This window comes from Herbidospora galbida, from assembly GCF_005233835.1.
Taxonomy (GTDB): domain Bacteria; phylum Actinomycetota; class Actinomycetes; order Streptosporangiales; family Streptosporangiaceae; genus Herbidospora; species Herbidospora galbida.
This window is the reverse complement of sequence record NZ_SZQA01000028.1, coordinates 1-57,671: the sequence shown is the minus strand read 5'-3', so window position 1 is coordinate 57,671 and position 57,671 is coordinate 1. Positions and strand designations below refer to the sequence as shown.

The following is a 57,671-nucleotide window of genomic DNA, read 5'->3' as shown; positions in this document are numbered from 1 at the left end:
GCGTCGCCGCCATTCGCACCGCGACCGCCGACCACTACAGAGAAAGTCGGCTACCCGCAGGGGCAGACCCAGAATCCGTCTTCGCGAAGGATTAGAGCCGACATGTGGCCACTCAGGACGTGACGTCCCTGGACGTGAACCGCGCCCACGCGACCGACCCGAAGATCGCGATGTACGCGGCGAACGCCAGCACCCCCTGACCCATCTCCCCCGTGGCCAGCGGTTCGCGGAGCGCACCGTCGAACCGCTGGAACCACGAGGGGAGCAGGTAGGGCGAGACCGCGTCGAGTTGCGGGATCAGCGTGAGGATCTGACTGACCAGCACCAGCACGACCGTGGTGACGATCGCGCCGATCGAGGTGTCGGTGAACACCGACACGGCCAGCGCGAGCGTGCCGAGGGCGATCATGCCGAGCGTGACGTAGAGCGCGATCAGGCCGATCCTCAGCAGCCCCTCGGCGAGCGGCACGGTCGTGCCGGACAGCAGCGTGACCGGCCCGACCGGGAACAGCACCAGCCCGGTGACCAGCCCCGCGACCATGATGACCAGGCACGTCACCAGCGCGAACACCGCCATCCCGGCGAACTTCACGCCCAGCAGCCGGGTCCGCCCGGCCGGGGCGGTGAGCAGGTACCGCAGCGTCCCGAGCCCCGCCTCCCCCGCGATGGCGTCGCCGGCCACGACCGCGACGACCAGCGGCAGGATCAGCGGCACCATGAACGAGAACGCGACGAACGCGAGCGCGAGCCCGTTCCCGGCCACCTGCGTCAGCAGCGCCTCCCCGTCGCCGCCGAAGACCCGGATGGCGATCCCGCAGAGCACGGGCACGACCGCGACGACGACGAGCATCGCGACGGTCCTGGGCCGCCGGAAGATCAGCCCGACCTCCGACCGGAAGAGCCGGAGGGTCGACCGGAGCGTGGCCCGCCTCGGCGCCGCCGCGAACGGCGAACCCGCCAGGTGGCCGCCGAACCGGTCCGAAACCTCTGCGGGCGCGACGGTGCCGGCGCCGTGCCCGTCGCGAGAAGCCGCGGCTCTGACGCCCTCCTCGCGCGGTGGGGCCGTTCGCTCATGAGTCGACATCGAAGCCCTCCCCCGTCAGCCCCACGAAGACGTCCTCCAGGCTGGGCTTGATCACCTGGAAACCCCGGATCGGCACCCCGGCCTTGAACAGCAGGTCGCTGACGTGCTCGGGAGCCGTGCGGCCGATCTCGGCGCCGACCCGGCCGGAGGCCTGCCGCACGTCGCGCAGGCCGAGGCCGGTCAGGACCCTCGCCGCCTCCGTCACGTCGGAGGTCTCGACCTCGACGCGGGCCGCCGCGCCCGCGCCGAGGTCGGCCATCGGGCTCTGGGCGACCAGGCGGCCGGTCCGCATGACGCCGATGTGGGTGCACATCTGCTCGACCTCGGCCAGCAGGTGGGAGGAGACGAAGACGGTCGTGCCGTCGGCCGCGACGTCCTTGATCAGGGCGCGGACCTCGCGGGTGCCCTGGGGGTCCAGGCCGTTGGTGGGTTCGTCCAGAACGAGCAGGTCGCGGCGGCTCAGGAGCGTGCTGGCGATGGCCAGGCGCTGGCGCATGCCCAGCGAGTAGGCCTTGTAGCGCTTCCCGGCCGCCGCCGTGAGGCCGACGCGGTCGAGGGCCTCGGCCGTCCGCCGCCGGGCCGAGGCCGGGTCGGCCGCCGGGTTGGCGGCGTCCAGGCGCAGGAGGTTGGCGGCGCCGGACAGCCACGGGTAGAAGGCGGGGCCCTCGACCAGCGCGCCCACCCTCGTCAGGGCCGCGCGGGTGGGGTCGCCGAACAGGGTGCTGGTGCCGCCGGTCGGGGTGATCAGGCCGAGCAGCATGCGGATCGTGGTGGTCTTGCCCGATCCGTTGGGGCCCAGGAAGCCGTACACGGAACCGCCCGGGACGGCCAGGTCGACGCCGTCGACGGCGACCTGACCTCCCGGGAAGCGCTTCGTCAGGCCCCGCGTGGCTATCGCGGGAGGGTTCATCCGGCGGCCTTCTCCAGGGTCTCGGGGGTCACCGCGCCGGCCAGGAGGCGGCCGTCGTCGGTGAGGAGGGCCGAGACCAGCTTGGTGGTGATCACCCTGCCGCCCTCGACGGGTTTGGCCGCGGCCAGGATGGGACTGTCCTTCAGCGCGGCCGCGTCGAAGGGCAGCGTCACGACGGAGGTCCAGCCGTTCCCGGTGACCGCGACGTCGCCGGCGGGCATCTGGGGCTGCTGCCGGGTGAAGGCGGGCAGGTCGCCCTCGGTCACCTTCGCGCCGGGCGGCGGGGTGAAGGTGAAGTTCTCGGCGGCGGGCTCGGCGAAGGTGATCGAGTCGAAGCCGACCTCGAAGGCCGGTTCGGCCGCGCCCTTGGCGAAGATCTGCACCCGCAGCGGCACCAGCGTCTCGCCGTCGATCGCCAGCCGCACGTCCCGGACCAGCGACTCGGCCGCCTTCGGCGCCAGCACCAGCTCGTACGCCGCCCTCCCGGCGACCGTCGCGTCGTTCCCCACGCTGATCGCCGTGTCGGTCTCGGCCATCGCCAGCGCCTGGCGGGCGGCGTCGGGCGGGGTCACCGCGGTGGGCAGAGGGCCGGGGGCCGGGGCGTCCGTCGGCAGCTTGATCTTCGTGGCGGTGTTGGCGGCGCTGTCCCACCACCACGTCTGCCCGTTGTTGTAGATCACGTTCTGCTCGCTCATGGCGCCGGGGATCGCGATGCGGAACCGGTCGGCGGAGCCGTACCAGACCTTGAGCTCGTGCGAACCCGACAGCAGCGCGAGCGGGCTGGTGCCGACCGGCGCGGCCGGGAGGCCCGGGATGCCGAGCGACGCGGTCTCGACGATCGTGCCCGACATCGGCGGCAGGTCCCCCGGCCCGCTCCACTTCGCGGTGACCTCGGTGAGCAGCTGCTCGGCGGTCAGGTCGGGCAGCTGCGGATCCCCCTGGACCGCCGCGATGACGGGGCCCGCTCCGATGGCGCCCGCCACCACCAGGACGGCGGCCGCCGGAACCCCCCACCTCACGGCGCGTGCTCTCGTGGACATCTCATGCACTCCAATCTGATGGACGTGCCCACACCATGCGCGCCCGGCCCTGTGGTGAGGCTGAGACGTGCTGAGACTCCTCTCAGCCGGGTCACAGCACACAACCCCCAAAATGGGGAAATGCGCGTGCTGGTGGTGGAGGACGAACGACGGATGGCCGCGGCCCTGCAACGGGGCCTGCGCGCCGAGGGCTTCGCCGTGGACCTGGCCCACGACGGCGAGGAGGGCCTCCACCTGGCCTCGACGGGCGAGTACGACATCGTCGTGCTCGACATCATGCTGCCCCGCCTGTCGGGCTACAACGTGTGCAAACGCCTGCGCGAGGCGGAGAACTGGGTGCCGGTCCTGATGCTGTCGGCCAAGGACGGCGAGTACGACATGGCCGACGGCCTCGACCTGGGCGCCGACGACTACCTGACCAAGCCCTTCTCGTACGTGGTGCTGGTCGCCCGGCTGCGGGCCCTGCTGCGACGGGGCGGCGGACGGCGTCCGTCGGTGCTGCGGGCCGGCGACCTGACGCTCGACCCGGCGCGGCGGCTGGTGCGGCGCGCGGAGAAGACGGTCGACCTCACGCCCCGGGAGTTCGCGCTGCTGGAGTTCCTGATGCGGCACCCGGACGAGGTCGTCTCCAAGGCGGAGATCCTGGAGCACGTGTGGGACACCTACGACACCGACCCCAACGTCGTCGAGGTGTACGTCGGCTACCTCCGCCGCAAGATCGACGCGCCGTTCGGCCGGGGCGCCCTGCAGACCGTGCGCGGAGCGGGATACCGGCTGGCCAGCGATGGCGGCTAACCCGTTCCGCTGGTGGCGGCGGCGCAGCCTGCGGGTCCGGCTGACCGTGGTCGCCACGGCCGTGCTCGGCGTGGGTCTGGCGGTGGCGGCGTGGGTGTTCGTGAACGTCCTGGGGCGCTCGCTGATCGCCACCATCGACGACGAGGTGACCTCCCGGGCCCGCGAGATCGTGGCCCTGTCGGACGCGAACCGGCTCGACGGCGAGATCGTCCCGACGAAGGCGACGATCGTGCAGGTCATCGACCGGAACGGCCGGATCACCGCGGCGACCCCGTCGACCGACCGCCTGGTCCCGCTGCTGCCGCAGGGCGCGCGCGGGACGGCGGCCGACTCGGGCAGGCCGCAGTTCCTCGACGGCCGCCCCTACGGGATCCCGGCCGTGCTGCGCGTCACGGTGATGAGCGCCGACAACGGCGTGACGGTCCTGGCGGCCCGGTCGTTCAGCGAGATCGAACGCGCCCTGCGGACGACCGGCCACGTCCTGCTGCTCGGCACCCCGCTGCTGCTGGTCGTCCTCGCCGGGGCGTCCTGGGTGATCATCGGCCGCACCCTGAGCCCCATCGGCGCGCTGCGCCGGGGCGCGACCGAGATCACGGGTTCGTCGCCGTCGCGGCGGCTGCCGGTCCCCGAGGCCAACGACGAGGTCCACTCGCTGGCGATGACCCTGAACGACATGCTGGCCCGCCTGGAGGAGGCCGGCTCGCGGCAGCGCGCCCTGGTCAGCGACGCCGCCCACGAACTGCGCAGCCCCCTGGCCAGCATGCGCCTCCAGCTGGAGGTCGCGCTGAGCCACCCCGACGGCCAGGACTGGCGCGAGACGGCCGAAGGCGTCCTGGAGGACACCCTGCGGCTGTCGAAACTGGCCGAGGACCTGCTGGCGCTGGCCCGGCTCGACGAGGGGCGGACCCTGCGCCACGAGCCGGTCGAACTCGGGCGGCTGGTGACCCGCACCGCCTCCCGCTACGGCCTGGACGCCGACATCCCCGCCGAGGCCGTGGTCGTGATCGGGGCGGAGATGGACCTGGGCCGGGTGCTGGTCAACCTGATCGACAACGCGGTCCGGCACGCCCACGACAAGGTCGGGGTGGGGCTCTGGAAGTCCGGGCCGTGGGCGGTCGTCACCGTCACCGACGACGGGCCCGGGATCCCCCCGGAGGACCGGGAGCGGGTGTTCGACCGGTTCACCCGGCTCGACACGTCGCGGTCGCGCGACGACGGGGGGACGGGGCTGGGGCTGGCCATCGCCCGCGAGGTCGTGGAGGCGCACGGCGGGTCGATCGCGCTCGACGACGCGGAACCGGGGCTGCGGGCGACGGTCCGGCTACCGGTCTGACTCCTCGCGTGAGTCGTACGCCGTCTGACTGCGTTCGATGCCGGGATTGTGCTCCACCGCCCACTCCGCGAGCGTGATCGCCGGGGCGATGAGGGTCTGGCCCATCGGCGTGAGTTCGTACTCCACCCGGGGCGGCACCTCCGCGTGGGCGGTGCGGGAGACGAGCCCGTCGCGTTCGAGGTGACGCAGGCTCAGCGACAGCATGCGCTGCGAGATGCCGGGGATGTGCTCGCGCAACTCGCCGAAGCGCAGCCGCCTCCCGTGGAGGGTGGCGACGATCACCAGGGTCCACCTGTTGCCGATGCGGTCGAGGATGGCGCGGACCGTCCGACCGGCGTCTCCCCTGATCAGACAGGTCTTCTCGGACTGCGACACGACCACTCCCGGTTACTTGCTCACACCGATGTTCCTTTTGTACGGCATCCGGCGCTCCCCCATCATGGGCTGCCCGACCATTGGAGGAACGCCGTGACCGTCGCCTACTGGATCATCGCCGGACTGCTGGCCCTGTTCTACCTCTACGCCGGCGGCAAGAAGGTCGTCCAGAGCAAGGAGCGGCTCCGGCCCATGATGGGCTGGGTGGACACCGTCCCGATGCCGATGGTCCGGCTGATCGGCGTCCTGGAGGTGCTCGGGGCGGCCGGGCTCGTCCTGCCGCCCGCCACCGGGATCCTGCCCGGCCTGGCGATGGCCGCCGCGATCGGGTTCACGGTGCTCCAGGTGCTGGCCACCGGGCTGCACCTGTCGAGGGGCGAGGTCAGGGAGACCGGGCTGAACGTCACGCTGATCGTGCTGGCGGCGGTCGAGGTCTGGCTGGCGACGATCTGGTGGTGATCAGGCCAGGCCGTGGTCGTGGGCGTACACGATGGCGGCGGGCCGGTCCCTGAGGTCGAGCTTGGTCAGGAGGTTGCCCAGGTGGGTCTTGACCGTCGCCTCCGAGATGTGCAGCGCGGCGGCCGTCTCGGCGTTGGTGGCGCCCCGCGCGATCTGGGCCAGGACGTCGCGCTCCCGCTGGGTGAGCTGGGCCGCGGCCGACCGCCCCTTCCGCTCCTTGAGAGCCACCTTGCGGAACGCCGTCAGCACGGGTCCGGCCACCTGTGGGTCGAGCCACGACCTGCCCTCGGCCACCATCGTGACGGCCCGGACGATGTCCTCCCCGGGCGCGTCCTTCAGGATGAACCCGGCCGCGCCCGCGCCCAGCGCCGCCGCCACGGTGTCGTCGTCGTCGAAGGTCGTCAGGATCAGCACCGGCACGGCTCCCGCCAGGCGCCGGGTGGCCTCGGCGCCGTCGACCCGCCGCATGCGGATGTCCATCACGACCACGTCCGGCGTCCAGCGGGCGACGGCGGCGGCGACCTGGTCGCCGTCGTCGCACTCCCCGACGACGGTGAAGGTCCCCTCGGGTTCGAGGATGCGGCGGAGGCCGGCGCGGACGAGAGGCTGGTCGTCCACCAGCAGGACGGTGATCACGCCGGCATCCTCGCCGACACGAGCCACTCCCCGTCGCGGATTCCGGCGGTGAGATCTCCCCCGGCGGCGGAGGCGCGCTCCCGCATGCCCACGAGCCCGCTTCCCGGCCCGTTGTCCGTCAGGCCGCCGACGGGGTTGCCGACCTCCACGGCCACTTCGCCGCCCGCCAGGGTCAGCGACACCCGGGCCGCCCCGGTTCCGTGCCTCACCGCGTTGGCCAGGGCCTCCTGCACGATCCGGTACGCCGCCAGCTCCGACCCCGGGTTCACCACCGCGAGCCCGTCCACGGACAGGGTGAACTCGACCGGCGAACCGGCGGCGCGGAAGCTCTCCACCAGCGCCTCGACGTCGGCGAGCCCCGGCTGCGGTGCGGTCGGCGACTCCTCCCCCGAGCGCAGCACCTTCACCAGCCGCCGCAGGTCGGCCAGGCTCGCCCGGCCGTGCCGTTCGGCCTCTTCGAGCGCCTCCAGTGCCTCCGCCTCCGAGGAGCGCTTGATCGCCATCCGCGCGGCGGTGATGTGCAGCATGGTCACCGCGAGGGTGTGCCCGACCACGTCGTGGACGTCCTGCGCCATGATCCGCCGCTGGTCGGCGGCCCGCTGGAGGGCCAGCGCCTCGAGGGCCCGGGCGACCAGGCGGCTGGAGTCGTGGCTGACCCGCACCGCGTAGGCGGCGGCCAGCGTGAGGGCGAAGCCGAGGTGCAGGGCCACCCAGCCCACCGGCGGCGCGCCCGCCAGCGCCGCGACGGCCACGAGGTAGGTCAGCCCGGCGACCCCGGCCGCCAGCGGAACGGGCGCGAACCCGACGTTCAGCGCCACCAGCAGCAGCCCGACCGCCAGCGCCATCAGCGCCGCCACCGGGCTGTCCAGCCCGATCAGGACGGCGGCCCCGAGCGGGACCAGCACCGCCAGCGCGAACCACCACGACGGCCCGTCGTCGCCCTTGAGGATCCACCGGCCCCACGGGATCGCGGAGAGGAGCACGAGCGCGATTCCCAGGATCGACGGCTCGGGGGCGAGGGCGGCGGCCGGCACCGCCCCGGCCGCGAAGGCCAGGGCGAGCGCCGGCGCGCCCACGCGGAACATCACCGAGAGCCCGGCGGGGGCGGCCCGGCCCGCGCGGCGGAGGTCGTCCTCCCAGTCGCAGACGGCCGCGGCTACGTCAGTCGCCATGCCCCCATCGTGCCGTCAGTGCCGGTCGATGGCCACGACGTCGTAGGGCGTCGTCGGGGTCGGGGGCGTGTTGAAGCGGCCGTTCGGCAGGTAGAGGCGGTCTCTGAAGGCCGCGACGGTGGTCGGCACGTCGAACCGGGGGTCGGTCACCTTCCGGTCGATGGTGCCCTTCGTCGCGCGCCGGTCGAGCTTCACCCAGGTGACGGTGTTCAGGAAGTTCTGGACGACGACCAGCCGGCGTCCTTCGAGCAGGAGCCCGTCGCCGTTGGTGAGGAGTTCGGTCCCGAGGTCGACCTGCTTGGTCGCGCCGGTCTTCTTGTCGACCCGGAACAGCTTGCCGGTGTTCGACTGGACCAGCAGCAGCGCCTTCCCGTCGGGCGTCTGGGCGATGCCGTTGACGTTGATGCCGGTCGTGTAGACGAGGTCGCCGGTCAGCGGGATCTTCTGGGCCTCGGCGGGCAGGCGGCCCCACCGGCCCAGGTCGAGCTTGTAGAGGACGGGGTTGGTGGAGTCGGTGAAGTAGGCGGCGTCCCTGGTCAGCACGACGTCGTTCACGAACGAGGCGCCGGTGGCCAGGGTGTAGCTCTTGAGCACCTTGCCGGTCCGCGCGTCGAGCACCCGGGCGTTCCCGGCGGTGCCGCCGGCGACGAACAGCCGGTTGCGCTTCACCTTCAGGCCGAGGGAGGGCGTGCCGGGGCCCTCGTTGATGATCCTGCCCTGCCCGCTGCGCAGGTCGACCTTGTAGATCGCGCCGGAGGAGCGGGAGCCGAAGTAGGCCGAGCCGCCCTCGTCGACGGCGACGCCCTCGGGCGGGAAGCCGGCGGGCAGGGGGAACGAGGTCGGGTATGTCGGTGTCGCCGACGCGACGGCGGGCGGAGCCGCCACGAGTACGGCTAACAGTCCGGCAACGAAGGCTGCCACGCGCATGGAACAGGTCCCATCTGTCGTCTGAGCGGGACATGAGAGGTTTCCGTAAAGTGATCCGAGTCGTCAACGTATGTCAGGAGATGTCACGGTGCTCCCCCACCACGGCGTGACCGCCGAGGAACTGCTCGCCCGTCTGGCCGAGGCGCAGCAGGCCGATCTCCCGGTCCGGGGCGGCAAGGTCACCGCCTACGTGTACGACACCGGCCGCCCCGAGGTGCACGAGGCGGGCGCGGCCGCGTACGCGGGCATGCTCGAGGTCAACATGCTCGACCCGACGGCCTTCCCCAGCATGGTCGCCCTGGAGAAGGACGTCGTCCGCGCCGTCGCCGCCGAACTCGGGCAGCCCGACGCGCCGGGCATCTTCACCAGCGGCGGCACCGAGTCGATCATGCTGGCGGTGAAGGCGGCCCGCGACGCCGCCAAGATCGAGCGGCCGCAGATGGTCGTGCCGGTCACCGCGCATCCCGCCTTCCACAAGGCCGGGCACTACCTCGGGGTCGAGGTGGTCGCCGTGCCCGTCGACCTCGGCGCCTACACCGTCGACCCGGCGAGCGTCGAGGCGGCGATCACCGAGCGGACCGTGCTCGTGGTGGTCTCGGCGCCCTCCTACCCGCAGGGCGTGATCGACCCGGTCACCGAGGTCGCGGCCCTCGCGGCGGCCCGGAACATCCCCTGCCACGTCGACGCCTGCGTCGGAGGCTGGCTGCTGCCGTGGCTGCGGGAGGCCGGGGCCGAGGTGCCGCCGTTCGACCTGTCGGTGCCGGGCGTCACCTCGATCTCCTGCGACCTGCACAAGTTCGGGTACGCCCCCAAGGGCGCCTCCGTGCTGCTGTTCAAGGACGCCGCGCTGCGCCGCAGCGCCTACTTCGCCTCGGCCGCCTGGCCCGGCTACACGATCATCAACGCGACCGTGCAGAGCTCCCGGTCGGCCGGCCCGCTCGGCGGCGCGTGGGGCACGCTGCACGCGCTGGGCCGCGAGGGCTACCTCGAACTGGGCCGCACCACCCTGGAGGCCACCCGCCGGATCGCCGAGGGCGCCGCGAAGATCCCGGGCCTGCGGGTGCTGGGCGACCCGCAGGCCGCCCTGGTCGCCATCGCGGGCTCCCCCGAGGTCGACGTGTTCGTGCTGGCCGACGAGGCCCGCAAGCGCGGCTGGTTCCTGCAGCCCCAGCTCTCCTACGCGGGCATCCCCGCCAACCTCCACATCACCGTCACCGGCGTGACCCTGGAGCGGGTCGACGCGATGCTCGCCGTCATCGCCGAGTCGGCCGAGGCCGCCCGCGAGCGCGGCCCGGCGGTGGTCCCGGAGGGACTCCCGGAGCTGATCGCCTCCCTGAACCTCGACGAACTCGACGACCCGACCTTCGTCGAACTGGCCGCCTCGGTCGGCATCGACCTGACCTCCCGCGACCAGCCGGAGATGGCGGCGGTCAACGCGGTCCTCGACGCGCTTCCCGCGAAGACCCGCGAGGCGATCCTGGTCAGGTTCCTGTCAGTGATCTACGGCTGACGGGCGACGACGTCCAGGACCTTGCGGGCCGAGGCGGCGTCGTGGACGCGGAAGACCCGCGCGCCCTGTGCCGCCGAGACCGCCAGCGTGGCGAGGGTGCCGGCGTGGCGCTGGTCGACCGGGAGGCCGCCGAGGGTCTCGCCGACGAAGTCCTTGTTCGAGACGGCGACCAGGACCGGCCAGCCGGTCGCGACCATCTCGTCGAGGCGGCGGCTGAGCTCCAGGGAGTGGTAGGTGTTCTTGCCGAAGTCGTGGGCGGGGTCGATCAGGATGCGGTCCCGCGAGACCCCTGCGGCGAGCGCCTTCTCCGCGAGGTCGGTCGTGTACGCCACCACATCGCCCACCACGTCGTCGTAGGCGATCCGGTGGGGGCGGGTGCGCGGCTCGACGCGTCCGGCGTGGGCGCAGACCAGGCCGATGCCGTATTTGGCGGCCACGTCGGCCAGCCGGGGGTCGACGCCGCCCCACGTGTCGTTCAGCAGGTCGGCGCCGGCCGCCGCCACGACCTCGCCGACCTCGGCGCGCCAGGTGTCGACGCTGATGATCACGGCCGGGTGCCGGTCGCGGACCGCCGTCACGAGGTCGGCGACCCGGCGGATCTCCTCCGCCACGTCGACGTCGTCGCCCGGTCCGGCCTTCACGCCGCCGATGTCGACGATGTCGGCGCCCGCGTCGATCTGGCGGGAGACGGCGTCGAGGGCGGCGGCGAAGCCGTAGGTCGCGCCCCGGTCGTAGAAGGAGTCGGGCGTGCGGTTGACCACGGCCATGATCGCGTGGTCGCCGGGGCCGAACGTACGGCCACGAAGGCGCAGAGTAGACATCGTCAGCGAGCCTACTCCGCGCCCTCTCCGCGACTGCCGGGACGAGGGAGTGCTTCGGGAAATGGCCGATCCAGAAGTGCCCCCACCGATCCGGCCCCGAATCCGACAAGTCGGATTTGGAACGGTCCAAGCGTTTAAGCGGCGGATCCTCCTTCTGCCAGGGTCACGAAGTCCTGCGCGGTCGCGGGCAGCCGCTTGCGGGCGTGCACGATCGCGATGATCTTCCTGGGGGCGGGGTCGAGCGACCGCACGACCAGGCCGGCGCGGGCCGCCTGCTCGGCCATGCCGCGGTACCACAGGAGCGAGGCCTGACCTTCGCGTACGGCGGGGAGCCACTTGGCCCGTTCGTCCGACTCCAGCGCGGGGATGGGGCGGACACCGTACGAGGTGAAGATCTGGTCGAACTCCCGGCGGCGCGGGCTGCCCTGACCGGGCAGCACCAGCCGCATGCCGTTGAGCCTGCTCATCGGCACCGGATCGGGCAGGTCGAGACCGGGCGGCGAGATCAGCACGATCTCCTGCCGCTCCAGCGGATGGCTGACCAGGTCGGTGGGCACCGGCAGGTCGGTCAGCCCGAGGTCGGCCCGCTGCTCGCGGACGGCGGTGACGACGCTGTCCCGCCCGTCGCAGCGGACGATGTGCACGCGGATCCCCGGATGCTCCGCCACATAGGCGGGCAGCAGGCGACCCGCGAGCCCCGGTTCGAGGCTCGGCGTCGACGCGATGCGCAGTTCGGCTCCCGCCGTGTGCGACTGGGTCGCCAGGGCCTCGATCTCCCGGACGGCGTCGAGCGCCTCCCGGGCGAGCTTGACGACCCGCCGCCCCTGCGCGGTCACGACCACTCCCCGCCCGGAACGCGCGAAGAGGGTCATGCCGAGTTCCCGTTCGAGGTCCCGGATCGCGCGGGATAACGCGGGCTGCGCGATGTAGAGGGACCGTGCGGCGTCGGTCATGGTGCGGTGCTCTGCGGTGGCTACCACATAGCGGAGCTGTTGCAGATTCATGCCAAAGACGCTAGGGCAGACGAGCCGTCCGAATCCGGAACATCGCAGAGATCACCTCGGATGATTACCGCCCGTGCGCGAACGGTGCTACATCCGTGACGAGTGTGAAATCAGTATTGTTCTGCCCAATCTCAGCAAAGGGGGTCGAAGAGATGGGGCAGCCGTATCCGCCGCCTCCCGGACGTCACCCATACGGTCCAGGCGGCCCACGACAGCCCTCACAGGGGTACCCTGCACCCCCTCCCCCAGCCGGCCCGGGCCCCCAGCCCGCCCCTCCGCACTCGCCGGGACACCCGCACCCGCCGACGCCTCCGCACCAGCGTCGCCAGGGCCACCCGGCGCCCCATGGCGGTCCAGGCCGCCCGGCACCCAAGGGTGGCGCCGGACACCTGGGACCGGCTGGGCATCCCGGGCCGCTTGGGCATCCGGGGCCGCCCGGGTCGGCTCGGCAGCAGCCGCACTTTCCGCCCGGGACGCGCCCCGCCCCCGCAGGCCCCTATGGGCCGCCCCGGCAGATGCCCGCCCATTGGCAGCCTCGGCGGAAGTCGAGTGCGGGGCCGATCATCGGCGGGATCTTCGGGCTGATGGCGGTCGCGTTCGTCGTGGTCGTGCTCGGCGCGTCGTTCGGCGAACGGCCGAGCGCGTCGGAGCCGGTCGTCTCCTCGTTACGCGAGGGGGACCGGCCGGCGCGCGAGCCGCAGCGGGGGGAACAGCAGCCCGTACAGGAACGGCGGGCGCCGCTCAACACGTCGCTGAAGGAGAACACGGTCTACACGGCCGGGGCGCTGCCCCGCACCCGCTGTCCGGGCGGGCGGGCGAACGTGTTCGACCACGCGCAGATCAAGGCGCACATCCTCAAGACGGCCAAGTGCATGGACCGGGCCTGGCAGGCGGCGCTGGAGAGGGCCGGCATCCCGTTCGAGCCGCCGAAGTGGGTCATCGCGAAGGGTAAGGGCCGGGGCCCGTGCGGCGACTTCCCGCAGGCGAACAGCGCGGCGCCCTACTACTGCCCGCGAACCATGTCGGTGTACGCCTCGACCAAGGCCATGGCGAACGGCAACGGCGAGTCGGTCGGCTACGCCCGGATGTCGTCGTGGCACGGCGCCTACACGGCGATGATGGGCCACGAGTACGGCCACCACGTCCAGCAGCTCACCGGCCTGTCGCAGGCCCGCTGGGAGCGCACCCTGGCCTCCGGGTCGGAGGCGCAGCGGCTGGCGCTGAGCCGCCGGCTCGAACTTCAGGCGAACTGCTTCGCGGGGATGTTCATGCGGTCGGTCGCGGCGAGCTACCCCGTTCCGGCCGCGCGCCGCAACGACCTGTTCGCGTTCTGGGGCAGCCTCGGCGACCACCCGGGCTGGCCGCGTGACCACGGATCTCCGCCGAACAACGGGGTGTGGTTCCGGCAGGGATGGCAGAAGCAGCAGGCGTATCAGTGCAACACATGGGCGATGCCCGCGAAGGCCGTCTCCTAGACAGAGCCTTCTTTCCGGATGTGTTCAGTGTTGTCCAGATTTGAGGGCTAGAATCCCTGGGCATCGCACGGGCAATAACGAGCAGAGGAGCGGTTGACCATGCGTCGTGGGGGAGCCGCGGGTGACGAGTCACGTCAGAGACGCACCCGTAAGCGCCCTCAGAAGTCCTCCGAGGACTTCCCCGGCGGGGTAGCCGACGAAACATACGAAGAACAGCAAACCCCCGCGGAGTCCTCCGGTCCGTCGGAACCCCCGCAGACCGGGTCGTTCGCCGCCATCCCGAAGACCGCGGGCCCCCAGCCCGACCCGGTGCCGAAGAACGCCGGCCCACAGGCCTCCGTCCGGCCCGACACGATCGTCGCCACGGGCACTCCGAGCGGCGGCGTCCATGTGGGCGGCCCGCCGAACTCCGGACGGCCGCAGTTCACGCCGCCCCCCGCCGTGCAGGGCCCGCCGGCCGAACAGCGGATCGCCGACGACGAGGTCACCCGTCCGGGACCGCCGCGCAAGCCCGCTCCCCTGCCGCCGCGCGGTCCCGCGAAGGGCGGGCCGGGCGGCCGGGCGCCGCAGTTCGGACGGCCGCTCACCACCGGCGGCGTCATCGCGTGGACCGCGCTGTCGGCGATCGTGCCCGGCGCCGCGCACCTGCGCGCCGGACGCAGGAAGATGGGCTACATCTTCCTCGGCACGTTCGGCGTCGTCCTGGTGGCGGCCGTGGTGTTCGGCATCGGGATCCTGGGCAACCTCGGCTCGGCCGTCCGCGAGAGCACGCTGACGGCCGTGCTGACCGGGTCGGCCACGCTCGCGCTGGCGTGGTTCGCGCTCATTCTCATGTCGTACATCTCGCTGACGCCCGACCGGCTGCCCCAGCGGGGGCAGATCATCTCGGGGGTCGTGGTGGGCGCGTTGTGCGTGGGCGTCATGGCGCCGTTCGCGTACGCGGCGAACTTCGTGAACCAGACGCAGAGCCTCCTCGACAACTTCCCCAGCGACCACGACAGCACCAACCCGCAGGCCGTGCCCATCAAGGCCGAGGACCCGTGGGCCGGCAAGAAACGGGTCAACTTCCTGCTCATCGGCGGCGACGCGGCCGGCAACCGGACCGGCGTGCGCACCGACTCGATGCAGGTGGCCAGCGTCAACGTGCAGACGGGGAACACGGTCCTGTTCGCGCTGCCGCGCAACCTCCAGCACGTCCACTTCAGCAAGAACAGCCCGCTCAACAGGCAGTTCCCGAACGGCTTCCGCGCCGAACTGCCCAACGGCGGCCTGCTGAACGAGGTCTGGCAGTACGCCGAGGACTACCCCAACCTGGGTGTCCGCGGCCCCGCCGCCCTCAAGGACGCCATCAGCACCACGCTGGGCCTCCACATCGACTACTACGCCATGGTCGACATGTACGGCTTCGCCGCCCTCGTCGACGCGATCGGCGGCCTGGAGATCAACGTACAGACCGACATCAAGTACGGCGGCGTCTACGGCACCGCGGGCACCATTAAGGCGGGCAAGCGCGTCCTGAACGGCGAGCAGGTCCTCTGGTACGGCCGCTCCCGCGTCGGCAGCGACGACTTCTCCCGGATGGGCCGCCAGCGCTGCGTGATCGGCGCGCTGGCCCAGCAGGCCTCCCCCGACAAGGTCCTGCTCAACTTCAACAAGATCGTCGCGGCGGCCAAACGGCTCTTCCGGACCGACATCCCCCGCCCGCTGCTGGAGCACCTGGTGAACCTCGGCGTCAAGGTGAAGGACGCCAAGATCACCAGCACCCAGTTCGTCCCGCCGCAGATCTGGCCCGGCAGCGCCGACTGGGACAAGATCAAGCGCATGGTCGCCACGGCCATCCGCAAGTCGAACGGCGCGGCGGCCCCCGTCCAGGCGGGCGTGACCGCCTCCCCGAGCGGCGCCAACCCGGTCGCCTCGGCCCCCGACCCGAGCCCGACCCCGACGGCGGCCAAGCCGACCCTCACGCCGACCCCGAACTCCCAGGCGACCGAGGACAAGTCCCTCGCCGAACTCTGCGGATTCTGACCCCGTCGCGAAGGTCCCCGGGAGAACCTCCCGGGGGCCTTCGCCGTTCAGACGGGAGCGCGGTCCAGCGGCGGAACAGTCGGACACGCTCACACAGAGCGGGAGCGGCTCCCCCGCCGGCGAGTCGCCCACCGGTATCGGCACACGTGCCGGCCGTCGCGGGCGCAGTGGAGGTGGTAGTGCCTGAGCGTGTCACCGAGGACCAGGCAGACCGCCTCGCCACCCCGTGACAGGGCCGCGATCGCGTCGGCCGATTCCCACCCGTTGGGCTCGAGAACCAGGAACCACCCGTCCAGTTCGCCGACGACCACGATCCCGCCGTGTCCGGTCGTCATCACCCCGTGAGGGACGGGAAGGTGATCGCCGCCCGGTTGAGGTGGACGTCAGAGGAAAGGCCCCGGGGCCGCCGCAGCGGCACCCGGGGCCGGGGTCTCACAAGGAATCCCTACTTCTCGATCGTGAACTGGTCCACGTCGAAGAGGGACCCGGATCCGCCCGTGAACCTCAGGAAGATCGCCCCGGAGGCCGAGCTCGTCAGGTTCGCCGAGACGGTCTGGAAGGTGTCCCAGCTGCCGGTGTTCGGGATGGTCACCGTCCCGATCTGGGTGCCGGTCGCCGAACCCGCGCGGACCTGGATCTGGCCGCCCGGTCCGGCCGAGGAGTAGCGCACCGTGATGCGGGTCGCCCCGTTGGCGGTGACCTGGTTGTAGCCGGCCCAGTCGCCGTTGTCGATGTGGCCGAGGGTCTGGCCGCCGACGGCGGGGCCGTGGGCGGCGATCTGGGTGCCCGACTGCGACGTGGCCGCCTCGCCCTGGACCGTGGTCTGCGTCGGCGTGGTGCCGGTGGTCAGGGTGATGGTGTCGACGTCGAGCAGTGCGCCGGAGCCGCCGCTGAAGGTGAGGAACAGCGGGCCGGAGGCGTTGCCGTTCAGCGAGGTGGTCACGGTCTGGAAGGTGTCCCAGCTGCCGGTGTTCGGCACGTTGACCGTGCCCAGCACCGTGCCGGTCTGGGAGCCCGCCCGGATCGTGATGGTGCCGCCGGGGCCGCCCGAGGAGACCCGCGCGGAGAAGCTGTTCTTGCCGGCGGTGGAGAAGTTCGCGTAGCCGACCCAGTCGCCGTTGTCGATGTAGCCGACGGTGGTGCCGCCGCTGGCGGTGGCGTGCCCGGCGGGCTGCACCCCGGAGTTCGAGGTGTACGACTCGGCCTCGATCGTGGCCGGCTGCTGCGGCGGGTTGCCGTTCAGCTCCTTGATCCGGATGTTGCGGAACGACACGTCGTCACCGGTGCCGTGGTTCTGGATGCCGATGTAGCCCTGGACGAGCGACCGGTTGGCCACGGTGTTGGTGAAGTCGTTGATCAGGCGGCCGTTCAGGTAGACGCGCAGCCGCTCGCCCTCGACGAGGATCTCGTAGCCGTTCCACTCGCCCGGGGGGTTGAGCGCGGCGTCGCGGGCGGCGACGTCGGCCGACTTGAAGCCGTAGATCGACCCGGTGGTCTTGTCTGCGGTGTCCGTCGCGTCGATCTGGATCTCGTAGCCGTTGTTGACGGCCGAGTTCACGTCGGTCGAGCTCGGGAAGCCGACGAAGATGCCGGAGTTGTCGTCGCCGTCGGCCTTCCAGTCGAGCTTCAGCGAGTAGGAGCCGTACTCCTTGGCGGAGTACCACAGCAGGCCCATGCCGCCGACCGACTTGAGCGTGGCGTCGGAGTTGGTGAAGCTGCCCGGTCCGGCCTGCGACCAGCCGGTGGTGGAGCCGTTGTAGATCGGCGTGTAGCCGGTCTCGACGCGGCAGTCCTGCTTGGCCCAGCCGGCCGCGTAGCGGATGCCGCCGAGGAGCAGCGTCCGGAAGTTGGCCTCGCTGTATGTTGCCTGCGTGTGTCCGAGCCCGGTGTAGAAGCTGCGGCCGTTGCTCACGTTCTTGCACCAGGTGATCGGGTGGTCACCCATCCCGCCGCCCGAGTAGCTCGATTCGTCGAGATTTTGCAGGATCTTGGCGCTGTTTCTCGGGTTCGTGCGGTACGAATACCACTCGTCAGACCGCGACCAGGTGCCGCCCAGGTGGGCGGTGGCCGCGTGGGCGCGGTCCTCGGTGCGGATGGTAGCCGTCTGGATGGCCGGATGGCTCTGGAACCAGGCGCCGACCAGGTTGCCGTAGAACGACCAGTCGTACTCGGTGTCGGCCGCCGCGTGGACGCCCACGTAGCCGCCGCCGCCGTTGATGTAGTTCTCGAACGCGGTCTGCTGGGTGGCGTTCAGCACGTCACCCGTGGTGCTCAGGAAGACCACGGCCTTGTAGTTGGCCAGGTTCCCCGCGGTGAACGCGCCGGCGTCCTCCGTCGCGGTGACCGTGAAGTTGTTGGCCGAGCCGATGGACTGGATCGCCGCGATGCCCTGCGGGATCGAGTCGTGCCGGAAGCCCGCCGTCTTGGAGAAGACGAGCACCTGGTAGGCCGGGTCGGCGGCGTGGGCCGCCGTCGGCACCAGCGTCGTCGCGGCGACGGCCGCCGCGGCGATCGCGCCCAAGAGTCTGCGCTTCATGTCCCACCTCACTTCTGGATGGTGAAGTTGTCGACGTCGAAGAGGGCGCCCGAGCCGCCGGTGAACCGGAGCACGACCTGGCCCGTGGCCGAGCCGGCCGTCAGGTTCGCCGACGCCGAGGCGAAGGTCTCCCAGCCGCCGGTGTTCGGGACCGCGAGGGTGCCGAGCACCGTCCCGGTCGCCGTGCCGGCCCGCACCTCGATGGTCCCGCCGGGACCGGCCGAGGAGTAGCGGACCGTGATGCGGGTGGCGCCGTTCACGGTGACCTGGTTGTAGGCGGCCCAGTCGCCGTTCTCGATGTGCCCTGCGGTCAGGCCGCCGGTCGCCGGGGCGTGGGTGGCGATCTGCACGCCCGAGGTGGACGTGAAGGCCTCGCCCTCGACGGTCGTGGTCGGCGGCGGGGTGCTGCCGAGCGAGAAGGTGTCGATGTCGAACAGCGCGCCGGAACCGCCGGTGAAGGTGAGGAACAGCGCGCCGGTGCCTGATCCGTTGAGCGTCGTGGAGACGTTCTGGAAGGTGTCGAAGCTGCCGGTGTTCGGCACGGCTACCGTGCCGAGGACCGTGCCGGTCTGGCTGCCCGAGCGGATCGTGATGGTGCCGCCGGGGCCGCCGGAGGAGATCCGGGCGGTGAACGAGGTCTTGCCCGAGGTGCTGACGTTCGAGTAGCCGGCCCAGTCGCCGTTGTCGATGTAGCCGACGGTCAGACCGCCAGAAGCGGCGGCGTGGGCCGCGGTCTGAACGCCGGAGTTCGACGTGAACGCCTCGCCCTCGATCGTCCCGGCGGGCGGGTTGCTCGTGCCGCCGTTGACGGTGAACGCGTCGAGGTCGAACAGGTTGCCCTGGCCGGTGACGCCCTTGAAGACCAGGAACAGCGTGGTCGTCGAGGTCGGCACGTTGGACAGGTTGGCCGTGACGTTGGTGAAGGTGTCCCAGCTGCCGGTGTTGGCCACCGTGGCGGTGCCCAGCAGGGTGCCGGTCGCCGAGCCCGCGCGCACTTCGAGGGTGCCGCCGACGCCGCCGGAGGAGACCCGGGCGGTCAGCGAGGTGGCGCCCGTCAGGTTGTACGGGGTGAAGGAGATCCAGTCGTTGTTGTCGACGAACCCGACCGTGGTGCCGCCCTCGGCGGCGGCGTGCTGGGCGGTCTGGACGCCGTTCTGGGCGCCCCAGTGCTCGCCCTGGCGGTGCCGGGGCTGCAGAGTCCGGGTGACCGTGGTGGTCAGGCCGCCGTTGTCGGTGTACTCGGCCGTGAAGACGCCGTAGATGTTGGCGGCGGCGTCGTGCTCGCCGTCGGTCGGGACGGTGATGGTGCCGGAGCAGCCGTCCTTGGAGGTGATCTGGTGCGAGTGGCTGTCGTGGCCGAGGAAGTAGGTGAACTTCACCCGGGCGCAGTTGATCGTGCCGTCCTGCGGGTCGCTGACGGAGATCGTGTACGGGATCGTGTCGCCGAAGTTGAACAGCGCGCCGCTCAGCGGGGTCTGCAGGTTGACCGTCGGCGCGGTGTTGCCGACCGTGATCGTCACGTTCGCCGAGCCGGTCAGGCCGCCGCTGTCGCGGACCGTCAGGGTCACGTTGTAGGTGCCGTTGGCGGTGTAGGTCTTCGACGGGTTGGCGGCCGTGGAGGTGGTGCCGTCGCCGAAGTTCCACGCGTAGGTCAGCGCCGAGCCCTCGGGGTCGGACGAGCCCGCCGAGGAGAAGGTCACCGCGAGCGGGGCGACGCCCGAGGTCGGGGTGGCCGCGGCCTTGGCGATCGGGTTGCGGTTCGCGCCGCCGATGTACTCGATGCGGTAGAGGGCCTGGTTGCCCGAGCCGGTGCCGTAGTCGAGAACGTACAGGGCGCCGTCGGGGCCGAAGGCCATGTCCATGACCTGGGTGCCGGTCCACGGGAAGCCACTGATCTCGCCGACGCCGCCCGAGGAGGTCACCTCGATGGCCTTGATCCAGCGGCGGCCGTACTCACCGGCGAAGAAGCGGCCGTCGAGCGACTGCGGGAACTTGATCGGGGAGGTGTTGTTCGGGTCGTACCGGTAGACGGGGCCGCCCATCGGGGACTCCGAGCCGCCGCCGAACTCCGGCGGGCTGCCGGCGTCGCCGGCGTAGCGGATCCAGGCCGGCTTGGCCGGGGGCAGGGTCTGCAGGCCGGTGTTGCGGAAGGAGTTGTTCGTCGGGCCGCCCGCGCAGTTGTACTTGGCCTGCGACGGGCCGCTCGGGAACGTGAACTCGTTGTAGGTCTCCGCCGTGGTGTTGGTCCCGGTGCAGTAGGGCCAGCCGTAGTTGCCCGCCGAGGTGATGCGGTTGAACTCGACCTGGCCGCTCGGGCCGCGGTTGGCGTCGCTGGACCCGGCGTCGGGGCCGTAGTCGCCCAGGTAGACGATGCCGGTGGCCTTGTCGACGCTCATCCGGAACGGGTTGCGCAGGCCCATCGCGTAGATCTCGGGACGGGTGTTGGCCGTGCCCGGCGCGAACAGGTTGCCCGACGGGATCGTGTACGTCCCGTTGGCCTGCGGCTTGATGCGGAGCACCTTGCCGCGCAGGTCGTTGGTGTTGCCCGAGGAGCGCTGCGCGTCGAACTGCGGGTTGCGGTTGGTGCGCTCGTCGATCGGGGTGTAGCTGTTCGACTCGAACGGGTTGGTGTCGTCGCCCGTCGTCAGGTAGAGGTTCCCCTGCGCGTCGAAGTCGATGTCACCGCCGGCGTGGCAGCACTGGCCGCGGTCGTTGTCGACCCGCAGCACGATCACTTCGCTGGCCATGTCGATGGTGTTGCTCGTGGTGAGCGTGAACCGGGACAGGTAGAACTGCCCCTTCCAGGTGTTCCAGTCGGTCTGGGTGCCCGTCGTCGGCGCGTCGCCGCTGGGGGTGCTCAGCCGGGGCGAGTAGTACAGCCAGATGTGCCGGTTGGTGGCGAAGCCGGGGTCGACCGCCACGCCCTGGAGGCCCTCCTCGTCGTGCGTGTACACGTTGAGCGTGCCCGCGAGGGAGGTGTTGCCGTTGACGTCCGTGATCCGGACCTGGCCGCCGCGCGCGGTGTGCAGCACCGAGCGGTTCGGCAGCACCGCCAGGGACATCGCCTCGCCGAGCTCGCCAGGTCCGGTGGCGAGCGCGATCTGCTGATAGTCCGAGGCCGGGATGTCGGCCGCGTGGGCGCTGGGCGGCGCCACGACGACGCCCATCGTCACCAGGAGCGTGGTCAGGGCGGCTAACGCCCGTAACCGGTGAGGTCGAGACATGTAGGGGGTGATCCTTTCCTGACCTGGGGATTCAGTCAGGCAAGGCGCGCGCCGCCGCGCTTGTGCCCGGGCTACGACATGTAAAGCGGGGTCATGCTGACGCAAACCAGTGACGGTGCCACGTCAGCGACCTGCGTCATTCCGTCTAACTTTTGCATAACAGCAGGCGGAATTTACCGATTTCTAACACACCTGTCATCCCCGTGTACAGACCCCGGAGTCTGCGGAACGGGCCAGAGTTCCGTGTTACGAAACTGTAATGCAAGGCGAAGCGGTTCGACACTTGTGGCACATGCGTCAGGGACATTTAATTCGGCAAGGCATGCAAATTAATTCGAGACGAACGGCCGCAAGCAGACCGACGGGAAGCAAGACGTGCGACTAACCTCAGGGCCCGCGCTGGGCAGGAACGGCTCGACGGGCGTGCCCGTGGATCAGACCATGATCCGCCGGTCCAACCTGTCGCTCGTCCTGCGTCACCTCCAGGAGCACGGCCCACGCTCGCGTTCGGCGGTGGCCGCCGAGACCGGGCTGAACAAGGCGACCGTCACCAGCCTCGTCGGGGAGTTACGAGCGCGTGGCCTGATCCGCGAGATCGGCCCGCAGCACGCCGGCTCCGTCGGCCGCCCGGGTCTGGCCCTGGCCCTCGACGGCGCGGGCGTCGGCGCCCTCGGTCTTGAGATCAACGTCGACTACATCGCCGCCTTCGCCACCGACCTGGCGGGCCGCGTCCTGGTCGACCGCCGCGTCGGGTTCGACGCCATGGGCTGCGAGCCCGAGGCCTCGCTCGACGAACTGGCCCGGGTGGCCCGCGACGCGATAGCCGAACTCCACATGCTGGGCGTGCGGGTCGCCGGGATCACGGTCGCCGTCCCCGGCCTCATAGACGGCACCAACGGGGTCGTCCACGTCGCCCCGAACCTCGGCTGGTACGGCGTCCCCGTCGCCGAGCGCCTCTGGGAGGTCGCCCCCGGGGTCCCCGTCACCGTCGCCAACGACGCCAATCTGGCGGCGCTGGCCGAGTTCACCAACGGCGTGGCCGCCGGATCGGCCGACATGGTCTACCTGACCGGTGAGGTCGGCGTCGGCGGCGGCATCATCGCCGGCGGACGCCTCCTCGGCGGCGCCGACGGCTTCGCCGGTGAAGTGGGCCACGTCATGGTCGACTCCTCCGGCGAGCGCTGCGGCTGCGGCCGCATCGGCTGCTGGGAGACCAAGGTCGGCCTGGCCGCGCTGGTCCGCATGGTCACCCCCGACCACGCCTACGGGGTGCGCGACGGCATCGTCCGCGACCCCGAGGAACGCCTGAGCGAGATCGAGCGCCGCCTGGCGGTGGGCGATCCGCAGGTCGACCACGCCCTGGCGGAGGTCGGCCGCTGGCTGGGCCGCGGCTCGGCCACCCTCGTCCGGCTCTTCAACCCCCGGGTCATCGTCGTCGGCGGCTTCTTCGCGCGGCTGGAAGGGCACATCCTCCCGCGCGCCCAGGCGGAACTCGCCCGCCTCGGGGTCACCGGCTCCGTCGCCCGCTGCACCTTCGTCGCCTCCGACCTCGGCTTCGGCGCCGCCTCGCGCGGCGCGGCCGGGGTCGTGGTCGACCGCGTCCTGGCCAACCCGACCACTGTGGAGATACCGCCCACCACTCTGAGCACCCTGGCCTGACGCGACCCCAGACTCCCGTCCGCCTGGCTTTCCGGTTCTTCGTGGCGCCGACCTCGCCGACCTCGGCGCCACGGAGATGTGCCACCCGGAGGCCAGGCGGACGGGCTTTTCATATCGGGAGTTCTGGGACCATGTGAGGGTGTTTCTCCCGATCACCCGCCATCTGACCCCGCACCGCATCGGCGTCTGGTCCCTGGCCTGGGTGTCGGCGGTGACCTACGCGGTGCTCGGCCTGGTGAGGTTCGGGACGTTCCGGGCCACCATCTTCGACCTCGTGATCGTCGACCAGGCGGTGCGCGGCTACGCCAATCTCGGGCCGCCCTACGCCCCCTCGGTCGGCGTGCAGAAGGGCTACGGGCTCGACTTCCTCCAGCTCGCCGACCACTTCTCGCCGATCTACGCGCTGCTCGCGCCCTTCTACGCGATCCACGACAGCCCGCGCACGCTGATCATCTGCCAGGCCGCCCTGTTCGCCGCCGCCATCCCGTTCCTGTGGCTGTACGCCCGCAGGCGGCTCGGGGTCCTCGCCGCCTATCTCGTGTCCGGGGCCTACGCGGTGTCGTTCCCGGTGGCGCAGGCGGTCAACTTCGACGTCCACGAGGTCATGTTCGTCCCGGTGCTGAGCGCGATCATGATCGAGCGCTTCGACCGGGGCCGGCGGCTGCCCGCCTACCTGGCGGCGTTCGGGCTGCTGCTGGTCAAAGAGGACATGGGGCTGATGCTGATCGGCTTCGGCGCGGCGCTGGCCCTGAGCCGGCGGCGGCTCGACGGCGCGATCGTCGCCGCGATGGGCCTCGGCGCGCTGGCGCTGATCCGGGGGGTGCTGATCCCGCTGGTGGGCGGCTCCAACGACAACCACTGGCGCTACACCCACCTCGGCGACTCGCTCCCGGCGGCGCTCGGGAAGCTGGCCGGCGATCCCCTCAACACCCTTCATCTGGTGTTCGGCGACGCCGGCAAGATCGACACGCTGGTGCTGCTCTGCTGGCTGACCCTGTTCCTGTGCCTGTTCTCCCCGCTGACCCTCGCGGCGGCGCCGATGGTGCTGGAGCGGCTCGTCTCCGAGAACAGCCTCTGGTGGTCGACCGACTACCACTACAACGCCTTCGTCGTGGCGATCCTCTTCTGCGCCGGGGTCGACGGCGCGACCCGGCTGCTGAAACGCGTGGACGCGAAGCACAAGCAGACCGCGGTGATCGCGTGGGCGGTCGCGGTGGCGGTCGTCGGGCTGACCCAGGTCCCCCGCTTCGCCCTCGACCAGCTCGCCAACCCCGACTTCTACCAGCCCCACGACCGCGCGGCGGCGGCCTACCAGGCGATGGCCGTGATCCCTGACGGGGTGGTGGTCGAGGCGCCCAACCACATGGGCCCGATGCTCACCCACCGGACGACCGTGCTGGTCTGGGAGCCGACCCGCCGCGACGCGCCGTGGGTGCTGGCCGACCTCGGCCAGTGGGCGTGGCCGTGGGGGTCGGTCGACGACGCCAAGAAGTCGGTGGAGGAGCGCCGGGCCGCCGGATACATGGTGGTCTTCGAACGCGACGGCTTCGTCGTGCTGCACAAGCCGGGAAGTTAGATCGCCGTACCACTCCGGTGGTATCGGCCGGTACGGAGTGGATTGGCGGGAGTTGAGCCGGTGGACCGGGTGGCGGGCGTACGCGAGATTGGTGGGCGTCGCGTCCCCCTGACCGGATGGAACTGCCCATGCGCGTGCTCGTCCAGCTCCGCCCCTCCCCCGACGTGGTCGCCGCGGTCGCCGACCCCGCGGTGACGGCCACCGCGGCCGACGTCGTCAACGGGCTCCCGGGCGTGCTGCTCGACCCCACGTTCACCCCCGTCGCGGTGCCCCGGCCGCTGCCGGCCCGCGCGGGTGGCGACCCGCTGTCGCTGAACCAGCCGCTGATCTTCTCGATGGCGCCCCGTGACGCCTCGGTGCTGGTCCGGGGCGAGATCGCCGACGACGAGGTGTCGACCCGGCTGGCCCTGCTGTCGGGCCGGGGCGGGGTGGTCGGCGTCTACGCCGATCCGGTCATCCAGACCTCCCTCACCTGCGGTGGCGACGGCCCCGTCGGCGGCTGGCGCGACGTGCGGCGGCTGCTCGCCGTCGAAAGGCTCCACGCCGAGGGGTACGACGGCTCCGGGGTCGCCCTGACCGTCACCGACACCGGGGTGAACCAGCGCCACGTGTCCGCCACCCTGGGCGCCGACTTCGTCCTCGACCGGGAGCGGAGCTGGTCTCCCGACGGCGTGTCCGGGCGGCCGGGCGAGTTCGACGTCGACCACGGCACGATGTGCGCCTTCGACGCGCTCCTCGCCGCCCCGAAGGCCTCGGTGATCGACATCCCGGTGCTGCTGTCGCGCCGCCCCGGCGGTTCGGCGCTCGACGGCCTGCTGTCCGACGCGATGGCCGCCTTCGCCCACCTGCGGACCGTCCTCGACGCCCAGCCCGCCGAGTCGCGGGCCCTCGTGGTCACCAATAGCTGGGGCTCCTTCTCCCCCGACTGGGACTTCCCGCCCGGCCACCCCGGCAACTACTCCGACAACCCCGCCCACCCCTTCAACCTGATCGTCGGCTCGCTGGCCGCCGCCGGGGCCGACATCCTGTTCGCGGCCGGGAACTGCGGGCGCGAGTGCCCCGACGGCCGCTGCGCCTACCCCGACCAGCCGATCACCGGCGCCAACTCCCACCCGGCGGTCCTGTCGGTGGCCGGGGTCGACGTGACCGGCGAGCGGGTCGGCTACTCCTCGCAGGGCCCCGGCCGCCTGGCCGACCGCAAGCCCGACCTGGCGGCCTACACCCATTTCGCCGGGTCGGGGGCGTTCGGGCCGGGCGAGCCCGACTCCGGCACCAGCGCGGCCTGCCCGGTCGCGGCCGGGGTGGTGGCGGCGATCCGGTCGCGGGTGCCGTCCACGGTCCTCTCGCCGTCCGATTTGAGGACATTGCTGGTGAGAAGTGCCGATGATCGCGGTGTGCTGGGGTATGACTACGACTACGGATACGGAGTCGTGAACGTGCCCGGCATCGTCGAGGCCCTGCACGCCAGGGCGAGCGAGACACGGACGGCCGAAGGCCGGCCGTGGCTCGTGTCCTGAACCTGCCGAAAACCGGAGTTGTTGCGTGATGGTTCTGATCACGGTACGGCTGCCACGCGGCGCCACCCTGGACATGGCGCTGCGCGAACTGCGGCTGAAAAAGGAAGAAGTCGACGTCGGCTACGGCGTCGTGGCGATCGACCCCGACCACGGCCTCTACGGCCTGCGGGTGAGCGCCATGGCCGCCCACCGGCTGACCGCGACCCCTGAGGCGATGGACGGCCCCTGGGCCGACCCGAAGATCGAGCCGATGGGGCCGTCCAGGAAGGACCGATGACCTGCTGGATCGTGGCGGGCCCGCCAGGGAGCGGCAAGACCACCCTGTGTGAGCTCCTGCTGGCCCGCCTCGACCCGGTGCCCGCCCTGCTCGACAAGGACACGATGTACGGCGGCATGGTCAGTGCGATCCTGGCCGCCGCCGGGCGGGACGAGGGCGAGCGCGAGGGTCCCTGGTACGACGAGTACATCAAGAGGTACGAATACGCGGGCATGACCGCCACCGCCCGGGAGATCCGGCGCCACGGCGCGCCCGTCCTGCTGAGCGGCCCCTTCACCGGCCAGGTCCACTCGAAGTCCCGCTGGGACGAATGGGCCGAGGAGCTCGGGGGCGGCGACATCAGGCTGTTCTGGGTCCGGTCCGACGCGACGACCCTGCGGAAGCGGATCGTCGCCCGGGGGCTGGAACGCGACCGGGGCAAGCTGGCCGCCTTCGACGCCTACCTCAGGGCGATCAAGGTGGACGAACCGCCCGTCGTCGACCACGTCGAGATCGACAACCGGCCGGGGGCCGGGCCGATGGGGCGGCAGCTGGAGCGGCTGGGCATCGGGTGAATTCTGGCCCATCTCCCGAAAAGGTACTCTCCTGTGCGTGTCTGAGGTGGAACCGGGCGAACGTCACGCCAGCTGGCTGGAGCTCTTCTTCGATCTGATCATCGTGGTCGCCGTCGCCCAGCTGGCCCACATCCTGCATCCCACGCCCGAGCATCCCCTCGACGTCCAGCGGGTGCTGCTGTTCCTGGGGCTCTACTACGCCATCTGGAGCGTATGGACCTCCTTCACGCTCTACGCCAACGTCGCCGGGGAGAAGACCCGCCAGCGGGCCATGCTCGCGGCGATGTTCGGGATCGCGGTCATGGCCGCCAGCGTGCCGGAGGCCACCGGGGCGCACGGCACCGCGTTCGCCATCGCCTACGTCTACTGCCGGCTCCTGGCCACCTCGACCTGGGGCTCCACCAACACCTTCTTCGGCGGCTGGCCCGCCGCGCAGAACGGGGCCGGGCTGGTGCCGTGGGTGATCTCGATCTGGGCGCACGACCCGCACACCCGCTACTGGCTGTGGGGCGTCGGCATCGCGCTCGACCTGGTCATCTCGTTCCTGCGCAGCGGCGACAGCCAGGAGCAGCTCGACCGGATCAGCAAGCGGCTGGAGCGGCGAGGGCGGGCGCGGCGGCCGTTCCGGCTGCCCGAGCCCGCGCGGATCAACGAGGGTCACCTCGCCGAGCGGCTCGGCCTGTTCGTCATCATCGTGCTCGGCGAGGCGGTGATGCAGGTCGTGGTGTCGACCTCGGAGATCGAGTGGACCCGGCCGCTGATCGTGTCGGCCATGGCCGGGTTCGGGCTGCTGGTCTGCTTCTGGTGGCTGACCCTGCGGTACGGCGCGTCGGCGGCCCCCGTCCACGACGTGAAACCCCGGGTCACGATGCCCGGCCACTTCGCGATGACCGCCGGGATCGCGGCCATCGCCGCCGGGCTCGGGGCGCTGGTCGCCCACCCGGAGGGCCACCTGGAGGAGGCGGTGAAGTGGACCCTCTGCGGCGGGACGATCGTCTACTTCCTCACGTCGGGGATCATCGCGGCGGCCTCCAGAGCGCCGATCGGCCGGCTGCTCGGGTGGACGCTGCCGGCCGTGATCGGGCCGGTGGTGCTGGGCCTGCTGCCGCTCCCGGGCTGGGGGCTGGTGCTCGGCCTGCTCGCGGTCGCCGGATGGCAGGTCTGGTTCCCGCAGGTCACGGGGCGCCCGCGGGCTCGCGCAGCGACCTGACCTCTTCTCTCAGCTCGGCCAGTTCGGCCAGGATCCGCTCGCTGACCTCGACCTCCTCCTCGTCCATGGCGCTCACCACGACCGCGATGAAGAGGTTCACCACGACGAACGTGCAGATGAGGACGAAGCACACGAAGAAGATCCAGGCCGAGGGGTAGACGGTCATGACCTGGCGGGTGATGTCCGACCAGCCGTCGCCGGTCATGATCTGGAACAGGGTGAACAGCGACGTCTGCAGGTTCCCGAAGTAGTCGGGGGCGACGTGGCCGTACATGCGGGTGCCCATCACCGCGGCGACGTACAGGACCAGCCCGAGCAGGGCCGCGATCGAGGCGACGCCGGGAACGGCGGTGAGCAGCGCGGACACCACCCGGCGCAGGCTCGGCACCGCCGAGACGAGCCGGAGCGCCCGCAGCACCCGCAGCGACCGCAGGACGGTCAGCCCGCCGGCGGCCGGCATGAGCGAGACCGCCACGACGATGGAGTCGAAGACGTTCCACGGGTCGCGGAGGAACCGGCCGCGCTGGACGTAGAGCCGCGCGGCCAGTTCCACGACGAAGACGGCCAGGGAGACGCGGTCGATCAGGTGGAGGAGGTCGCCATAGTGGGCCATCGCGTCGGCGGAGGTCTCCACGCCGAGTGCGGCCGAGTTGATCAGGATGACGGCGATGATCGCCTGCTGGAACCGCTTGGACTCGATGATGTACCGGACACGCTCGCGCACCGTTTTTGCCCCCGGGGGAAGCGAACAGGAACAGCAGGCGAGCGTAATCGCGGTCGAACGAATCCCCGGGGACCCCGGGAAATACGGCGATCCCGGGCCAAAGACTACCGAGAGTAGTGTTCCACGACGAGTTGCTCGTCGACGGGGAGGGCGATCTGCTCGCGGACCGGCTTCTGCAGAAGGGTGACCGTGAGCTCCTTGAGGTCCACCGAGAGGAAGGCGGCCGGGCGCTCGTCGGCGTAGATACCCTCGGCCGCGGCGACGAACGGCTGCATCTGGCGCGACTTCGCGCGTACCCCGATGACCTGGCCGGGCTTGACGAGGTAGCTGGGGATGTCGACCTTGCGGCCGTCGACGGTGATGTGACCGTGGTTGACGTACTGGCGGGCGGCGTAGATCGACGGGGCCAGGCCCGAGCGGAGCACGACCGAGGCCAGGCGGGTCTCCAGGATGGCGATCAGTTCCTCGCCGGCGCGGCCGGGGCGGCGCACCGCCAGGTCCCAGTAGCGGCGGAGCTGGCGCTCGGACACGTCGTAGTACCAGCGCAGCTTCTGCTTCTCCATCAGCCGCATGCCGTAGTCGCCGACGTTGCGGCGGTTGGTCTTCCGGCCGTGCTCCCCGGGCGGATAGGGCCGCGCTTCGAAGTACTTCACGGCCTTGCGGGTCAGCGGGACGCCCGCCCGCCGCGACAACCGCACCTTCGGACCCGTGTAGCGCACGTGCACTCCTCTGTGGTTAGGTTAGGCAACCCTTGCTAAGGCAAGCCTTACCTTAACAGACCAGAAGGAGAGTCACGATGACCCAGCCCGTCTCGGCTCCCCCGATCACCGAACGCGTCCGGACGCTGGCCGCGACGGCGACGCCGACCCACGTCGCGGTGGCCGGTTCCGAGCTGAAGGCGCTCCCCGCGCGCGGCGGCGTCGACGCCCAGGGCCGCCCGGTCCTGCTGGTCAAACCCGACGAGGCCCTGTACGGCTGCCGCGACGACCTGGCCGTCACCGTCGACCTCGTCGCGACCCGCAGCATGGGCGAGACCGAACGCGCCCGGGGCATGCTGAAGATCCGCGGCTGGGCCTCGACGGTCCCCGGCCACGAGGTGCGCGAGACGGCCGTCGCCATCGCCGAACGCTGCCCCGACGAGGACCTGTTCGCCGTCATCGAGAACGCCGACCGCGCCCCGAGGCTGCTGCGGATCGACGTGGCCGACGTCGTCTATCTGACCGGCACGGAATCGGGCGTGCTCGACTCCGACGACTACCTCGACGCCGAACCCGACCCGTTCCTCGACCTGGCCGAACGCATGCTCCACCACGTGAACTCGGCGCACCGAGACCAACTGATTGCCGCCGTGGAACGACTGATGGGCGAACCCGCGCCGGACGCGTGGCTGTGGGAACTCGACCGCTACGGCGCGACGGTCCGCGCCGGACGCGACCGCCTGGTCCGGATGCCCTGGCCGACACCGGCCCAGACCCCGGAGGCGCTGGAGCACGCTTTGGCCTGCCTGGTCTGCGCCCACTGACGTGTCGGGGCCGCTCTCCCGGAGTACCAGGGAGCGCTGCCGTCAGGACAGCCGACCTCCAGGCCACGCTGCCGGTGTGCCCCAGCGTGTCGCGGGCGGACTGGAGACGGAATGGCGGCGAAGCCGACTTCAAGGAAGTGCTGACTCCGAGCCGGTTACATCCGGGGGGCCAGGGACCGGCTGAGCAGCAGTCGGCCGCAGGGCATCAGATCTTCAATGGCCGCCTCGTTCGCCCTTCGGGCATAGCCGGGTTTCCGGGAAGAGTTTTGCCGCCGGGACCAAGCTGCGCATGGCGGACGGCGGCTATACAACCATCGAGCAGGTAAAAGTCGGGGATCGAGCCCGAACGACCAACCCATCACGGGCACGAATACCGCTGCGGCTGTGAGTGACTTCATCAACAGCGTTCCGGACGATGGCTTCAGACACCGATCGCAGCCATTAGCTCAACGCACGGTACATCGCTGCAGGCATGCGACCGCGCGTCTTGGACGGGCGAATGTCAGCGGTGTCAGCAGAAGAGGTCCTCAAAAGGTATCCAGCGGTTGAGAGTGTGAACACCTACTACGTCGCCTGGGTGACAGGTGCGGAGAGATATTCATCGCATCACAGGTGGATCCTCCGCCCATGACCCAGACGGCCTACTGTAGTGGTCCGGGGCGGCAGGGCTTACGATGATTTCACCCGGGCCGAACGGCATGCCGGTCCACGAATACGAGAAGCAGTGGTCGAAAGCATGGGACTTGCCCACCTAGACTAGAGCGAAAAAGCAGGCGGCACAACAATATGGAACTTCTCGAAATCTGTGACGTGATTCAGTCGCGGAGGAGATTCTATCTCCTCGACGATCGATTTTCGAGCGTGATCGCCTTTCTGGCGGGCGCCTCGCTCGCCGCACCCGACGACCCACTCAAGGGATTTCAAGAGTGGGTGTCGGAAAAAACTCTTCAGAAGAATTCACCAATACAATGGGCTTATATAATCGCGGAAAGTCGCATGCCCGGCCTCGTGGAGCAGAAGGTAGGCATCAATCAGATACCACCGGAGATTCAAGAGCTCTTGGTGGAAGATACCGTCGAGCTCGTACGAGAATTCTTGACTCTAAAAGAGAATAAAAAAGAATAGCCGGCATCCTGCACGGCAGTCCCTCTGGGTAACCTCGACCGGGCCAGGTGGCCCAGACATTCAGCCCCACGCGAGCTGCGATGCAGGCGACTTTCCGGGGGGTCTCGCCGGCCGTGCAGCTCGCACCGAACCGGGGCCGCGGCGCTGCCTCACCCCTGAGACCCGGCACCAGCCTCCTGTTCGCGGACGGGTTCTTCCCTGCGGGTCGAGGCGGGTGTCCCTCGGGCGGTCCTGTACGGCAGCATCGATCCCGACCCGGCCGCCACCGCCAGGATCGACCAGCTGCTAGCCGATCTGGGCGACACCTCGCTGATCACTTTTGGCGAAGATGCCACGGCGGTGCTGATGCACCGCTTGACCAGTGGGGTGCTGCGCGAACGGGCCCACCACGCCACCCCAGCCGATGATGGCGGCGACGGCGATGCCGGTGGCGGTGACGCAAGCCGCCTGGCAATGGTCCTCGACAACGCCGCCGATGTGCTGCACCGCTTCAACACCCACATCCCCGATGGAGCCGCCACCTGGGCCGCCCGCCCCGCCGTCGAGATGCTGGTTGACCAGACAGCCGCCCTCGGCGAACCCGCCGAAGGCCTGCTGTCCTCACGCGCCTGGTGCGGGCGCTACGTTGAGGACTCAGCTGATCTAGGCCGGGCCATCCCACTGCTCTGGCAGACCCTGGCTGATCGGGAGCGTGATGTCCCCGAACCGGCGGCGAGCGACACGGCCGCAGTCCCTCCCGGCGCCGCCACCAGTAGGGAAGGAACTGCGTTGCAGCACTGGGGTTCTGGGCCGGGTGGCCGAGCGTGAAGCGTGTGATCGTCCCTGTCAGGTGAGGTTGGTGACGGTCCGCCAGTTGCGCATGGTCGCGGGGGTGTTGAGGCGGCGTCCGACGGCGGGGGGCAGCTTCGCCCGGCCGGTGCCGTTGGGCAGGTGGAAGTAGATCTCGCGGCCTGCCGTCCACATCTGTTCGGGGATGAACGGGCCGGCGTCGAACCCGTCGACCCAGCCGGTCGCGGGTGTGTCGCGCAGGAAGAGCACCGACACCTTGGTCGGATCGCTCACCTCGATGGGGCACCCGTCGATCAGGGCCCGCATCTGGTCCGCGGTCCGCAGGATGGCCTCGGTCGTCAGCCCGAGCCGGGCAGCGAGCGCCTCCTCGAGGTCTTGGGCGACCTTCTCGACCACTGGTTCGGTGGTGGAGAAGATGATGTTGCCGCTCTGCAGATAGGTCCGGACATCGCTGTGGCCCAGGTCCGCGCAGACCGCGCGCAGGTCGGGCATGGCGATCTTCTTGTGGCTGCCGAGGTTCACGGCGCGCAACAGGGCCACGTATCGGGTCACGCGCCCCATGCTGGCAGTCGCAGAGGGTCGGGTGGCCGGCCAGGCGGAGCCGTAACAGAAGAGAGGTCTTCGAGCGAAGCGAGCAGCCCTCCGAGCGAAGCGAGGCCGTGCCAAGGAGCCAGGGAGCGGCACCGACCCCGACGCCGGGACCGCGGAGCGGGCCGGGGGGAGCGTGAGGGGGCGGAGCCCCCTGACAGCGGGGGGTTCCCCCCCGGCTACACCTCGTCCAGGATGCGGTCGATCACGAGCAGGGCGCAGCCGGTGATGCCCGCCCCCGGGCCCAGTCGGCTGCGTTCGATCTTCAGGCTGCGGGTGGCGAGCTGGGTGGAGCGCTGGTAGACGACCTCGCGGACGCCCGACACGAGCGGCTGGAACATCTCGGCGACGTCGCCGCCGAGGACCACCACCGACGGGTTGAGGAGGTTGACCGCGCTGGCGATGACCTCGCCGAGCCAGCGGCCGGCCTGGCGGACCACGGCCATCGTCTCGGCGTCGCCCTGACGGACCAGCACGGTCACGTCGGCCAGGGTTTCGACGTCGCGGCCGCGCTCGCGCAGGATGCGGAGGATGGCGGTGCCGCTGGCGACCGAGTCGACGCAGTCGAGGTTGCCACAGCGGCACAGCACCCCGCCGCCGTCGCGGACCGGGATGTGGCCGATCTCGCCGGCCGCGCCGAGAGCGCCGCGCATGATCTTGCCGCTGGAGACGACCCCGGCTCCTATGCGGGTGGAGACCTTCACGAACAGCAGGTCGTCCTGGTCGGGGTAGACGTCCCGGTGCTCGCCCATCGCGATGACGTTCACGTCGTTGTCGACCAGGACCGGGACGGGGAACCGCTTGGCGATGCGGGGCGGGATCTCCACGCCGGTCCACGAGGCCATCACGCGGGCCGACTCGGTGCGGCCGCGGGCGTACTCGACCGTGGCGGGCACGCCCAGGCCGACGCCCGCCAGGGGGCCGCGGCCCTCCAACAGTTTCTCCCAGGTGTCCATCACCAGGCCCAGGACGGTGTCGGGGCCCTCCTCGACGTCGATCACCAGGTCTGTGCGTTCGATCACACCGCCGGCCAGGTCGCACAGGGCGATCTGGGTGCGGCTCGCGCCCAGCGAGGCCACCGCCACGACGCCGCCCGAGGCGTTGAACCGGAGCCGGACCGGAGGCCGTCCGCCGGTCGACGGGCCTTCGGCGTCTTCCACGACGAGGCCGCGTTGCAGCAGCTCGTTGACCCGGTGGGTGACCGCCGGGCGCGAGAGCGCGGTGACGCGGCCGATCTCGGCGCGGGTCGTGGCCTCCCCGCTACGGATCAGCTGGAGCACCTCACCCGTGGTGGCAATCCGTGACATACGTGGCATCGCCTCAAGCATAGTGGTTGACGTAAGTTCACCGACTTATTCATTCTAGGTTACAAAAGTCAGCTTGATGAATACCTAAGGTTCGGGCTAATGTCCCTCTTGTCCGTATTGAGGAGGGGACGTCATGACACACCCGGCCGTGGCCGAGGTCACCCAACGCATCGTCGAACGCAGCCGGGAGTCCCGCACCGCCTACCTGTCCCGTGTGGACGCCGACGCGGCCGAGCTGCGTCGACGGGGGCCCGCACGGGGCCATCTGGGGTGCGCCAACCTGGCGCACGGGTTCGCCGCCGCCGGTGACGACAAGCCGCTGCTGCGGGCCAACACGCGGCCGGGCGTGGCGATCGTGACGTCGTACAACGACATGCTGTCGGCGCACCAGCCGTACGAGAGCTACCCGCCGGAACTCAAGAAGGCGGTCCGGGCGGCCGGGGGTGTCGCGCAGGTCGCCGGCGGGGTGCCGGCCATGTGCGACGGGGTCACCCAGGGCCGGGCGGGCATGGAGCTGTCGCTCTACAGCCGCGACGTGATCGCCATGTCGACGGCCATCGCGCTCTCGCACGACATGTTCGACGCCTCGCTGCTGCTGGGGGTCTGCGACAAGATCGTGCCGGGCCTGTTCATCGGGGCGCTGCGGTTCGGCCACCTGCCGGCGATGTTCGTCCCGGCCGGGCCGATGACGTCGGGGCTGCCGAACAAGGTGAAGGCGCGCGCCCGGCAGGCGTTCGCCGAGGGCAAGATCGGCCGCGAGGAGATGCTCGACGCCGAGGCCGACAGCTACCACTCCCCCGGCACCTGCACCTTCTACGGCACCGCCAACTCCAACCAGCTGCTGATGGAGGTCATGGGCCTGCACCTGCCGGGCTCGACCTTCGTCAACCCGCGCACCGAGCTGCGCCAGGCGCTCACGGCCGCCGCCGCCAAGCGGGTCGTCGAACTGACCGCGCACGGCGACGAGTACACCCCGATCGGCCGGGTCGTCGACGAGAAGGCGATCGTGAACGCCGTCGTCGCGCTGCTGGCCTCGGGCGGCTCGACCAACCACACCATGCACCTGGTCGCCATGGCGAACGCTGCCGGAATCACGCTGACCTGGGACGACATGGCGGCGCTGTCGAAGGTCGTCCCGCTGCTGACCCGGATGTACCCCAACGGGCAGGCCGACGTGAACCACTTCCACGCCGCCGGCGGCATGCAGGTGTTCATCGGCACGCTGCTGGACGCCGGGCTGCTCCACAACGACGTGCTGACCGTGGCCGGGCGGGGGCTCGACCTCTACCGGTCGGCGCCGGAGCTGAAGGAGGGCGAGCTCGTCTGGACCGAGCGCGCCGAGGGCAGCGGCGACCTGTCGGTGCTGCGTCCGGCCGATGAACCTTTCTCGCCCGACGGCGGCATCCACATGGTCGGCGGCAACCTGGGGCGGGCCGTGTCGAAGGTGTCGGCGGTCAAGCCCGAGCACCTGGTGATCGAGGCGCCGGCGAAGGTCTTCGACGACCAGCTCGACCTGCTGCGCGCCTTCGAGGCCGGTGACCTCGACGGACAGGACTTCGTCGCGGTGGTCCGCTACCAGGGGCCGAGCGCCAACGGCATGCCGGAGCTGCACAAGCTCACCCCGCCGCTGGCCGTCCTGCTCGACCGCGGACAGAAGGTCGCAATCGTTACAGACGGCCGCATGTCGGGCGCCTCGGGCAAGGTCCCGGCGGCGATCCACCTGTCGCCGGAGGCCGCCGACGGCGGCGCGATCGCCCTGATCAGGGACGGCGACCGGATCAGGCTCGACTCGACCGCCGGAACCCTGGACGTGCTGGCCGACCTGAGCGGCCGGACCCCCGAAGGCGCCGCCAAAACCGACGACAAATGGGTGGGAACCGGACGCGAGCTTTTTGCCGCCTTCCGTCGTACGGTTGGACCCGCGGAACGCGGTGCCAGCATCTTCGGAGGGTTCTAAGTGAGCTACCCCTGGCTCGTCGCCGACATCGGCGGCACCAATGCACGTTTTGGAATCGTCTCCGGGCCGGGTGCGGTGCCCGAGGCGGTGGCCGTCCTCAACGTGGCGGAACACCCGACATTGCCCGACGCGATATCCGCCTATCTGGCCGACCACGCCGACGGCGTGCGGCCGGGCGCGGCGTGCGTGGCGATCGCCGGGCCGGTCAAGGGTGACCACTACACGCTGACCAACGGTTCGTGGTCCGGGTCGGTGGCGGGTCTCGGCATCCCGCAGTCGCACGTGCTGAACGACTTCGAGGCGCTGGCGATCTCGCTGCCCCACCTGGCGGGCGACGACCTGGTGCCGCTGGGCGGCCCGTCGCCGGCGGCCGGGATGGTGAAGGCGGTGCTCGGTCCCGGCACGGGGCTGGGCGTGGCCGGGCTGGTGCCGGCCGGTGACGGCTGGGTGCCGGTGCCGGGCGAGGGCGGGCACGTGTCCGTCCCGGCGGTGACCGACCTGGAGTTCGAGATCGTCAAGGCCCTGCGCTCCGACGGCCTGCCCTACGTCGACGCCGAGCACCTGCTCTCGGGCTCGGGCCTGCCCCGCCTGCACCGGGGCCTGGCGCTCGTCCGCGGCATCAAGACCACCCGCAAGAGCGCCTCGGAGATCGTGGCGGGCGACGACGACCTGTGCCACGAGACCGTCGAGGTGTTCCTCGCCCTGCTGGGCGGGTTCGCCGGCAACGTCGCGCTCACGCTGGGCGCGCGCGGCGGCGTCTACCTGGGCGGCGGGGTGCTGCCCCGGATCGTCGACCGTGTCCGCGACAGCGACTTCCGGTCCCGGTTCGAACTGACCGGCCCGGCCCTGTCCGACTATCTGACCGCCATCGCCACCTCGCTGATCGTCGCCGAGCAGCCCGCACTGACGGGTGCGGCCGCATGGCTCCAGCAGCGGGCCACTAGTGTGGAGTACGTATGAGCAGCCTCCTCGACCTCGCCCCCGTGGTCCCCGTCGTCGTGATCGACGACGTCGGCACCGCCGTGCCGATGGCCCGCGCCCTCGTGGCGGGCGGGCTGCCGGTCATCGAGGTCACCCTGCGGACCGAGGCCGGGCTCGAGTCGATCCGCCGGATCGCCGCCGAGGTCGAGGGAGCGGTCGTGGGCGCGGGCACGGTCCGCCGCCCCGCCGACGTCGAGGCCGCCGTCGAGGCGGGGTCGAGATTCCTGGTCTCCCCCGGCTCCCCCGCCGCCCTCGTCGACGCGATGGCCGAATCCGGCGTGCCGTTCCTGCCGGGCGTGGCGACCGCGACCGAGGTCATGGCGCTGTTCGAGCGGGGCCTGCGCGAGATGAAGTTCTTCCCGGCCGAACAGGCCGGCGGCGTGAACTACCTGAAGGCCCTGGGCGGCCCGCTGCCCGAGGTGCGGTTCTGCCCCACCGGCGGCATCCGCCTGGCGACCGCCCCCTCCTACCTCGCGCTGCCCAACGTCGGCTGCGTCGGCGGCACCTGGCTCACGCCCGCCGACGCGCTGGCCGCCGGAGACTACGCCGCCATCGAGAAACTCGCCGCGGAGGCCGCCACGCTCCGTTGACAGCCTCGTCAGCCAGGCCATCCTCCCTCGGCCGAAGCTGGCGGCCATGCCCGCGTCCGCAACCCGGAAACACGGCCATGGGTACCGGGGCCCGTGACACCCAACCAGGACGTCACGGGCCCTTTCCGTTTCCGTGCCTGCTGCCGGTCGAGCGGCGGACCACCAGCTCGGGCTGGAACATCAGCTCCAGGTTCTTCGACGGGGCGCCGTCGACGATCTCCAGCAGGGTCTCCACGGCCGCCGAGGCCATCGCGCCGATGGGCTTGCGCACGGTCGTCAGCGGCGGATCGGTGAACGGGATCAGCGGGGAGTCGTCGAAGCCGACCACCGAGACGTGGCCGGGCACGTTGAGCCCCCGCTGCCGGGCGGCCCTGATCGCGCCGAGCGCCATCAGGTCGCTGGCGCAGAAGACGGCGGTGCAGCCCCGGTCGAACAGGGCGCCGGCCGCCGCCTGACCCCCCTCGACCGTGGCCAGGCTGTGCTCGATCAGGTCGTCGGCGTCGGCGGCCCGGGGCAGGTGGGTCATGGCCTGCCGGAAGCCCTCGATCTTGCGCAGGGCCGGGACGAACCGGCGCTGGCCGAGCGCCAGGCCGATGCGCTCGTGGCCGAGGTCGACGAGGTGGCGTACGGCCAGGCGGGTGGCCAGGCGGTCGTCCGGGGAGATGAAGGGCGCCTGGATCGACTCGTTGTAGCCGTCGACCAGGACGATGGGCAGGCCACGGTCGGTCATCCGGGTATAGCGGTCCATGCGGGCGGTGGCGTCGGCGTGCAGGCCGGAGATGAAGACGATGCCGCTGACGCCCCGGTCGATGAGCATCTCGGTGAACTCGTCCTCGGGGGCGCCCCCGGACAGCTGCGTGCACAGGACCGGGGTGTAACCATGCTGGCCCAGCGCCTTCTCGACGGCCTGGGCGAAGGCCGGGAAGACGGGGTTGTCCAGCTCGGGGGTGACCAGCCCGATCAGGCCGTTGCTGCGCTGACGTAATCGGAGCGGACGTTCGTACCCCATGAAGTCGAGGGCGGTGAGGACGGCCTGCCGGGTCGACGGGGAGACCCCCGCCTTCCCGTTGAGCACACGGCTCACGGTCGCTTCACTGACCCCCGCCTGCACCGCGATGTCGGCGAGCCGGGCGTTGTTCATGCGCGTATCCTCACCGCCGGGCGGCGTTCGGGCCAGGAACGCTACTTCACCTGTTCTTCGCATTGCAGAAAGTAGGCCGCTCACCTTTGATCCGCCCTTGTCAGGGCCGGAAGTCAAATGAAGCTTTCATGTCGGCGTTTCGGGATATGTCAGCCGATGCCGAAGAACGAGGTGAAAACCAGCAGGAAGTTCCGCAAGACAGCTGGGGCTCCAGCCGCAGATCACGGGATTTCGGGCCTCCCAGAACACCGGGACACCGTCGCTTGATTGGGTCACCGCTGGTCCCGGCAACACGCCGGTAACCCCACGGCCTCCCCTATTTCACGACATGTATGGACATGGACCGTGCCCACGCGATGTACTACCTCATCAATCACCCAGATGGCGGGCTCCGGGCACTGCGCGCCCGGAAGGGAACGAGAACCTATGAGCCAGGTCGTCCTCGACAACGTCACCAAGGTCTACCCAGGCGGTTTCCTGGCAGTGGACCGGATGAATCTGCGCGCCGAGGACGGCGAACTGCTGGTGTTACTCGGCCCGTCGGGTTGCGGGAAGTCGACGCTGCTCCGCATGATCGCCGGTCTTGAGGACATCACCGACGGCGACCTCTGGCTCGGCGGGAAAATAGCCAACCACCTGGCGCCCCGCGACCGCGACGTGGCGATGGTGTTCCAGAACGGCGCCCTGTATCCGCACCGGACGGTGCGCGGGAACCTGTCCTTCCCCCTGGAGATCGCCAAGGCCGACCCGCAGATGGTGCGCGACCGCGTGGTCGAGCTGTCGAAGGCGCTGCACATCGACGAGACCCTCGACCGCCGGCCTGGAACGCTCTCCGGCGGCCAGCGCCAGCGGGTGGCGATGGGCCGTGCCATAGTGCGTCAGCCGTCGCTCTTCCTGATGGACGAGCCGCTCTCGAACCTCGACGCCGGCATGCGCACCGAGCTCCGCATGGAGATCTCCAGTCTCGTACGCGCCCTCGGCGTCACCACCATCTATGTGACGCACGACCAGATCGAGGCCCTCACGCTGGCCGACCGGATCGCGATCATGAACCGGGGCGTGCTGCAGGACATCGGCACCCCGGCGCAGGTCTACAACGACCCGGCGACCGCGTTCACCGCGGCGTTCCTCAGCTCGCAGCAGCTCAACCTGCTGGCGGCCACGGTGCGTACACCCCAGAACCAGTTCATAATGCTGGACTTCGGCACGCACCAGATCACGATGCCATGGACCGATCCACGTGCTTACGCGGTGTCACAGCACACCGGCAGCCAGATCATCGTGGGCATCCGCCCCGACGCGCTCGCGCCGATGCCCGAGGGCATGGAGGGCCCGATGTTCATGGGCCGGGTGCGCACGCTCGAATATCACGGCCACGAGTGGCTGGCCTACGTCGAGTGCGGGATCCCGGCGGTGGCCGTGCCGGAGCCGCCCGACCCCAGGTTCCGGGCCGCGAACGGCGGCGCCAACGGCTCGAAGACGCGGTCGATGATGCGGCGGCTGTTCAACTCCGACATCGAGGCCGACGAGACGCCGTCGGGCCCGCAGCCCGGCCCGAACGGGCTCGGGTCGCACCGCCGCGCCGATCTGATCGTCCGGCTGGGCGCCCGGCCGTCGTGGCGCGCGGGCGAGCACGCCCGGGTGGCCGTCGACGTGTCGCGGCTGATGCTGTTCACCCACACCGGCGCGCGCATCGACCCCCCTCGCCGCTAGCGGCTCGCGCCCGCGTGGGCGAGCACCGAGACCACCCCGACCAACCGGGTCACCTTGTCCTGTTCGGCGCGGTGGAAGGCCGGGCCCTGACGCCGCGCGACCACCAGGCACAGGTCGCCGATCGGCACGCTGAGCAGGTTGAGGGTGCCCTCGGAGAACGCCGTCGCGCGGGGCGCGGTCAGGCGGGCGCTCTGCAGGGTCTCCGGTGCCTGCCAGCTCCCGTGCACGACCTCTCCCGACCCGGCGTCGACGGCCACCGCCCATTCGGCGCTGACCAGGTCGGGCACGGCGTCGACCAGGGTGAGCACGGCCCGCCCCGGTTCGGCCGCGACGTGGCCGAGCAGGTCGTAGTCGGGATTGGCGCCGGGCGCCTCCCGGGTGGGCCAGGCCGCCTCGACCTTGACCCCGGGCACGACGCCGATGCGGTCGCGCAGTTCGTCGGAGCTGAAGACGGCCGACCACGACACCGTGAAGTCGTCGATCGCCCGGCCCGCCTCGCGTTCGAGCACGGTCACCTGGAGGATGTCGGCCCCCATCACCCCGAAGGCCCTGGCCACCTGGCCGAGCACTCCCGGCCGATCGGGCAGCGACACCCGCAGACGCAGCAGCATGACCAGCCTCCTTTCTTCCCCCGCCGACCTCCACACTGGCTTACGCACGTTTCGGTCATGTTCCGGAAGGATGTCCAGCATAAGGCGGCGTCCGATTCCCGCCCGCGGCTTGGCCTACCTTTGGTGTTGTCGGGGCGGCGCGATGAGATCACGGTGAGTAGCCTCAAGGGATGTCCCTCCCCTGGCTGCGGACCCGCTCGATACGCGCGCGCCTCACGCTCGTCGCGGTGGCCATCGCGCTGCTGATCCTCATCCCGGTCGGCGTCGGCGGCAACCTGATCACCCGCAGGCTGGTGATCGACAACATCTTCGAGGCGAGCCAGAACGTCGCCTCGCAGGTGTCGGCGCAGATCCGCACGGGCCTGGTGCCCTCCCCCATCCCGATCCGCGACGGGATCAGCTACGTGCAGGTGGTGGCCCCCGGCGGCCGGGTGATCGAGTCGAGCAACCCGGCCCGCGACCTGCCCCCGGTCACGGCCGTCTGGCCGGCCCCCGACAACCGGATCATCCGCTTCACCTCGTGCATGCTGCCCGACAAGAACTGCGTCTACGGTGTCGGAATAAGAGCCACCACCGACCCCAACAGCGAGGTCGTGTACGCCGCCCGCGAGGCCCCCAGCTTCCTCACCACCCGCAGCCTGGCCCTGGCGATCGCGGTGCAGGTGGCGCTGCTGACGGCGCTGGTCGGCTGGCTGGCCTGGCGGATCACCGGCCGGGCCCTCCACCCGGTCGAGGACATCACCAACGAGCTGGCCGAGATCACCGCCCGCGACCTCACCCGGCGGGTGCCGGTCCCGGCCGGCGACGACGAGATCGCCCGGCTGGCGCGGACCGCCAACGCCACCCTGGGCCGCATGCAGCGGGCGGTGGAGCAGCAGCGCCAGTTCGCCGCCGACGCCTCCCACGAGCTGCGCACCCCCATCGCCGGCATCCGGGCCCAGCTGGAGAGCGGCCGCCTGCACGTCGAGGACATGCCCGAGGCGATCGAGGCGGCGCTGCGCGACACCGACCGGCTGGAGGCGATCTGCACCGACCTGCTGTTCCTGGCGCGGGTGGGCTCGGCCGAGGCGAACGTCAAGGAGCGGGTCGACCTGGCCGGGCTGGTCGGGGCCCGGCTCAAACCCAGCTCCGAGCGGATGCCGCGCAAGCTGCGGCTGGAGCCGGGGGTGGTCGTCGAGGCGATCGAGCCGCAGCTCGCGCGGGCCTTCGGCGAGCTGCTCGACAACGCCGACCGGCACGCCGCCAGCGAGGTCACCGTCAGCCTCGCCGCCGACGGCGACGAGGCCGTGCTGACGGTGCAGAACGACGGCGAGGGCATCCCCGAGGCCGACCGCGAGCGGATCTTCGAGCGGTTCACCCGGCTCGACACGGCCCGCAGCCGGATGCGCGGCGGCACGGGCCTCGGCCTGGCGATCGCCCGCGAGGTGGTCGAGGCCCACCTCGGCACGGTCACCGTCGAGCCGGTGCCCAACGGCGTCAGCTTCGTGATGCGGCTGCCTCTCGCCGGTCCGCCACCGCCTGAAGACCGATGAGGTCGTCCGGCGGGGCGTCGGGCACGTCGGCGTCGAACCGGGCCAGCCTCGGCACCCGGAGCGCCACGAGGGCGATCAGGGCGATGGCGGCGGCGAAGACGACGTACAGGAGCCCGATGCCGGCGCCCTTCGGGCCGTCGACGAGGTTCTCCATCAGCTCCGAGCCGAACGGCGCGACCACGCCGAAGGCCAGCGGCAGGGTCGACCAGGCGATCAGGGTGTTCAGCGCGATGACCCGGCCGTGGAACCGCTGCGGCACCTTGACCTGGACGATCGTGGCGTAGACGCCGTTGACGACGGTCAGCGCGAGCGACATGCCGAACGCGCCGACCGCGATCGTCACGAGGTTCTGCTGGAGCCCGGTGACGGCGCAGAAGACCGCGAGACCGAGGGTGGCCAGCAGCATGCCGCGCATGCGGTGCCGGCGCGGGCCGCCCCACAGCGCCACCGCGAGCCCGCCGAGCAGCACGCCGACGCCGCCGGCGAAGGCGACCCGGCCGACGTCGTCGAGGGTGTTGCCGCCGAAGGCCAGCACGAGCGGGCTGAGCAGCAGGAACAGCGGCGACAGGAAGACGTTCAGGCCGGCGAAGAACAGCAGCATGGCGCGGAAGTTCCGGTTGAACCACGTGTAGCGGAAGCCGCCCACCATCTCGGCCCAGATGGTCTCGCGGCGGCGCAGCCCCATCGTGCGGGGGAACTTCACCAGCAGCACCGAGACGATCGCGAAGGTGTAGCTGGCGACGTCGATGACGAGGATGCCCTCCAGCCCGATGGTGGCCATCAGGCCGGCGGCGATCAGCGGCACGATGAGCTGGGCCGATCCGGTGACCATCTGGACGACGCCGTTGGCGTGCCCGAGCAGCCGTTTGGGCACCAGCTGCGGGATCGACGCGCCGTAGGCGAGCCGCTGGAAGGTCAGCGCGACCGACAGGATCGCCAGCAGCGGATAGATCGCCCAGATCTCCAGGTTCCCCGTCCACAGCAGCACGCCCAGCGCGAGCTGGGTCGACCAGGCCCCGACGTCCCCGGCGAGCATGACCCTGCGGCGGTCGTACCGGTCGACGATCACGCCCGCGAGCGGGGCGACCAGCATGCCGGGGAGCAGGCCGACGACCGAGAACAGCGCGAAGTTGACCAGTGAGCCGGTGGTGACGTAGATCCACAGCGGCACTGCGAACTCGGTCAGGGCCGAGCCGATGATCGAGACGAGCTGCCCGGCGGCGACCGCGCCGAACCGTTTCATACTCGGCTTCGGGCCCTCGTCGGTGACCGGTTCGTCGGAGGTCGCCTGGGTCCACCAGGTGCGTTCGGGGGTGCGGGGCACCTTCTCGCGGGTGGTGACGATCTCGGCGAGCTCCTCGGCGCGGTGCTTGAGGAAGAAGTGCCCGGCCTCGTCGAGCACGACGCACGAGCTGGCCGGGGCCAGCCGCAGCCATTCGCGGAAGCGTTCCTGGTAGAACTCGGTGGCCGGGTCGCGTTCGCCGACGACGGCGACGATCGGGGCGTTGATGACCGGGCCGCCCGTCTCCGACCAGAGCTCGGTGAAGTACGCCTCGGCCTCGCGGGTGCCCTCGCGGCGGTTCTTGATGATGGCCCTGAGCTGGTCGTCGTCGAGCTCCTCGACGTCGAGACCGGCGGCGATGAGGCCGTTGGCCCACATCCGGTCCGACCGCAGTTTCTCGGCGGCGGTGCGGATCCGCCCGACGACCGAGCTCGGGCGGGAGAACGGGAAGACGCCGCCGAGGTGCAGGACCTCGACCTCGCGCCCGGCGGCCTCCAGACGTCGGGTGATCTCGACGGCGAGCATGACGCCCAGGCCGCAGTGGCCGTAGAGGGCGATCGGCCCGGGGACGCGGTCCAGGATCTCCTTGGCGCACTCGTCGGCGACCTCGGGGATCGGCCGCGCCTCCTCGTCGAGGCCCCACTCCTGGCCGGGGACGGCCACGGAGTAGAGGGCGACGTGCTCGGGGAGGGCGTCGGCGAGCGGCTGGTAGATCGCGGCGCTGCCGCCGCCGTACGGGACGCAGACCAGGTTCGTGGTCGTGCGCCTGGGCGGGGTGAGGCGGTGCAGCAGGCGGCGGGGGCCGTCGTCCGTGCGCGCGGCGAGCGCCCTGACCGTGCGGTACCTGAAGATGTCCATGATCGTCACCGGGCGCTCGGTGACGCGGCGGAGCTTGGCCACGACCTGGGCGGCCAGCAGCGAGTGGCCGCCCAGGGCGAAGAAGTCGTCTTCCGTGCCCACCCGGTCGACGTTCAGGACGGCGGCCCACACGTCGGCGATGGCCTGCTCCAACGCGTTCGCCGGGGGGACGTACGCCGACTCGGCCTGACGGTCGGTGCCGGGGTCGGGCAGGGCCGCGCGGTCGACCTTGCCGTGGGACTTGAGCGGGAGGGCGTCGAGCCAGACGTACCGCGACGGGATCATGTAGTCGGGCAGCAGGTCGGCCAGTTCGGCGCGCAGGTCGCGCGGCTCGCCGACCAGGTAGGCGACGAGGCGGTCGTCGCGGAGTTCCACCACGGCCTGGCCGACTCCCTCGCGGTCGGCCAGGACGATCTCTATCTCGGCGAGCTCCACCCGGTAGCCGCGGACCTTCACCTGGAGGTCGCGGCGGCCGAGGAACTGGAGTTCGCCGGAGGGCAGCCAGCGGCCGAGGTCGCCGGTGCGGTACATGCGGGCGCCCGGCGCGCCGAACGGGTCGGGGACGAACTTCTCGGCGGTCAGCGCGGGCCGGTTCAGGTAGCCGCGCGCCAGCCGGTCGCCGCCGAGGTGGACCTCGCCCGGGACGCCGACCGGGCAGGGGTTCCCGGCCGGGTCGAGGACGTGGACGCGCGCGCCGGGCAGCGGGCGGCCGATCGGCAGCAGGCCCGTCTCGTCGTCGCGGACGTCGTGGGTGGTGACGCCGACCGTGGCCTCGGTGGGGCCGTAGTGGTTGACCACGCGCAGGCCCGGCCGGCGCAGGCCCGCGGCCCACTCGGCCGGGGAGGCCTCGCCGCCGAGCAGCAGCAGTTCCCTCGGCAGGACGTCGGCCTCCGGCAGCAGCGAGGCCAGGTGCGACGGGGTGATCTTCAGGTAGTCGCTGTCCCGGAGGGTCACCGCGAGTTCCTCGGCGGGCAGGCGCGGGTTGAGCAGGGTCAGCGTGCCGCCGGTCATCAGCGACAGGTAGAAGACGGTGATGCCGAAGTCGAAGCTCAGCGACTGGAGGAGGGCGTAGGAGCCGCCGTCCTTCGGGTCCAGGCGCTCGCGGACGCCCGAGAGATAGGTGAGGATCTGCCGGTGCTGGACGGCCACGCCCTTGGGGCGGCCGGTGGTGCCGGAGGTGTAGATGACGTACGCGAGGTCGGTGTCGGAGACCTCCGGCAGCGGAGAGACGCCGCGTTCGTCCGGGGTGACGTGGTGCGTGACGCCGGGCAGGTCGCGCCGGGTGACGGCGACGGCGATGCCGGCGTCGTCCACGAGGTAGGCGAGGCGGTCGTCGGGTTGCGCCGGGTCAAGCGGCACATAGGCGGCGCCCGCCTTCAGGACGCCCAGGATGGCGACCGCGATCTCGGCCGACTGCTCCAGGCAGACGGCGATCCGGGTGTCGCGTCCGGCGCCCAGGTCGCGTAATCGGGCGGCCAGCGCGTCGGAACGGTCCGCCAGGTCGCCGTAGGTCAGGTCGACGCCGTCGCAGCGGACGGCCACCCGGCCGGCCGGGCCGCGCACCACCTCGTGGAGGAGCGTGCCCGCCCGCTCGACGGGGCCGCCGTCGGAGAAGGCGAGCACCTCCCCGGCCGGGAGGGCGTAGGAGGAGATCGGCCGGTCGGGGTCGGCGACGACCTGGGCCAGCAGGGCCGCGAAGTGCTCCGCGAAGCGCTCGACCGTCGGCCGGTCGAACAGGTCGGTGTTGTACGCGAACTGGGCCCAGTAGCCGCCGGGGCGCTCGTACAGGTAGAGCGACAGGTCGAAGCGGCTCACCCCGGCCTCGACCCGGAACGGGGCCAGGGTCAGGCCGTGGCCGTCGAGGCCCTGCCGCCAGTTCTGCAGCGCCATCGTCACCTGGGCGATCGGCGAGCGGGAGACGTCGCGCTCGACCTCCAGCTCCTGGACCAGCCGGTCGAACGGGAGCTCCTGGTGGGCGTAGGCGTCGAGGGCGCGGTCGCGGACGCGGGCCACGAGCTCGGTGAAGGTCGGGTCGCCGGTCAGGTCGGCGCGCATGGCCAGGGTGTTGACGAACATCCCGGCGATGTCGTCGAGTTCGGGCACGCTCCGGCCGGCGCTCGGGGAGGCGACGGCGAAGTCGTCCTGGCCCGTGTAGCGGCCCAGCAGCACCTGGAAGCTCGCCAGCAGGACCATGTACGGCGTCACGGCCCCGTCGCCGGCGACCACGACGTCCACCGGGATCTCGTGCACGGCCCCCGCGTGGCCCATCTCGGGCGGGCGCGGCCGGTCGGTGGGCAGGTCGAGCACCGGGACGCCGCTCAGCCGCTCGCGCCAGTGGGCGATGTCGCGGGTGTGGTCGCGGTCGCGCTGCCAGACGGCGTAGTCGGCGTAGGCGACCGGCGGCGGCGGCTTCAGCGCGTCGCCCCGGGCCAGCGCGAGCAGCTCCGACAGCACGATGTCGTGCGACCAGCCGTCGGTGACCAGGTGGTGGGCCGACAGCAGCAGGATCCGGTCGTCCGGCGCGAGCCGGACCACCAGGGCGCGCAGCACCGGGCCGTGCTCCAGGTCGAACGGGCGCTTCAGGGCGGTCTCGACGATCTGCCTGGCCTCGTCGTCGGTGGCCGCCTCGGCCAGCCGGAACTCGGCCCCAGCCTCGGGCCGCAGCGTCACCACCGGGACGCCCTCGTCGTCGGCGGCGAACCGGGTGCGGAACACCTCGTGCCGCGCCGCGACCTGGTGGAAGGCCGATTCGAGCACCGCGTCGTCGAGCTCGCCCCCGAGGCGGATCGTCAGCGGCACGGTGTAGGTCGTAGTGCCGGGCCGGTACTGCTCCAGGAACCAGAGGCGTTCCTGGGCCGGGGAGAGCACGAGGGGCGCGGCCGGGTCGCGCGGTGGGATCGCCCGGGTCTCCTCACGGCGACGTAACCGCTGGGCGAGGAGGGCCTTCTTGTCGGCCGACAGTGTGCTCACGAAACGTCTCTCCCGACGACGGTCTGTCAATTTCCTTTACTGTAAATAGTCTTTACAGTTAGGTGGAGATCGTCAGTTTCGCACGGCCGCCACGTGCACACAATGACTGAAACGAGGGCTTGTCGGCCCCTCTGTCCGCGTGGTTCACTGACGCCGACCTCGCTAACTGTAAGCAAACTTTCCAGTTTATGTTTGGCGGTTCTCCCCTTGGCTCGCGCGCTCTCCCCCGGGCAGGAACGCCTGTGGTTCCTGCACCAGCTCGACCCCGCAGACCCGTCCTACACGACCTGCCACGCCTACCGGTTGCGCGGCCCCCTCGACGTCCCGAGGCTGGCCCGCGCGTTCGAGACCGCGGCCACCCGGCAGGAGAACCTGCGCACCCGCTTCCCCACCGCCGCGGCCGAGGTGCTGCCCCCGGGCCCGGTGCCGATCGTCCAGGTCAGGGCGGCCGACGCGGACGAGGCGCGGGAGGTGGTGCGCGAGCTGTCGAACGCGCCCATGGACCTGTCACAGCCCCCGATCAAGGTCGTGCTGATCGAACTGGCCCCCGACGACCACGTGCTCGCCATCGCGCTGCACCACATCATCGCCGACGGCCTGTCGGTGGCGGTGCTGGCCCGCGAGCTGGCCGACGCGTACGGCGGAACTGGAGCGCTCCCACCACTGAAACCGCAGGTCCACGCGCCCGAGGCGGCGCACACGGGCTGGTGGGTGGAGCGGCTCCAGGGGGTGCCGGTGCTCGACCTGCCGACCGACCTGCCGCGCCCGGCGCGGCGCGGCGGCGCGGGCGCCGAGGTGATCGTGGACATCGACGCGGCCACCGCCGCACGGGCCGCCGAGACGGCGCGGCGCATGCGGGCCACCCCGTTCATGCTCTACCTGACCGCCTTCGCGGTGTTCCTGTCGCGGCACTCGGGCCAGGACGACTTCTGCGTCGGCACCCCGGTCTCCCGCCGCGACGACCTCGGCCTGGAGCAGGTCATCGGCCACCTGACCAACATGCTCCCGCTCCGATTAGCCCCGGCCGGCACGTTCGCCGAGGCGGTCAGGGCGACCCGGCGGACGCTGATCGAGGCCATGTCCCACGCCGACGTGCCGCTGGAGCGCGTCATCGCCGAGCTCGGGCTCCCCCGCGACCTGAGCCGCACGCCGGTCTACCAGACCATGTTCGCCCTGCACAGCTACACCGCCGAGACGGTGTCGAGCCCGCTCCCCGGCCTCGACGCCGAGTCGTTCCCGAGCGGCTGGACCGGCGCCCGCTGCGACCTCTCGCTCGACCTGTGGCCGCACCCCGACGGCACGATCACCGGCTCGCTGATCTACGCCACCGAGCTGTTCACCGAGGCCACCGCCCGGAACCTGGCCGCCCGGTTCGCCACCCTGCTGGCCGCCCTCCTCGACGACCCCGACCGGCCGCTCGACGCCGTGAACCTGCTGCCCGACGACGAGCGGGCCTGGCTGACCGAGCAGGGCCACGGTGCGCCCGGTTATGACGTGGCCACCTGGACCTCGCTGTTCGTCGAACAGGCCCGGCGCACCCCCGACGCGCTCGCCGTCGACGACGTCACCTACGACGAACTGCTCCGCTGGGCGTCGTCGGTCGCCGCGTCGCTGCCGCCGGCGCGGCTGGTCGCGATCAGGACCTCGCGGGGCGTGCAGACGATCGTCGCGATGCTCGCGGCCCACTTCGCGGGGGCGGCCTACCTGCCGGTCGACCCGGCCTATCCGCAGGCGCGCGTTGAATACATTCTGAAAGATTCAGGCGCGGAGGTCGTGCTGCGCGACGAGGACCTCGTCGTCCCCGAGGCCGACTTCGCCCCGACCTCCTCTGACGAGGCCGCTTACATTCTCTACACCTCCGGGTCAACCGGGCGGCCGAAGGGCGTGGTCGTCCCGCACCCGGCGCTGGCGAACCTGCTGCTCGGCATGCGGGACGTCGTCGGGTCGACGCCCGACGACGTCTGGCTGGCGCTCACCAGCACCGCGTTCGACATCTCGGCCGTCGAGCTGTTCCTGCCGCTGATCACCGGCGGGCGGGTGGTGTTCGCCGACGACGCCCGCGACGCCCAGGTCGTCGCCGACCTGATCCGCGACCACGGGGTCACCCACGTGCAGGCGACGCCGTCGGGCTGGCGGGTGCTGCTCACCGCCGACTGGCCGCCGGTCACCGCGATCACCGCCGGGGAGCCCCTGCCGCCCAAGCTCGCCAGGGAGCTGACCGCCCGCACCCGGCGGCTGATCAACGGCTACGGACCCACCGAGACGACCATCTACTCGACCACCTGGGACGTCCCGCGCGACGCCGAGGCGATCAGCATCGGCCACCCGACGCCGGGCACGGTCGTCCGCGTCGTGGCGCCCCACGGCGACCTGGCCCCCATCGGGGTGCCCGGCGAGCTGCGCATCGGCGGGCTCGGGGTGGCCCGGGGCTACCACGACCGGCCGGAGCTGACCGCCGAGCGGTTCACGCCCGACCGGTTCTACCGGACCGGCGACCTGGTCAGGATGCTCGGCGACGGGACCCTGGAGTTCCTCGGCCGGACCGACAACCAGGTCAAGCTCCGGGGGCACCGGATCGAGCTCGGCGAGATCGAGACCGTGCTGGAGTCGATCGACGGGGTCGGCCAGGCGGTGTGCGCCGTCCAGGACGACACGATCGTCGCGTTCGTCACCGGCGACGCCGCGAACGTGCGCGACGAGACGCGGCGGGTGCTGCCGGCGTACATGGTGCCGAGCCGGGTCGTCGTGCTCGACGCGCTGCCGCTGACCCCCAACGGGAAGGTCGACCGGAAGGCGCTGCCGAAGGTGGCGGCGGCCCCGGCGGCGGCGCGCCCGCTGACGACGCCGACCGAGCGGCTGGTCGCCAAGGTGTACGCCGACGTGCTGCGGACCGGGCTGCCGGGCGGCGACGACGACTTCTTCGCCCTGGGCGGGCACTCGCTGCTGGCCACCCGGGTGATCGCGCGGCTGCCGGTCCGGCTCCCGGTGAGCACGGTGTTCCTGCACCCGACGGTCGCCGGGCTGGCCGCCCAGGTCGACGCGGCCCGCCCGCCGGTCGACCACGTGCCGAGGCCGCGCCCGGCCGGGACGACGCCGCCGCTGTCGGCCGGTCAGGAGCGCCTCTGGTTCCTCAACCGGCTCCACCCCGACACCGACGCCGGGTTCAACATGTGGATGGTCCGGCGGCTGGAGGGCGACCTCGACCGCGTCCGGCTGCAGGACGCCCTGACCACGGTCGCCCGGCGGCACGAGATCCTCCGCACGAGCTTCCCGGCGGTCGACGGCGAGCCCGTCGTCGAGATCCTCGACACCACCCCGGTCATCGAGTGGATCACCGCCGACGACGCAGCCCAGCCGGTCGCCGACCGGGTCAACACGCCGTTCGACCTCACCGCCGGACCGGCGATCAGGGTCACCGTGGCCGAGGTGCCAGGCGCGCACGTGCTCTGCCTGGTCGCCCACCACATCACCGGCGACGGGGTGTCGCTGAACATCCTGCTCGACGAGCTCGCCGACGCCTACTCCGGCGTCGACCTGCCGCCGGTGCCGCTCCAGTTCGGCGACGTCGCGGTCTGGCAGCGGGCCCGCGACGCCGACGCGGCGGTCGACTACTGGCGGCGGCAGCTGGCTTCGCCGACCCCGCTCGACCTGCAACCCGACCGGCCCCGCACCGGCAACGCCGGGCCGGGCGCGACGGTCGCCTTCCGCATCGGGCTCGCCGAGACCGAGCGGCTGGTCGCGCTGGCCCGCGACAACCGGGTGACGCTGTTCATGGCCCTGCTGGCCGCCTACCAGACCACGCTGGCGCGGCACACCGGGCGGACCGACATCCTCGTCGGCACCTCCAACGCCGGGCGCGACACCGTCGCCCTCGAATCGGTGATCGGCTACCTGACCGACATCCTGGTGCTGCGCGGCGACCTGTCGGGCGACCCGCTGTTCACCGACCTGCTGCGGTCGACCCGCGCCACCGTCCTGGACGCCTTCCAGCACCGCGGCGTCCCGTTCGAGAAGCTGGTCACCGAGCTGCGGCTGGAGCGCGACCTGACCCGGACGCCGGTCTTCCAGACGATGGCGATCCTGCACACCCACGAGACCGGCCGGGTGCCGCGCCCGTTCACCGGCCTGACCGTGACCGACCTGCCGAGCGGGCACGCCCAGGCCAAGTTCGACCTGCTGCTGGAGGCCTGGCAGGACGCCGAGGGCCTGCACGTCCAGCTCGAATACGACACCCTCCTGTACGACGCCGCCACCGCCGAGGGCCTGGCCGCCCGGCTGGAGACGCTGCTGCGCGGCGTCGTCGCCGACCCCGCCCGGCGGCTGTCGGAGCTGCCGCTGCTGACCGACGCCGACCTGGCCTTCCTCGACGAGGCCGGGCACGGCCCGGCGCTCCCCGACCCCGAACGGGTCCCCGCGATGATCGCCCGGCAGATCGCCGAACGGCCCGATGCGGTGGCCATCCGGACCGACGGGCGCACCGTCACCTACGGGGAGCTGCCGATCGCCGTCCACGAGAACGGGCGCACGATCCGGGAGGTCGGGCTCGACCGGACCCCCGAGGGCATCGGGGCGCTCCTGGGCGCCTGGGCCTCGGGCGCCGCCTACCTGCCCGTCGACCCGGAGCTGCCCGAGGCGCGCAAGGCGTTCCTGCGCGCGGAGGCCGCCGGCGGCGGCTACGAGGACGCCGCCTACGTCCTGTTCACCTCCGGCTCGACCGGGACGCCGAAGGGCGTCGTGGTCGGGCACCGGGCGCTGGCCACGCGGGTGGCGTGGATGCGGGAGGCGTACGAGCTGACGCCCGACGACCACGTCGTGCAGTTCGCGGCCTACTCGTTCGACACCCACGCCGAGGAGATCTATCCGGCCCTGGCGGCCGGGGCCACCCTCGAATTGCTGCCCGGCGGGCCGCTGACGCTGCCGGCGTTCCTGGCCTCGCCGCGCGGGCGCGACGTGACGGTGCTCGACCTGCCGACGGCGTACTTCCACGAGCTGGTCACCCTCGACGTCGAGCTGCCTCCGGGGCTGCGGCTGGTCGTCCTCGGCGGCGAGGAGCTGAGCGGGGCGGCCGTGGCCCGCTGGCGGGCGCGGTTCGGTGATTCGGTACGCCTGGTGAACACCTACGGGCCGACCGAGGGCACCGTCATCGCGACCGCGGGCGACGTCACCGGCGAGGAGCGCCCGTCGATCGGGCGGCCCGTCGGGGGCACGGTCGCGCTGGTGCTCGACGCCCACGGGCGGCCGGTGCCGCCGGGGATGCCGGGCGAGCTCTGCCTGGGCGGCCCGGGGCTGGCCGACGGCTACCTCAACCGGCCCGCGCTGACCGCCGAGCGCTTCCAGCCCACCCCGCAGGGGCGGCTCTACCTGACCGGCGACCGGGCCCGGTTCCTGGCCGACGGGCGGCTGGAGTTCCTCGGGCGGGTCGACGACCAGGTCAAGGTGCGCGGCCACCGGATCGAACCGGCCGAGGTCGAGCTGCGGCTGACCGCGCATCCGGCGGTCACCGGGGCCGTGGTCGTCGCCGACGCCGACCGGCTGGTCGCCTATGTCGCCGGGACCCGGACCGACCTCACCGAATGGGCGGGGGACGCGCTGCCGGCGTACATGGTCCCCTCGGTCTGGATGTGGCTGGACGCGCTGCCGCTGACCACCCACGGGAAGGTCGACAAACGGGCCCTGCCGGCGCCCGACGCGGGCGCCTCGCTCGGGCACGTCCCACCGCGCGGCGACGCCGAGGCCCTCGTCGCCGAGGTGTACGACTCGGTCCTCGGTCTCACCGGGGTCGGCGCGCTGGACGACTTCTTCGCCATCGGCGGGCACTCGCTGCTGGCGGCCCGCGCGCTGGCCCGGATCAAGGCCATCACCGGGATCGAGGTGCCGATCAGGGTCATCTTCGACTCCCCCACGGTGGAGAAGCTGGCCGCGGTGCTGGAGGAGATGATCGTCGCCGAGCTCGACGAGCTCTCCGACGAGGAGGCCGCCGCGCTCGTCCACGGGACGCCGCAGTGACCGCGTTCTCCGGGCTGCCCGCCCGCGAGGGCCCGCTCACGATGGGCCAGGCCAACATGGTGCGCTGCGTGCGCACCGACCCGCCGGAGCACATGAACTACCGGGTGGTACGCGCCCTCCCGGCCGGCGTCACCCCCGAGGCGGTGGCCGGGGCGGTGCGCACGCTGGTGGCGCGGCACGAGTCGCTGCGCACCACCTTCCACGGCGACGTGCAGCGGGTGCACGGCTCGGGCGTCGTCGCGCTCGGCGCCGAGGCCGACCACACGGTGCGCTTCGACCTGGAGAACGAGCTGCCGCTGCGGGTGGGGGTGTCGGGCGACCAGGTGACGCTGGTGACCACCCACAGCGCCGCCGACGCGGCCGGGCTCGCCGTGCTGCTGGCCGACTGGGACGACATCGTCGTCGGCAAGCCGCTCGACCCCGTCACCGCGCCCCAGCCCGTCGACGTCGCGCTGGCCGAGACCTCACCGGCGGGGCGCAAGCGGGCCGAGGCGGCGCTGCGCTACTGGGACGGCGCGCTGTCGCGGGTGCCCCGCTCGACGCTGGCCGTCTCGGTCGACGACACCGGGCACGAGTGGCGGCTGCCCCGCCTGCGGGTGCGGTCGGCGGGCGCGGCCCGCGCGCTGGCCCGCATCTCCGCGCGGACGGGGGTCAGCGGCTCGGCCGCCGTCCTGGCCGCCTACGCGGCGCTGGCCGGGCTGCGCGGCGGGCTGCCGCTGACGGCGGTGCTGTCGATCTCGGCCAACCGCTTCCGCCCCGACCTGCGCTCCTACGTCGGGCCGCTGGCCCAGGACGCCCTGGTCCCGGTGCCCGTGTCGGCCTCCTTCGAGGAGGTGCTCGCGGGGGTGCGGGGGGCGGCGCTGGGGGCGTACCAGAACAGCCGCTTCGACGCGGACGCGCTGATCGCGATCATGGAGCGGGTGCAGCGGGACCGCGGCGTCTTCTTCGCCCGCGACCTGGTCTTCAACGACATGAGCGCCGCAGGCCGCACCGGCCGGCCGGCGACGACCGGCGACGAGGTGCGTGCGGTGTGGCTCCCGGAGGCGACGCTGCCGTGCCGGACGGCGCTGTGGGTGCACCGCCTGCACGGCGAGCTCGACCTGACCCTGTGGGCCGACCCCCGCGTGCTGCCCCGCGACGACGCGCTTCTGCTGGGCGAAGGCATCGCCAAGCTATTGATCGCGGCCGGGAACGGAAATGCCTGCGACATTTCCGAAATTTCAGGAATTGTACCGGTTGACCGCGACGATTCCTGGATCTTCACCGACGGACAATGGGTCTCACTACCGGAAGTGACCAGGCTCGTGACGGACGCCTGCGGTTTTCCCGCGTCGGTGGATTCCGATCTCGTCTGCCACGCGGAAACGCCGATGACCCCGGCGGAATTGCACACGGAATGCCTCCGTCGCCTGCCCGGCCGAATGGCCGCGATCGCCCCCCGCCATTACGTCCTGGCGGGAGGCGAAGGGTCGGGCCGCTGAGGCGCGATCATTTCCCGAAATCGACCGCGAGATCAGGGCAGGAGGGTCGGGAGGACTCTTTCCAGGGCGCGGGTCCAATAGGGCCAGTCGTGGTGGCCGTCGCCGTAGAGGTCGGTCTCGACCGTGAGGCCGGCGAGTCTGGCGGCGCGGAGGAAGCGCTGGTTCTGGCGGAGGATGGACTGCTCGCCGAAGTCGGTGCCGGTGCCCTCGTCGAGTTCGCCCGGCTCTCCGTTGCCCGATGAGACGTAGAGGCGCAGGCCCGTCAGTCTGGACGCCAGGTCGGCGGGGTTGTGGGCGCGCCAGTTGTCCTCGCGCTCGGGCAGCGGGCCCCACAACTGGTCGGGCTCGGCGCCGTTGTCTCTCAGGAAGGAGGAGAAGCCCGGGACGTCCATTCTGATGTCGAGCACCCCGGAGAAGGACGCCACCGCCTCGAAGACGCCCGGGTTGCGGGCGGCGTAGCCCATCGCGCCGTGGCCGCCCATCGACAGGCCCGCGATGGCGCGGCGGTCTCCCACGCCGTAGAGGTCCTCGACCAGGGGGCGGACCTCCTTCATGTGGAAGGTCTCCCATGCGGGGCCGTCGAGCCAGTCGGCGTACCAGCCGTCGGTGCCGCCCTCCGGGACGACCACGACCGCCTTCAGGTTCTCGGTCACCCTCGCCGCGTCGCCCTTGGTCAGCCACGTGTCGCCGGTCGGCTCGCAGCAGCCGTGCAGCAGGTAGAGGACCGGCCAGCCGGTCGAGCCCTTCGTCCAGCCCGCCGGTTTGAGCACCCGCACCTGCGCGTCGCGGCCGAGCGCGGCCGAGGCGATCGTCAGGGCGTCCTGGCGGTCGTCCAGCGCGACCGTCTCGGTGACGCGGGGGGTGAGGGCGGTCGTCAACGGGGCCTGCCTTTCCTGAGGGGCGTCGGAGCATCCGGCGGCAAGGAGAACCAGAGGTAAACTCACCGCCAGCAAAATACGTCTCATATGTGACTTCTATCTAAATTTTGATCATTTGGGTAGGGGTCAAGATTTATGGGTAAACGACGTATCCCATGCCTCGATACCCCCTGAAACGCCGGGAAATAGCGGCTGGTCAGCGCGGTCACGGAGATCAAAGTGATGCCAACGGCACGGAAAGTTAACATGTACGTCCATAGCCGTTAAGCTCAGCAACCCCATTCAGGTCACACTCGTGACTAGGTTTCCTGGGACCCCCATCCCTGGGGGGTTACCGCCCTTTGAGGAGTTGACCCGTGCGAGTCCTGGCCGTTGTCCCCGCCCGCGGTGGTTCGGTGGGAGTCCCGCTGAAGAACCTGGAGCGGGTCGGAGGAATCCCCCTGGTCTCCCGGGCCGTCAGCGCGCTCGTCCGTGCCGAGTCCGTCGACACCGTGGTCGTGAGCACCGACCACCGGGGGATCGCCGCCGCCGCCGAGGCCGCCGGCGCCCAGGTCGTCGACCGTCCCGCCGACATCGCGGGTTCGACCGCGTCGAGCGAGTCGGCCGTCCTGCACGCCCTGGCGTCGCTCGAGGAGACCCCCGAGGTCGTCCTGCTCGTCCAGTGCACCAGCGCGTTCATCGACCCGGCCGACGTCGACGCCGCGGTCGCCAAGGTGCTGTCCGGCGAGGCCGACGTCGTGTTCTCCGGTCTTGAGACCTACGAGTTCATCTGGACGGAGGGCGGCGAGGGCGTCAACCACGACCCCGCTACCCGCCCGCGCCGCCAGGACCGGGAGCCCCACTTCCGCGAGACCGGCGCCTTCTACGCCATGCGCGCCCAGGGCTTCCTGGAGGCCGGGCACCGCTTCTTCGGCACCGTCGCCGTGCAGCCGGTCAAGAGCGTGACCGCCCACGAGATCGACACCCCCGAAGACCTCGAGATCGTGCGCGCGCTGGCCCACGTGGTCGACGCGCCGCTGCCGATCGACGTCGACGCCGTGGTGACCGACTTCGACGGCGTCCACACCGACGACCGCGCGTTCGTCGACTCCGAGGGCCGCGAGATGGTCGCGGTCTCCCGCGCCGACGGCATGGGCGTCTCACTGCTGCTGCGCTCCGGCGTCAAGGTGCTGGTCCTGTCGACCGAGCAGAACCCGGTCGTGGCCGCCCGCGCCCGCAAGCTCGGCGTGCCGGTGCTGCAGGGCCTGTCGGCCAAGCAGAACGCGCTGGCCGACTGGCTGGCCATCGAGGGCCTCGACCCCGAGCGGGTCGCCTACGTCGGCAACGACGTCAACGACCTCGGCTGCATGGCGCTGGTCGGCTGGCCGGTCACCGTCCCCGAGGCCCACGCCGAGGTGCGCAGGGCCGCCCGGGTCGTGCTGACCCACGGCGGCGGCGCCGGCGCCGTCCGCGAGCTGGCCGACCGGGTGCTCGCCGCCCGGCCCGCCGCGCCCGCCG

General features: G+C 71.4%; 44 protein-coding genes (1 of these 44 running past the window's edge). 23 read left to right on the top strand and 21 right to left on the bottom strand.

What is annotated here, in order from left to right; genetic code table 11:
- Nucleotides 1–95 carry the end of a LysR family transcriptional regulator gene (locus FDA94_RS25935; protein WP_137249692.1) on the top strand. The gene continues 853 nt to the left of window position 1, outside the view, so 95 of the gene's 948 nt are visible here — the last part of the coding sequence; its start codon lies off the left edge, out of view; it ends in the stop codon at nucleotides 93–95.
- Between the two features lie 17 nt (nucleotides 96–112).
- Here the strand turns inward: FDA94_RS25935 and FDA94_RS25930 are convergent, their stop codons facing one another.
- Genes FDA94_RS25930 through FDA94_RS25920 form a run of 3 tightly spaced genes read right to left on the bottom strand, consistent with a single transcriptional unit; the run spans nucleotide 113 to nucleotide 3,034 of the window.
- On the bottom strand, nucleotides 113–1,084 hold the full coding sequence (locus tag FDA94_RS25930; RefSeq protein ID WP_137249691.1) for an ABC transporter permease: 972 nt from the start codon (nucleotides 1,082–1,084) through the stop codon (nucleotides 113–115).
- Nucleotides 1,071–1,994, bottom strand: coding sequence for an ABC transporter ATP-binding protein (locus FDA94_RS25925; protein WP_137249690.1), 924 nt, complete (start codon nucleotides 1,992–1,994; stop codon nucleotides 1,071–1,073). The genes FDA94_RS25930 and FDA94_RS25925 overlap by 14 nt, the downstream gene beginning before the upstream one ends.
- Nucleotides 1,991–3,034, bottom strand: coding sequence for a LolA family protein (locus FDA94_RS25920; RefSeq protein ID WP_246060161.1), 1,044 nt, complete (start codon nucleotides 3,032–3,034; stop codon nucleotides 1,991–1,993). The genes FDA94_RS25925 and FDA94_RS25920 overlap by 4 nt, the downstream gene beginning before the upstream one ends.
- A 120-nt stretch (nucleotides 3,035–3,154) precedes the next feature.
- Here FDA94_RS25920 and FDA94_RS25915 point away from each other — a divergent pair, with 120 nt between their 5' ends.
- Nucleotides 3,155–3,829: a response regulator transcription factor gene (locus tag FDA94_RS25915; protein ID WP_137249688.1), complete on the top strand. Its 675-nt coding sequence runs from the start codon at nucleotides 3,155–3,157 to the stop codon at nucleotides 3,827–3,829.
- Complete coding sequence (locus FDA94_RS25910) at nucleotides 3,819–5,162, top strand: sensor histidine kinase (RefSeq protein ID WP_137249687.1); 1,344 nt, start codon at nucleotides 3,819–3,821, stop codon at nucleotides 5,160–5,162. Before FDA94_RS25915 ends, FDA94_RS25910 begins: the two co-directional genes overlap by 11 nt.
- Here the strand turns inward: FDA94_RS25910 and FDA94_RS25905 are convergent.
- Entirely contained in the window at nucleotides 5,151–5,537 is a 387-nt protein-coding gene (locus FDA94_RS25905) for a winged helix-turn-helix transcriptional regulator (RefSeq protein WP_137249686.1), read from the bottom strand. The genes FDA94_RS25910 and FDA94_RS25905 overlap by 12 nt on opposite strands.
- 93 nt (nucleotides 5,538–5,630) lie before the next feature.
- Between FDA94_RS25905 and FDA94_RS25900 the strand changes: the two genes are divergently transcribed.
- Nucleotides 5,631–5,996: a DoxX family protein gene (locus FDA94_RS25900; RefSeq protein WP_137249685.1), complete on the top strand. Its 366-nt coding sequence runs from the start codon at nucleotides 5,631–5,633 to the stop codon at nucleotides 5,994–5,996.
- Here the strand turns inward: FDA94_RS25900 and FDA94_RS25895 are convergent, their stop codons facing one another.
- The 3 genes from FDA94_RS25895 to FDA94_RS25885 are packed head-to-tail and all read right to left on the bottom strand — an operon-like array spanning nucleotide 5,997 to nucleotide 8,725.
- On the bottom strand, nucleotides 5,997–6,632 hold the full coding sequence (locus FDA94_RS25895) for a response regulator transcription factor (RefSeq protein WP_137249684.1): 636 nt from the start codon (nucleotides 6,630–6,632) through the stop codon (nucleotides 5,997–5,999).
- Complete coding sequence (locus tag FDA94_RS25890) at nucleotides 6,629–7,804, bottom strand: sensor histidine kinase (protein WP_137249683.1); 1,176 nt, start codon at nucleotides 7,802–7,804, stop codon at nucleotides 6,629–6,631. Before FDA94_RS25890 ends, FDA94_RS25895 begins: the two co-directional genes overlap by 4 nt.
- A gap of 15 nt (nucleotides 7,805–7,819) precedes the next feature.
- Entirely contained in the window at nucleotides 7,820–8,725 is a 906-nt protein-coding gene (locus FDA94_RS25885) for an SMP-30/gluconolactonase/LRE family protein (protein ID WP_246060160.1), read from the bottom strand.
- Between the two features lie 94 nt (nucleotides 8,726–8,819).
- On the opposite strand from FDA94_RS25885, the gene FDA94_RS25880 reads away from it, so the two are divergent.
- Nucleotides 8,820–10,241 (top strand): pyridoxal phosphate-dependent decarboxylase family protein, encoded by a 1,422-nt coding sequence (locus FDA94_RS25880; RefSeq protein WP_246060159.1) that lies wholly within the window; start codon nucleotides 8,820–8,822, stop codon nucleotides 10,239–10,241.
- Here FDA94_RS25880 and folP read toward each other — a convergent pair.
- Nucleotides 10,232–11,062 carry a dihydropteroate synthase gene (gene folP, locus FDA94_RS25875; RefSeq protein ID WP_137249680.1) on the bottom strand — a complete coding sequence of 277 codons (831 nt, stop codon included), beginning with the start codon at nucleotides 11,060–11,062 and terminating at the stop codon, nucleotides 10,232–10,234. The two genes, FDA94_RS25880 and folP, sit on opposite strands and share 10 nt — an antisense overlap.
- Nucleotides 11,063–11,196: 134 nt before the next feature.
- Nucleotides 11,197–12,066 (bottom strand): LysR family transcriptional regulator, encoded by an 870-nt coding sequence (locus FDA94_RS25870; RefSeq protein ID WP_137249679.1) that lies wholly within the window; start codon nucleotides 12,064–12,066, stop codon nucleotides 11,197–11,199.
- 515 nt (nucleotides 12,067–12,581) lie between these two features.
- Between FDA94_RS25870 and FDA94_RS25865 the strand changes: the two genes are divergently transcribed.
- Together FDA94_RS25865 and FDA94_RS25860 are read left to right on the top strand one after the other, a co-directional pair.
- Nucleotides 12,582–13,541, top strand: coding sequence for a neutral zinc metallopeptidase (locus tag FDA94_RS25865; protein WP_137249678.1), 960 nt, complete (start codon nucleotides 12,582–12,584; stop codon nucleotides 13,539–13,541).
- Between the two features lie 99 nt (nucleotides 13,542–13,640).
- Nucleotides 13,641–15,566, top strand: a complete 1,926-nt coding sequence (locus FDA94_RS25860; protein ID WP_137249677.1) for an LCP family protein — start codon at nucleotides 13,641–13,643, stop codon at nucleotides 15,564–15,566.
- Between the two features lie 89 nt (nucleotides 15,567–15,655).
- Here the strand turns inward: FDA94_RS25860 and FDA94_RS25855 are convergent, their stop codons facing one another.
- From FDA94_RS25855 to FDA94_RS25845, 3 genes are all read right to left on the bottom strand, one after another.
- Nucleotides 15,656–15,901, bottom strand: a complete 246-nt coding sequence (locus FDA94_RS25855; RefSeq protein WP_137249676.1) for a DUF6461 domain-containing protein — start codon at nucleotides 15,899–15,901, stop codon at nucleotides 15,656–15,658.
- Between the two features lie 110 nt (nucleotides 15,902–16,011).
- Nucleotides 16,012–18,102 (bottom strand): ThuA domain-containing protein, encoded by a 2,091-nt coding sequence (locus FDA94_RS25850; protein WP_137249675.1) that lies wholly within the window; start codon nucleotides 18,100–18,102, stop codon nucleotides 16,012–16,014.
- 8 nt (nucleotides 18,103–18,110) lie between these two features.
- Entirely contained in the window at nucleotides 18,111–21,326 is a 3,216-nt protein-coding gene (locus FDA94_RS25845) for a carbohydrate-binding protein (protein WP_137249674.1), read from the bottom strand.
- 441 nt (nucleotides 21,327–21,767) lie between these two features.
- Between FDA94_RS25845 and FDA94_RS25840 the strand changes: the two genes are divergently transcribed.
- The 6 genes from FDA94_RS25840 (at nucleotide 21,768) to FDA94_RS25815 (ending at nucleotide 28,119) form a co-directional block, all read left to right on the top strand.
- Nucleotides 21,768–22,985: an ROK family transcriptional regulator gene (locus FDA94_RS25840; protein ID WP_137249673.1), complete on the top strand. Its 1,218-nt coding sequence runs from the start codon at nucleotides 21,768–21,770 to the stop codon at nucleotides 22,983–22,985.
- A gap of 139 nt (nucleotides 22,986–23,124) precedes the next feature.
- Nucleotides 23,125–24,561: a DUF2079 domain-containing protein gene (locus FDA94_RS25835; RefSeq protein ID WP_246060158.1), complete on the top strand. Its 1,437-nt coding sequence runs from the start codon at nucleotides 23,125–23,127 to the stop codon at nucleotides 24,559–24,561.
- 128 nt (nucleotides 24,562–24,689) lie between these two features.
- Entirely contained in the window at nucleotides 24,690–26,078 is a 1,389-nt protein-coding gene (locus tag FDA94_RS25830; protein ID WP_137249731.1) for a S8 family serine peptidase, read from the top strand.
- A 25-nt stretch (nucleotides 26,079–26,103) separates the two neighbouring features.
- Complete coding sequence (locus tag FDA94_RS25825) at nucleotides 26,104–26,355, top strand: hypothetical protein (RefSeq protein WP_425460176.1); 252 nt, start codon at nucleotides 26,104–26,106, stop codon at nucleotides 26,353–26,355.
- Nucleotides 26,352–26,909, top strand: coding sequence for a P-loop nucleotide/nucleoside kinase family protein (locus tag FDA94_RS25820; protein ID WP_137249672.1), 558 nt, complete (start codon nucleotides 26,352–26,354; stop codon nucleotides 26,907–26,909). The genes FDA94_RS25825 and FDA94_RS25820 overlap by 4 nt, the downstream gene beginning before the upstream one ends.
- Before the next feature lie 37 nt (nucleotides 26,910–26,946).
- A complete protein-coding gene (locus tag FDA94_RS25815) occupies nucleotides 26,947–28,119 on the top strand; it encodes a low temperature requirement protein A (protein WP_170991127.1) in 1,173 nt (390 codons plus the stop codon).
- Here the strand turns inward: FDA94_RS25815 and FDA94_RS25810 are convergent.
- Nucleotides 28,085–28,843 carry an ion transporter gene (locus FDA94_RS25810; RefSeq protein ID WP_137249670.1) on the bottom strand — a complete coding sequence of 253 codons (759 nt, stop codon included), beginning with the start codon at nucleotides 28,841–28,843 and terminating at the stop codon, nucleotides 28,085–28,087. The genes FDA94_RS25815 and FDA94_RS25810 overlap by 35 nt on opposite strands.
- Nucleotides 28,844–28,947: 104 nt before the next feature.
- On the bottom strand, nucleotides 28,948–29,562 hold the full coding sequence (gene rpsD, locus FDA94_RS25805) for a 30S ribosomal protein S4 (protein ID WP_137249669.1): 615 nt from the start codon (nucleotides 29,560–29,562) through the stop codon (nucleotides 28,948–28,950).
- A gap of 77 nt (nucleotides 29,563–29,639) precedes the next feature.
- On the opposite strand from rpsD, the gene FDA94_RS25800 reads away from it, so the two are divergent.
- A complete protein-coding gene (locus FDA94_RS25800) occupies nucleotides 29,640–30,365 on the top strand; it encodes a DUF2470 domain-containing protein (protein ID WP_137249668.1) in 726 nt (241 codons plus the stop codon).
- A gap of 861 nt (nucleotides 30,366–31,226) precedes the next feature.
- A complete protein-coding gene (locus FDA94_RS25795) occupies nucleotides 31,227–31,490 on the top strand; it encodes a hypothetical protein (RefSeq protein ID WP_137249667.1) in 264 nt (87 codons plus the stop codon).
- Between the two features lie 285 nt (nucleotides 31,491–31,775).
- Here FDA94_RS25795 and FDA94_RS25790 read toward each other — a convergent pair whose 3' ends face one another.
- The 3 genes from FDA94_RS25790 to FDA94_RS25780 all read right to left on the bottom strand — a co-directional run bounded on the left by FDA94_RS25790 (nucleotide 31,776) and on the right by FDA94_RS25780 (nucleotide 34,174).
- On the bottom strand, nucleotides 31,776–31,991 hold the full coding sequence (locus tag FDA94_RS25790; protein WP_137249666.1) for a hypothetical protein: 216 nt from the start codon (nucleotides 31,989–31,991) through the stop codon (nucleotides 31,776–31,778).
- A 324-nt stretch (nucleotides 31,992–32,315) separates the two neighbouring features.
- Nucleotides 32,316–32,831, bottom strand: coding sequence for a DUF1697 domain-containing protein (locus tag FDA94_RS25785; RefSeq protein WP_170991126.1), 516 nt, complete (start codon nucleotides 32,829–32,831; stop codon nucleotides 32,316–32,318).
- A gap of 215 nt (nucleotides 32,832–33,046) precedes the next feature.
- Entirely contained in the window at nucleotides 33,047–34,174 is a 1,128-nt protein-coding gene (locus tag FDA94_RS25780) for an ROK family transcriptional regulator (RefSeq protein WP_137249664.1), read from the bottom strand.
- Nucleotides 34,175–34,307: 133 nt separating this feature from the next.
- Between FDA94_RS25780 and edd the strand changes: the two genes are divergently transcribed.
- From edd to eda, 3 genes are read left to right on the top strand one after another with little or no spacing between them, the layout of a single operon-like run.
- Nucleotides 34,308–36,131, top strand: a complete 1,824-nt coding sequence (edd, locus tag FDA94_RS25775) for a phosphogluconate dehydratase (protein ID WP_137249663.1) — start codon at nucleotides 34,308–34,310, stop codon at nucleotides 36,129–36,131.
- Nucleotides 36,132–37,091: a glucokinase gene (locus FDA94_RS25770; protein ID WP_137249662.1), complete on the top strand. Its 960-nt coding sequence runs from the start codon at nucleotides 36,132–36,134 to the stop codon at nucleotides 37,089–37,091.
- Nucleotides 37,088–37,702, top strand: a complete 615-nt coding sequence (gene eda / locus FDA94_RS25765; protein ID WP_137249661.1) for a bifunctional 4-hydroxy-2-oxoglutarate aldolase/2-dehydro-3-deoxy-phosphogluconate aldolase — start codon at nucleotides 37,088–37,090, stop codon at nucleotides 37,700–37,702. Before FDA94_RS25770 ends, eda begins: the two co-directional genes overlap by 4 nt.
- 112 nt (nucleotides 37,703–37,814) lie before the next feature.
- On the opposite strand, the gene FDA94_RS25760 is transcribed toward eda, so the two are convergent.
- Nucleotides 37,815–38,843 (bottom strand): LacI family DNA-binding transcriptional regulator, encoded by a 1,029-nt coding sequence (locus tag FDA94_RS25760; RefSeq protein ID WP_137249660.1) that lies wholly within the window; start codon nucleotides 38,841–38,843, stop codon nucleotides 37,815–37,817.
- 426 nt (nucleotides 38,844–39,269) lie between these two features.
- On the opposite strand from FDA94_RS25760, the gene FDA94_RS25755 reads away from it, so the two are divergent.
- Nucleotides 39,270–40,556, top strand: a complete 1,287-nt coding sequence (locus tag FDA94_RS25755) for an ABC transporter ATP-binding protein (RefSeq protein WP_137249659.1) — start codon at nucleotides 39,270–39,272, stop codon at nucleotides 40,554–40,556.
- Here the strand turns inward: FDA94_RS25755 and FDA94_RS25750 are convergent.
- Complete coding sequence (locus tag FDA94_RS25750) at nucleotides 40,553–41,167, bottom strand: ACT domain-containing protein (protein ID WP_137249658.1); 615 nt, start codon at nucleotides 41,165–41,167, stop codon at nucleotides 40,553–40,555. The two genes, FDA94_RS25755 and FDA94_RS25750, sit on opposite strands and share 4 nt — an antisense overlap.
- Before the next feature lie 170 nt (nucleotides 41,168–41,337).
- On the opposite strand from FDA94_RS25750, the gene FDA94_RS25745 reads away from it, so the two are divergent.
- Nucleotides 41,338–42,699 carry a sensor histidine kinase gene (locus tag FDA94_RS25745; protein ID WP_137249657.1) on the top strand — a complete coding sequence of 454 codons (1,362 nt, stop codon included), beginning with the start codon at nucleotides 41,338–41,340 and terminating at the stop codon, nucleotides 42,697–42,699.
- Here the strand turns inward: FDA94_RS25745 and FDA94_RS25740 are convergent.
- Entirely contained in the window at nucleotides 42,644–47,809 is a 5,166-nt protein-coding gene (locus FDA94_RS25740) for a non-ribosomal peptide synthetase/MFS transporter (RefSeq protein WP_170991125.1), read from the bottom strand. The genes FDA94_RS25745 and FDA94_RS25740 overlap by 56 nt on opposite strands.
- A 207-nt stretch (nucleotides 47,810–48,016) precedes the next feature.
- On the opposite strand from FDA94_RS25740, the gene FDA94_RS25735 reads away from it, so the two are divergent.
- Both FDA94_RS25735 and FDA94_RS25730 read left to right on the top strand, forming a co-directional pair.
- Nucleotides 48,017–53,815 carry a non-ribosomal peptide synthetase gene (locus tag FDA94_RS25735; RefSeq protein WP_170991124.1) on the top strand — a complete coding sequence of 1,933 codons (5,799 nt, stop codon included), beginning with the start codon at nucleotides 48,017–48,019 and terminating at the stop codon, nucleotides 53,813–53,815.
- Nucleotides 53,812–55,296 (top strand): condensation domain-containing protein, encoded by a 1,485-nt coding sequence (locus FDA94_RS25730; RefSeq protein WP_137249654.1) that lies wholly within the window; start codon nucleotides 53,812–53,814, stop codon nucleotides 55,294–55,296. Before FDA94_RS25735 ends, FDA94_RS25730 begins: the two co-directional genes overlap by 4 nt.
- A gap of 32 nt (nucleotides 55,297–55,328) precedes the next feature.
- Here the strand turns inward: FDA94_RS25730 and FDA94_RS25725 are convergent, their stop codons facing one another.
- Complete coding sequence (locus FDA94_RS25725) at nucleotides 55,329–56,174, bottom strand: alpha/beta hydrolase (protein ID WP_170991123.1); 846 nt, start codon at nucleotides 56,172–56,174, stop codon at nucleotides 55,329–55,331.
- A 356-nt stretch (nucleotides 56,175–56,530) separates the two neighbouring features.
- Between FDA94_RS25725 and FDA94_RS25720 the strand changes: the two genes are divergently transcribed.
- A partial coding sequence (locus FDA94_RS25720) for an acylneuraminate cytidylyltransferase (RefSeq protein ID WP_137249652.1) occupies nucleotides 56,531–57,671 on the top strand: 1,141 nt, incomplete at its 3' end.

What these genes read in the sequence shown, in the direction of transcription:
- FDA94_RS25750 (WP_137249658.1), bottom strand. Translation starts at nt 41,167, where the DNA reads ATGCTGCTGCGTCTGCGGGTGTCGCTGCCCGATCGGCCGGGAGTGCTC.
- FDA94_RS25920 (WP_246060161.1), bottom strand. Translation starts at nt 3,034, where the DNA reads ATGTCCACGAGAGCACGCGCCGTGAGGTGGGGGGTTCCGGCGGCCGCC.
- FDA94_RS25855 (WP_137249676.1), bottom strand. Translation starts at nt 15,901, where the DNA reads ATGACGACCGGACACGGCGGGATCGTGGTCGTCGGCGAACTGGACGGG.
- FDA94_RS25755 (WP_137249659.1), top strand. Translation starts at nt 39,270, where the DNA reads ATGAGCCAGGTCGTCCTCGACAACGTCACCAAGGTCTACCCAGGCGGT.
- FDA94_RS25760 (WP_137249660.1), bottom strand. Translation starts at nt 38,843, where the DNA reads ATGAACAACGCCCGGCTCGCCGACATCGCGGTGCAGGCGGGGGTCAGT.
- FDA94_RS25780 (WP_137249664.1), bottom strand. Translation starts at nt 34,174, where the DNA reads ATGTCACGGATTGCCACCACGGGTGAGGTGCTCCAGCTGATCCGTAGC.
- FDA94_RS25930 (WP_137249691.1), bottom strand. Translation starts at nt 1,084, where the DNA reads ATGTCGACTCATGAGCGAACGGCCCCACCGCGCGAGGAGGGCGTCAGA.
- FDA94_RS25890 (WP_137249683.1), bottom strand. Translation starts at nt 7,804, where the DNA reads ATGGCGACTGACGTAGCCGCGGCCGTCTGCGACTGGGAGGACGACCTC.
- FDA94_RS25910 (WP_137249687.1), top strand. Translation starts at nt 3,819, where the DNA reads ATGGCGGCTAACCCGTTCCGCTGGTGGCGGCGGCGCAGCCTGCGGGTC.
- FDA94_RS25870 (WP_137249679.1), bottom strand. Translation starts at nt 12,066, where the DNA reads ATGAATCTGCAACAGCTCCGCTATGTGGTAGCCACCGCAGAGCACCGC.
- FDA94_RS25865 (WP_137249678.1), top strand. Translation starts at nt 12,582, where the DNA reads ATGCCCGCCCATTGGCAGCCTCGGCGGAAGTCGAGTGCGGGGCCGATC.
- FDA94_RS25840 (WP_137249673.1), top strand. Translation starts at nt 21,768, where the DNA reads ATGATCCGCCGGTCCAACCTGTCGCTCGTCCTGCGTCACCTCCAGGAG.
- FDA94_RS25860 (WP_137249677.1), top strand. Translation starts at nt 13,641, where the DNA reads ATGCGTCGTGGGGGAGCCGCGGGTGACGAGTCACGTCAGAGACGCACC.
- FDA94_RS25820 (WP_137249672.1), top strand. Translation starts at nt 26,352, where the DNA reads ATGACCTGCTGGATCGTGGCGGGCCCGCCAGGGAGCGGCAAGACCACC.
- FDA94_RS25830 (WP_137249731.1), top strand. Translation starts at nt 24,690, where the DNA reads ATGCGCGTGCTCGTCCAGCTCCGCCCCTCCCCCGACGTGGTCGCCGCG.
- FDA94_RS25845 (WP_137249674.1), bottom strand. Translation starts at nt 21,326, where the DNA reads ATGTCTCGACCTCACCGGTTACGGGCGTTAGCCGCCCTGACCACGCTC.
- FDA94_RS25850 (WP_137249675.1), bottom strand. Translation starts at nt 18,102, where the DNA reads ATGAAGCGCAGACTCTTGGGCGCGATCGCCGCGGCGGCCGTCGCCGCG.
- FDA94_RS25800 (WP_137249668.1), top strand. Translation starts at nt 29,640, where the DNA reads ATGACCCAGCCCGTCTCGGCTCCCCCGATCACCGAACGCGTCCGGACG.
- FDA94_RS25745 (WP_137249657.1), top strand. Translation starts at nt 41,338, where the DNA reads ATGTCCCTCCCCTGGCTGCGGACCCGCTCGATACGCGCGCGCCTCACG.
- FDA94_RS25915 (WP_137249688.1), top strand. Translation starts at nt 3,155, where the DNA reads ATGCGCGTGCTGGTGGTGGAGGACGAACGACGGATGGCCGCGGCCCTG.
- eda (WP_137249661.1), top strand. Translation starts at nt 37,088, where the DNA reads ATGAGCAGCCTCCTCGACCTCGCCCCCGTGGTCCCCGTCGTCGTGATC.
- FDA94_RS25925 (WP_137249690.1), bottom strand. Translation starts at nt 1,994, where the DNA reads ATGAACCCTCCCGCGATAGCCACGCGGGGCCTGACGAAGCGCTTCCCG.
- edd (WP_137249663.1), top strand. Translation starts at nt 34,308, where the DNA reads ATGACACACCCGGCCGTGGCCGAGGTCACCCAACGCATCGTCGAACGC.
- folP (WP_137249680.1), bottom strand. Translation starts at nt 11,062, where the DNA reads ATGTCTACTCTGCGCCTTCGTGGCCGTACGTTCGGCCCCGGCGACCAC.